We start from the raw sequence: 57,671 nt of genomic DNA, 5'->3' as shown, positions 1-57,671 counted from the left end.
TAAGTTTACATTTCACGCTTAAGGCTTAATTGCCACAGCTGGTTTTTGCCATAGTGCTTAGTCTATAGTCATTGGCTTATAGTGGTTTTTTATGATCAATTTCATGCTTAGGTAACAAGGAATCGTTATGTTTATTCCGTCAGGATTTGCACGGGTTAGCCCGTATATGATGATCGCTGATGCCGATAGTTTAGTGGTTTTTTTACAGCAAGCCTTTGATGCTAAAGCGCTACATATTTCCCGTCGGGCTGATGGCAAAATAGCTAATGCACAGATGCAAATCGGCGACTGTTTATTTATGTTGAGTGAGGCGAGTGAAGCTTTTCCGCCTATGCCCGCATCCTATTATTTATATGTGGAAAATGCCGATAAAACGGTGGCTCAGGCACTCGCCGCTGCGGGTGAATTGGTGATGGAAGTGGCGAATATGCCCTATGGCGATCGCCAAGGTGGAGTGCGGGATCCCGTGGGCAATCTGTGGTGGATCTCCCAGCGTTTAGCCGCAGGGCCATATCAGGATTGATCGTCAAGTGATAACCAGTCAAAGGAGATGATGTATGCCGTGCCAGTTAACCCGATTATTTGGAATCGAATTGCCGATTATTCAAGCGCCTATGGCGGGTGTTCAGGGCAGTGCCTTAGCGATAGCCGTGTCGCAAGCGGGGGCGTTGGGATCTTTGCCCTGCGCCATGTTATCCCTCGAAGCCTTAGATACCGCCTTGACACATATTCGCACCCAGACGACTAAGCCCATCAATGTAAACTTCTTTTGTCATCACGAACCTGAACCGCAAGCAGCGAAACAAGCCGCATGGCTTAATCAACTCGCGCCTTATTTTTCTGAGTTGGGTGTCAATCCTGATAGCCAAACCGTGGGGGCACAACGCGCGCCATATACCAGCACCCAGGCTGCAGTGTTAGCTAAATTTAAACCTGAGGTGGTGAGTTTTCATTTTGGCTTACCGAATGAAGATTTGTTGCTGGAGATAAAGTCTTGGGGTTCAAAAATCATTTCGACAGCGACAACTGTAGAAGAAGCCCTATGGCTTGAAGCGCGTGGTGCGGATGCCATTATTGCGCAGGGTTTAGAGGCCGGAGGTCACAGGGGGCATTTTTTATCCGATGATTTAACCGAGCAATTAGGCACTTTTAGTCTATTGCCGCAAATCATTGCCGCCGTTGATATTCCTGTTATTGCAGCGGGTGGCATAGTCGATGCAAAGACAGTGCGCGCCGCTATGGCGATGGGCGCTTCGGCGGTGCAAGTGGGGACGGCATACTTACTCTGTCCTGAATGCACCACCAGTGATATTCACCGTGCCGCTCTGCAAAGTGAGGCCGCGCAGCATACGGCTCTGACTAACTTATTCACTGGTCGACCCGCCCGTGGAATTATGAATCGTTTTATGGCAGAGCTTGGCCCCATCAATAATGCCGCACCGGATTTTCCGCTCGCCTCAAGCGCCGTCGCAGTATTGCGAAGCGCCGCTGAACAACAAGGATTTGGTGATTTTAGCCCACTTTGGTGCGGCCAAAATGCAACAGGTTGTCAGGCTATTCCCGCCGCAGAGCTGACGAGGCAATTGGCGTTAGGTTTGATGGTCTAAGATATTGTTGGATAGGTTATTAATACTCATTGTTATGCTCATCAAGGCTTACATTTAATATAGCTAAATTAGCGGCTTGTTAGTTTATACTCGTCGTTTAAAGGTTGGTTGGTGGTTAGACTGCCGCTTCTTTTAAATTATGTTTTTTCTGTACAAATGGCTGCAAATCACTAGCCCTATAGTCGTGGGTGCGAGTGTTCTATAGATTTAAGGAAAACAATATGTTGTTACGTAAAATCATTGTTATGTGCCTTGCTGTTATGAGTTTTGCTACGTTTGCTGGCAATAAAGCCTATCAAGATATCGCACTTAAAACCTATCCAGATCAGCAGCAAGTGACTTTAGCCAGTGTTGCGGGTGACAAGCCGATATACCTAAAGTTTTGGGCGACCTGGTGCCAACCTTGTATGGAACAAATGCCGCATTTTGAAGCCCTGCAGAAGAAATATCAGGACAAGATTAATATCGTCGCGGTGAACATCAATATTAATGAAGAGCAACCTAAGATTGCTGACGTTATCGCGCGTTTCGGGCTCACTATGCCCGTGTGGTTGGATAATGAAGGCGAGCTGGGTGTGGCTTTAGGTTTGGTCGGTACACCCTATAGTGTATTAATCAATCGTGCTGGTGATGTGGTTTACACTAGCCATGAGTCTGATGCCAATTTAGATAAATTTATCGATATGTTGGCGAATGGCCAAGAGTTGACTGCGCAGACAACGGAGGCACCCAGTGCCGAACAAACAGCTAAGTTACTGAAACCTTGGGAACAAGGTGAGCATTTACTTTTTTTTACCGCAACATGGTGTGATTGGTATTTGGCTGATAGCCGCCCAGAAATGTCTAAAGAGTGTATTGCCGTTCAAAAAGGTTTAAATAATCTCGCGCAAAAAGTGCCTAATAAATCGTGGCACGGTGTGGTCAATCATTTGTGGACAGACAATAAAGCGCTCGAAGATTTTAAGCAGCTTTATCAAACTCAAGTCGATTTTAGTATCGATGAATTAGGTGTGTTATTTAATCATTTTAAAATCCGCAATATTCCTACTTTACTGTGGGTTAAGGATGGTAAAGTTATTCAGCGTATTACCGATTTTAGCCAGCCAGAGAAAGTAGTTGAGCAACTTTCGGCTCAATAAGCTCATTCCAAATGTTAGGCCTTTGATAGATATCCAAAGGCCTTTTGTCTTCAAAGATTGAATAGATACACAGCTCAATATTCGGTGTTAAAGTCATTGCCCATGGGAAGCACTGCGCAATAAACTGATTCGTAGAACGAGTTGGTTAAGCGTTAACCTTGTTTGGTGTAATGCAGAGTGTTTTCCATTTTATCGTTGAATTTTATTGTGGGGGGTTTTAGCACTATGACGCCGATTTTCAGTAATGCCGCTATTGGTCGTAGTTTGTTGGTTTTGCTCTTGTGTGCTGGCGTATTCTTTTTTATCGATTTTTTAGTGCCCGCCTTAGCTGCATTGATTGTGTGTTTTTCAAGTTGGCCTCTCTATCAAAAACTATTGGCAAAATGCGGTGGTCGCTCGGCGTTGGCGGCAACTATTGCCCTGTGTTGTATTGTGCTCGGGCTGATTATTCCGCTGGTGTTTGTATTTTCCTATGCGTTACAAGAGATTAGAACTTGGGTTGATTGGTTGGTGTTTACTAACCAACATGGTTCGCCTGTGCCCTTGTGGATCAAAGACTTGCCTTGGATGGGCGAATGGTTAACCCTGCAATGGCAGCAGTTTATTGGTGAACCCCATGAATTAGGCCAAATTATCAGTGCCATTAGTGGCCAGAATTTGAGTGGCATTTCCCGTTGGGTGCTGCAATTGGGTTGGAATACTTTAGGGTTGTTATTGACCTTACTTTTTATGCTGATCACTTTGTTTTTCCTCTATAAAGATGGTCCGCAAGTGGCTAAACAGTTGGATATCGTGGGTGAGCGAGTGCTGCCTGCTCGCTGGCATAGTTTTTCTCGTGTGGTGCCTGCAACAGTCAGTTCTACCGTGATAGGTATGACGCTTATCGCAATTGGTGAGGGTATAGTGCTGGGGATTGCCTATTGGATTGCGGGAGTACCTTCGGCCGTGGCTTTTGGGGTGTTAACCGCCTTTATGGCCTTGGTTCCCGGGGGGGCGCCAACCATGTTTACCTTGATTTCACTCTATCTTGTCGGCACAGGCGATATGACGGCGGGGGTCGGCTTGTTTCTTTGGGGCAGCATAGAGCTGTTTATTGTCGATAAAACCCTGCGGCCCAATCTTGTCGGTGGGCCGATTAAATTGCCTTTCTTACCGACTTTTTTCGGTCTGATCGGCGGCGTAAAAACCATGGGTTTTGTCGGTTTGTTTGTTGGTCCAGTATTGATGGCCCTGCTGGTGGCCATTTGGCGGGAATGGTTAAGGGAAGAGCCCGAAACGATAATGGGTAAACAGGAGGATAAATAGTCGCTAAAGCTTCATTTCTCTAAGGTATTTTTGCGCTCATCGGTGTAAAACCACCAAGGTTTAGGATCTTCACCTGCCATAAAACGGGTGATGGAGATAAACACATCGAGCATACAGGGGTCGTGTCTCTGACCCGTTTTGTCACACAGCGTTTGATACAGCTCGTAGGGGTTTCTATCTAACAGCTGCTCAGGCTTATCTATGCCAAGCAAACGTAAATCCGCCGCACAGGCTTTGCCAATATTCGGTAAATCAGTTAATTGCTTAACCTCGGCACGCACGACTTTTGCTGGATTCATTTTTATCTCTTGGGGTGTAGTCATACTTGATAGATTAGTCTATTGGCCCACAGTTAACCGCGTTAACCTGTTAAGATATTTCGCCTTCCTTGGCAAAATCGGTGTTGCACTTCTAACGCTTTATTAAGGTTACAGTTTTTCTATATCAACATTTAAGCTATTAAGATGTTCAAGCAAAGCTGGATTGACATTATTATCCACTTTTCCGCCTAAGTACTTACCAAAGAAACGTTCAGTCGCAATTATCGAGGCGAGCTTGTTCGCACGTTTGATAAATCCATGACCTTCATCTTTGGCGAGTAAGTATTCAAGGGGTAACGATTTTTGGTACATCTTTTTCGCAATATTATCTGATTCAACTTGAGTCACTCGCGGATCATTCGCTCCTTGGATAAGCATCAGCGGTGCTTTTATGTTATCGACAAAATTAATTGGGGAGCGGTTCTCCATATCTTGTTTTTGTTCAGGAATTAACGGGTCTCCCACTGATTCAAACCATTGACCTAAATAGGGGCGCCAGTAATCGGGGAACGACGCCATTAGCGTGACTAAGCTTGACGGCCCCACATAGGCGATCACTGCTTGGTAAAGATCTGGGGTAAAAGTCGCGCCGGATAAAGCCGCATAACCACCGTAAGATGCGCCAAAGATCCCCAAGCGATTTTTATCCGCAATCCCTTGTTCGACCAAGTAATTTGCACCATCAGTCAGGTCATCTTGCATACTGCCAGTGCCCCAATTGTTATTGCCTAAGTTGAGGAAGTGTTTGCCAAATCCTGTCGATGCGCGAAAGTTTGGCTGTAATACGGCATAACCACGGTTGGCATAGAACTGAGCAATCGCATGGAAGTAACCAGAGTCTAGCGCCCAGTAGTCCCGAGCCCAAGGGCCGCCATGGGGCAGAATGATGGTGGGTAAATTGTGCTGGTTTCCCTTTGGTAATGTCAAATAAGCCTGAATTTTTACACCATCCCTTGCGGTATAGACTAGGGATTGTCTGGGTGATAACAGTTCTGGTTGTATGCTTGGAGGAATATCTGCGAGTAAGTGGATATCACCATTAATGGCATTGTATTGGTAATCTAAGCTCGATGCCCTATCGCTCGCGACGTTGATCTGCCAGAGATTATTTTTCTCGTTACGTTCGGTAATGGTTATTTCAACATCTTGATTAAAATGCCTATTGATCACATCCCAGTGCTTAGCAAACTCAGTATCAAGTGGATAGGTTCTTAAGCGCCCGCCGTAATAGGAAATGGCTAAAGGTTCACCAGCATCGTTAAACAATACCTGATAAACATCCGCTTCATCGTTAGGATCTTTATGTAAGGTTTCATATTTTCCCGTCATAAGATCAACTTTGAGCAGTTGTTGTTTATCCCGCTCACCGATGTTGGCACTGATATAGGCGAGTTTTTTCGCATCGTTTACTTTTAAGATATCAATGCTTTCACCCTTAGCTGTGTGGATTATTTTACGCCAAGTGCCATCAATGAGTGTGTAGAGGCTATAGCTGTTATCTAGATTGGTGCTACTGCCAATAACGGGATGCCCTTGTTTGTTAAACTTCATTTGCACCAAGTTTAAGTGGTTTTCAAAAATAGGCGTTAGCTTGCCATCATGGGTGTTGAGCCAATAGATATCCATCCGACTCGATTCATCGTGGTTCGCCATCACAACCAGCTGCTCAGGGTTATCCTTAGGCTGTTCCATGACGCTGTATTTCACCTTGTCATTGTGCGTCAGTTGCTGCTCTTTTGGCTCTATTTTGCCTTGGGGAGTTTCAAAGCTGAGTTTAAAAATTTGGGTGTTTTCATTTCCCCCTTTATCTTTCATAAAAAAGAGTTCGTTACTGTTTGATGACCATTCAAATTCTTTAATAGGTTCAATGGACTGCGTTAAGAGTGTCGCACTTGCAAGATCGCTTTTATCCGCTATTACATAAATATTGCTCGCACCTTGGTATTCCTTTGTGAAGGCTAACCATTTACCGTCGGCGGACATTTTTAAATGGTGAATATTTTGCTCATTGAAAAAATCTTCGATGGGAATGAGCGGCACTTGGGCTTGCTGGCTGTTAAGCCTATCCGTATTGGCTTTTTGCTCAGTGGTTGAGGTTGAACAGCTTGCGAGTAGCATAGCGGCAATAGCAGCACTGCATAACTGGCTTGTGAAGGAGGATAATCGCATTGTTGTAACCTTGAGGTTGTTAGAAGTGACATCATGTTAATACGAAAATTAATTATCGTAAAACAATAAAATTTTATTTCTTTGCAATATATTTTACCGAACGAGTATACTAGCCAAGGTTAAAGAGCACTGGGATTGGATTAAATTTAGGATTGAGTGATGAATAAAAACATAGAAAAGTTAATAAAAATCAGTGCATTTTTCCGGTGGGTGATTTTGTTGGCCGCTACGATTGTGGTGGTGTATCTGGGTTATAGCTACTTAGTCCATGATGAGATACGTTTTGGATCGAATAATGGATTGTTCCAAGCGCTATGGGTATCGCCTGATGCGAGTCAAACCCTGTTGCTGTTAATGTTAAGTCCATTGTTTATCACGTTTTTACTGGGTGTTTATTGGCTGCAAAAATTATTAGCCTACTATCAAGACGGCTTGTTTTTTAGCGACGAAAGTATGCATTGTTATCTGTGGTTGGTTTGGCTTAAGGTTGCCGCCTTAGTGATAGAGATACTGCAAACCTTAGGCGTAGGTTACTATCACAAGTCGCTTTTTGAGGATACCCGTATCGACTTGGCGCTCGATTTTGGCAATATCACCACGATTTTATTGATGTTGCTGATTGTTTATTTGCTTAAAGCTGCCCGAGATTTTGAGGCAGAAAACAAAGAGTTTGTGTAATTTTGGACATTATCGTTAATTTAGACGTCATGATGGCGATACGGAAGGTGAGTTCTAAGGAGCTTGCCAAAGCGGTTGGCATTACCGAAGCGAATTTATCCCTGCTAAAACGTGGCAAGGTGAAAGGCGTGCGTTTTGAAACACTGGCGAGTATTTGTGAGTACCTGTCGTGCCAGCCTGGGGATATTTTAGAATATCGTAAGAGTGATACATCGGACTGAGTTCTGCCGTTTTAGCCTTGTTCAACACATCCTAGGACGCACTTAGTTAAGTGCTATCCTAGGCTTGCCGTGGTTAGGCTTTAACCAGTGTTGTCAGATCCGCTGGGCGATAGTAAACCGATTTTAGTACCTTACCTTGGCGAACCACTTTACCTGCCATTTCCACATCTTTAGCGCATTTGGCTATGATGAAATCACCTTGCTGACTACCGACAATTTCAACACCTTGCTTGGCATAGAAGGCAATGGTCTCGGCTAGTTCTTGCTCGTTACGGCACACTTTACTCATATTGCTCGAATGCACTTCATCCCAGCAGGCGATAAAGTCGATTTCACGGTTTTTAGCCACGCATAGCAACAAGTCAATCAGGTAACTGATTTCGAGTCTGTCGGTCATGGCTTGTGCGCCTAAATGCACTAAACGCCCCATTAACACATACACAGAATCGACGATGGCATCGGCCTGTTCGATACGGCTATCGGCTTCGGCAAGTTCAGTTAACTCCTCAATAATCAGTGAAGTATGTAAGGTATCGGCCTTGTCATCTAAAGAATCAACATCATTAACTGGCAAGTCGAAGGTGCTACGAAACTCACTGATATCACGATATAAGTGGTCATAAATAGGTTGAGTTAAGCGGGTGAGTTTCATCTGATTTGCCTTGAAATAAAGAGTTTGGCGGCAATTTTAAAGAAATGCGTCGCAGAATACAAAGATGGGGTAGAGATAAAAATACCCGCAGCCAAATAGGCGGCAGCGGGTTTCGGTAAATTTTGGCGGATGACCGAATGGAGAAATATATTGTGAGCCTGTGTTATTTGGTGATTATTGGCCGTATTTGGCAATCAGTTGATCAAGATAAGGGCCAACGTCTTTATCAGCCCAATCGAGATATCCCCGCACAAAACCGACAAGATTACCTTTAGCATCAAAAATATAACTGGCGGGTACGACATTCGCGGGAATGATTTGTTCTATGTTTTGCTCCGGGTCAAGCCAAGTGGCATAGCCGCTAAAGCCATGTTGGTTAAGAAAAGGGCGTACATCTTTAGATTCTTCATCGATAGAGATTGGAATGATGGCGATATTCTTCCCTTGATACTGCTGCTTAAGCTTGTGGAGTTCTGGAATTTCCCTTAAACAGGGGGCGCACCAGGTTGCCCAAAGATTGACTAAAACCAATTTTCCTTGGTGCTGTTTTAGGGTTTGGGTTTGTCCTGATTCATCAATAAAGGGAACTTCTGGTACGCCGCGTGCGTGCTGCATTTCTATAAAACCAGTCATCACAAGGGGCTTAGGAAGGGGCTCTCCTGTACTGTAGAGTTTATTGTCTAGTGAGTGGGCTGAGCTGCTATTAGAAAACAGACCCAAACACACGAGTAGAACAAAGGGAAAATAGTGTAATTTCATCTGGTTATCCTTTACTTTTAAATAGTCGTTTGTGTTTTTCTACGGGTTACCAATGCGAGACACAACCCAACACCAAGCACTAATAACAGCAGTGGCCCAAACCAAAGTGCGAAGGTGGAGGCTTTAAATTCAGGTTGATAACGGATTTTTTGACCATAGCGTTGCACCATAAAATCGATAATCTCATCTTGGCTTTGCCCCTGTTCCAGCATCGAGAATATTTGTGCTTTGAGCTCGTGGGCGATTGGCGCCTGTGATTCAAATAGGCTCTGATTCGTCGCCATAGGGCAACGCAGCACTTTACTGATATCTATTGCCTGTTGCTGGTAGGAAAGGCTTGATATGGGCTGAGCTTGCGCGACGGATAAGCATGGGATCCCTATCCCACATAAGGTGATAGGGAGCAGTAAGACTAAAAAGCGCAATATTGGATTCATTAGCCAAGTGTCTCCTGTGGTTTGTGATGGGATAGGTTAACTAAGGTTGTTAAATCAGCTTGATAGCTAAAATGGCGAGTAGGCCAAGCGGCAATCATCCCACCTAGCATCATTAATATGGCGCCCAGCCAGATCCAACTCGCAAGGGGTTTATAGCTGATGCGGATAAGATATTCGCTGTCACTTAATTGCAGCCCCATAGACACATAAATATCCCGCCATAATCCATGATCGATACCCGCGTGGGACATTTCCATCCCATTGCTTTTAAAGGTTTGGCGTTGCGGCCTAACGTAACCGAGGATCACTTCATCATTCGCACCATCGCGGATACTGATATTGGCTTGGATTGCCGTAAAGCTATTGGTTTCGACATTCTCAGTGCTTTCATACACTAAGATATAACCCGCCAACGGTTTACCTTGGTCAGGGCCCATTCTGAGGAGGGCTTCCTGTTCAAAAAAGGAGACGGATGTTGCACCAATAATAGTGATAGCCACCCCAAAGTGGGCGAATAGCATGGCTATAAACCCTTGTTTTGATGATTTAACGGGAGGATTTAAGCCGTGCTCATTGTGGTTTTGGGTTAATTGCCGGGCATATATTCGTCTACCTAATCCCGAGGCTGCCAATATCGTGAGCAATAAACACACTAGCAACCAAAGTGCTGCGGCAGTGCCAAGGAGTAAAAATAAGCTACTGCCCGAGGCGGCCTGTAAGCTTACCCAGCCTGCGACGGCTAATATCACTAGGCTAGGAATGAGCAGGGAAGTAATACGAGTCTTTGAGGCATTTTGCCATTGCGCTATTTGCCATTGCACTAAGGGCGCAATGCCCATTAACAGGACAAGCAAGAAAGTGAGGGGGACAAATATAGCGTTGAAATAAGGGGCCCCCACTGAAAGTGTACCTAAATCGAGCAGCTCATAGATCAAAGGGTAAAATGTACCGAGTAATACGGAAAACCCTGCTACGACTAAGATAACGATCCCGAGCAGTAACAGCGTTTCTTTACTGAAAAGCGCGAAAGTCACATCCTGTTTTAAATGATGCGCTTTGAGCGCAAAAATCAGTAACCCAGCACCAACAAAAATCACTAATAAGCAGAGGATTGACATGCCACGGGTCGGATCGGCGGCAAAGGCATGTACCGATTGCACTATGCCGGAGCGCACCAAAAAGCTACCGAGTAAACTGAGTGAGAATGCCAATAAGCACAGCAGTAAAGTCGTGAGTTTAAAGCCATGAGTACGTTGAGTGAGAATGAGGGAATGCACTAATGCTGTTGCCACAAGCCAAGGAATAAAGGAGGCGTTTTCTACCGGATCCCAAAACCACCAACCACCCCAACCCAGTTCGTTATAGGCCCACCAAGATCCAAAGGCATTGCCGCCCGTTAGAAACACCCACGCTAATAATACCCAAGGTCGTAAATAGTTAATTTGACGAGTATTAAAACCACCACCGAGCAGTGATGCTAACGCTGCAGCAAAGCAAACTGTGAGGCCAACATAACCAAGAAAGAGCATGGGCGGATGCAGCACTAGCCCTATGTCTTGCAAAATGGGGTTAAGATCTCGCCCTTCAATCGGAATGTTAGGTAATAAGCGGGCAAAGGGATTAGAGGTAAAGAGTAAAAATAAGTTAAAACCAAGGATCACTAATGCCAAAATGGCCAACAGCCTCGCAAAATATAGGGCGTCTTGGTATTTATCGCTGGCCTTATCTTGAGTGCAATCCGCCATTTTTATGCGATAACTGATGATCGCGCCCCAAAGGGCAATCGCAAATATCCAAAACAGCATTGACCCTTCGTGGCTGCCCCAAACTGCGGCCACTTTATAACCCAATGCTAATTGGCTATTCGAGTGGTTTGCGACATAAGCAACAGAAAAATCATCAGTAATAAAGCAATAAATTAAGCAAAGAAGTGAAACAAATACTGAGGTAAATATGGCTCTAAAGAGTATCGGGCTTAATCCCACCAGATAGGCATTATTCTGCTTAACACCGATTAAGGTCAGTGCTGCAGAAAATAATGCCAATACGCTACTGATGATCAGTAATATATGTCCAATTTCTGGAAGCATAGTTGTCATTTATTATGCCTTAGAATAATGTGGTCGCGGTAATATAGTGTTTACAGTTGGCTATTTTACCCGTGTGATTTTTACATGCTGATTTTTATTCAATTCGCTCAGAAACTTGAGTTATTTTCTTGTGATTTTAAATTTACATATAAGACCTTATTGGGAAAAGTCACTTTAATCACAAGGTTTAATCACTGTTGATTTTAAGATTAGTCGAGTTTCGCATTTAATAATGTGATCTTATCCGTTATTAAATCATTCCTTTTTACGCTTGATGTTTTTTGAAAAGTAAAACGCATTTTTAGTTTTTTTTATAACTGAAATGTGCTTTTTAACTTCTAAAAAATAAATGACATTAATTTTGTAAGTTATTGTATTTAAATTGTTTTAATTGATTTTATTCATCTTGATTTATCAGCGGGAATTTAGTGTGCTCTAGCTCTGATTTTTAATGGTTTTTTGCCTCCACCATGCTGTAACTGGTCAATTGTTTATGTCTTTCAGTGAGCAGTTAGGTTCAGTAGAAAATAAAAAACTAATGATAATTAGGAGTGAATGATGAAACGATGGAAATCCAAAATAGCACTCAGCGTGCTGTTTTGTTTAGGTACTATCGTCAGTGTGGCCGGAATAGCATCCGATGCTAAACCGGGCGAGGTAAAGCCTGGCTATGGTAATAAACAACAGAGTGCGGAAGCTCAGGGAATTATGGCTAATCCCGATCTAACACTAGAATCCCGTGGTGTAAGAACACTGCAGGATTATATTGTTCAGGAAAAAGAGTTGTTTGATTTTCTTTTTGAAAATCATCCGGTATTTAAATATGCCGAGCAAGGTCGTTTAAAAGGAACCTATAAGGTCAGTGACCGTGGTGAAGAATACTTACACGGTGGTGATAGCCAAAAATATAGCCAACATCAAGAGGGCAATCGCCCTATGGCATTGCAATATCGCCTCGGTGCCAAGTCGATTTTGGATTTCCCAAATAAGTTTGTTGGTCCTGAAAAATGTGGTGAGTGCCACGGCCCACAATATGAAAAGTGGAAACGTTCACGCCATTCAAAAACCTTACGTTTTCCGGGGAGTCATCCCGAAGTCGATAACGATTTAAACAAAACCATGTATGGCACTAAGGATACTTCTATCCTGCCAGACGGCATTACCCCTGATGCAATTTATGCGACGGTGGGAACACCAAGAACCAAATACGGCTTTATCGATAGCTACTTAGTACGCGGTACTTTCCATGTGAAAGACGGTTTACTCAAAGATGGTACTGGCACTATGGTCGCCGGTGGTAACCAATTCTCCCGTGGTTGGGCTGAATGGTTAACCCCTGAAATGGCGAAGAAAATTCAGAAAGTTATTCCTGAATTTCCAACTAAAATGGAAGATTTTGGCGCGAGTGGTTCACACCAATGGGGTATGAGCTCCTATGGTGCTAAATACGAGAAGGAATTCTTATTCCAACCTGCGAGCTCCTATTGCGAAATGTGCCACACCTTTAAGTTTGATTTTAAAACTAAAGATGAGTTTTTTGCAGCCCTTGGTAATCCTAAAGAGCTCCAAAAACATACAGTGTCACTCGGTATTACCTGTGAAGAGTGTCATGGCGCAGGTGGTCATTTAGACGGCGGTATCGGTGGTGGTATGCCTTCTAACTGTGAGCGTTGTCACCAGCGTTTTAACTTCGTAGAAGAACTTGCGCAAACCCCACAGGGTAAAGAAAAACTGGAATATGCCTTTAACGTGAAGATGAAATCTTCGTGCCCATCTTGTGGTACAGAAGGTTCGCAAATGTTTGCCTCGTCTCACTACGATAAGGGTATGCGTTGTTCTACCTGTCATGATCCACACGAAGTGACTGATGGTGATTGGAAATCCGGTATTACTAAACCAAAACTCATCAAAGAATGTACCGATTGCCATACGGCACAGGCTGAAATTGCGAGTAATACCAAAACCCACAGTAAACAAACTTGTCAAAGCTGTCATATGCCAAACATGGGTAGTTGTGAAAACTTCACCGCGATCCAGTTCCCTGATATGGCCGGTTTCGACAACGTTCGTAAGTCGCACATGTGGAAAATCGATGTTGATCCATTGCGTAAGACACTTAACCCACCTGAAGGTAAGTCTCGCGACTCATCCACTAAGGGCTGGACTGTGGCGAAGGACGAAAATGGCCATAACTACCTCGATCTCATGTGGACCTGTGCTCGTACTTCCGCTTCTGATCACGATGTAGTGGATAATAAAGGTTGCCATAGCCAATTCCAATCTAAGTTGGGTGAGGGTCTGCACTTTAAAGATCAACAGCAAATCTACGGCAAAGTTCAGAAGTGGCAAAAACCAGTGAAAGAAACCTATGCCAAAGTAGAAAAAGCCCTTATTAGCATCGATAAGTCGCCCAATATGGCGAAGTTATCGGTAGAAGATAAGACGCAAGTGCTGTTGTTGACCGATAAAGCTCAAGATGTCCTCAAGCTGATTAAAGCCGATGGTTCATGGGGTGTTCATGGTGCGCGTTACTCACAAAAACGCTTAGGTGCCGCCTTGACCTATGTGACCCAAGCCCAAGCAATCATTGATGGTAATGCGCTGAGTGCGAAGAAAATATAGTTTAACTTGAGTCCTAGTTATCCCCGACACCTTTGGGTGTCGGGGAATATGAGAGCCTAATTATGCATAACATGCTTCGTCAAAGTGTAAGCCGAATATTGATGGTGTTGGCCTTAGGCGTGACTGCGATGCCAGTCATCGCCGGTGGTGGATCAGAAATGTCTGAAGTGCCCTATAACGAAATCCAATTAAATCCCATTTCGATGATGGAAGCGGAAACCTTAGTCGGCAAGCAAGGCGTTTATTTTTTCGACGTAAATACACTGGAGATATGGGCAGAAGGTTTTATCCCCGGAGCAGTTTTTTTCAATGTTCAGAATTGGAGAGAGTTACTTCCAAAGAATAAAGATGCAGTCATGGTGTTTTACTGCGCTAACCGCCTTTGTACCAGCAGCAATATGGCGGCGAGAGAAACCATGAAGCTAGGTTACACAGGTGTGCGTCATATGGCCGATGGTATTTATGGCTGGCGTATGTCAGGTCGAGTAACAGAAAAACCTTAGTAACACACAGGACCGATGTTTTATCGGTTTGGTTTGCAGGGCCAAAAGGCGAAACCCACAGGGTTAACATTGTAGAGAACATAAAATGAAAACACGTATGCCAACTTCTTTTATCCCCAAAAGCATCACAGTGGCGACCTGCGCCGCATTATTTGTTTCGGTAGCCAGTTTTGCCGGCACAAGTCTGAAAACCGATGCAGATAAAACCTCCTACAGCATTGGCGCTTCTATTGGGAATTACATTTCTGGTCAAGTTTACAACCAAGTTGAATTGGGTTCAGAGGTGAATGTCGACTTAGTCGTGCAAGGTTTTGTGGATGCGCTTAAAGATAAACAGCAATTAACCGACGAAGAAGTGCTGACCTACCTGAACCAAAGAGCAGAACAACTCAATGCCGCAAGAACTGTCGTTGCTGAAAAACAAATGGCAGAAACTAAAAAGGCAAGTGCGGCATATCTTGCTGAAAATCAAAAAAAGTCTGGCGTTAAAGTTACCGCCTCTGGTCTTCAATACGAAGTCTTAACCCAAGGTAAAGGTCATAAACCCAATCCAGAAGATGTGGTCACAGTGGAATATGTTGGCACTCTTATCGATGGGACTGAGTTTGAAAATACGGTTGGACGTAAAGAGCCCACTCGCTTTGCATTAATGTCGGTGATCCCCGCTTGGGAAGAGGGATTAAAGTTGATGCCTGTGGGGTCTAAATATCGTTTTGTGGTACCAGCAAGCCTTGCCTATGGCACTGAAGCCGTAGGTATTATTCCTCCTGAGTCAGCACTTATCTTTGAAATTGAACTGAAAAATATTGAGAAACCCAGCGAAATGAAAGAGATGAAAAATAAAAAGATGATGCCTGCACACGGTTAATCTGGCTCCTAAAACGAGTTGTTTGAAGAGTGAAATGGAGACTGGAATGGTGAGCTTAGGACTAGGCATTGGCATCAGTTTACTGTTGTTTGTTGCTTATATTTACTGGCAGCACATGCGTCTAAACCTAGTCATGGGAATCGCACAGTTGCCAAACATGTCGAGCAAAGTGCCCTTTGCGATGGGAATCGTCCTAGTGCTGCTTACCCTTGCTATCTACAGTCAAACAGGCCGTTTTAGGGATTGGGATCAAGGTCGGATTGATGAAAATATTGATTATTTAGTGGCGGCCGAGATCACTAAAGCCAGTCGTTGGGCTCAGAGTGAGCCGCAAAACACCTTGGCACTTATGTCATTAGCTCAGGCTTACAATGCGGGAGGTTTGTACTCAGATGCGGTGCTGACCTTAGATAAATTACTCGAAATAGGGGGAGAAGATGCCGAAGTGTTAGGGGCAAAAGCTAACGCGCTTTATTACCGTGAGCTTCGGCAAATGACACCTGAAACCCAAGAGGTGATTGCCAAAGCATTAGCACTCTCTCCCTTTGAGCCTCAAACCCATATGTTACTCGCAGCAGATGCTTACTTGCATGCTCGTAACCAAGAGGCCATTGACCATTGGCAGTTCCTGCTCAAACACAATGGGGACAGTATCAACCGTGAAGCAATCGATAATGCGATTGCAAAAGCACAAAGCAAAATGAATGAAAGATGAAACCCGTTTCTATCAACCCTCGCCGTAAAGATCTGTCCCTGCAAGGCATCTGGCGAGGTGTTGATATTTTAATAAAAGGATAAATAGGATGAAGAAATACTATGCATTGTTGCTGTTAGTGCCCTTGCTATTTGGCTGTAATAAAAGCGAGGCCACAGACCATGTTCATAAAGCCGAGATGATCCACGAGCATGACCGTTGTCATTTATGTGGCATGGTGATCACTAAATATCCCGGACCTAAAGGGCAAGTGCACCTCAAGGCTGAGAAAACGGTACCTAAGTTTTGTTCTAGCCGCGATATGTTTAACTTTGCATTACAGCCTGAAAATAAAAGACAAATTGATTACATGATGGTGCATGACGCGGGCACGACTGATTGGGATCAGCCAGACGATGGCGCCTTTATTGATGCTCAAAGTGCCTTCTATGTTTACGGTACGACCAAGAAAGCTGTGATGGGACCTGCCGTTGCCCCTTTTAGTACCAAAGCTGCCGCCGAAGCCTTTGCTAAGGAATACGGTGGCCGAGTGCTGAGATTTGATGACATCACCTTAGAACTGCTCGCGGGTGATAAATAAGGTTGTGATGATGAAGCTGCGTCTCGTCCTTATTTGGCTGCTGTGCTTTGCCTCTTTCGGTACTTGGGCTGCACTCATTCGGGTAACAGATACAGATTCACTCACTCTTGCCCTTAACAAAGCCCAAGCAGGTGACACCTTAGTGCTAGCCACTGGGGTGTATGAAGGCTCCTTTAAGGTGACGCAATCCATTTCGCTAAAGGGGGAAATAGGCGCGACATTAGATGCACTGCGCCAAGGCAGTGCGTTGGTCATTGAGGCGCCTCAGGTGAGTATTGAGGGGCTCAATATCCGCCACTGGGGACGGGATCTGTATTACCGTGATGCCGCCATTTTACTCAAAAAAGGGGCGGATCATGTGCAGATTAAGGGAAACCGCTTGGTGGGTGATGGTTTTGGTATTTATGGCGAACAGCTAAACTCGCCCATCATCACGGACAATAGCATTAGTGGTAACGGCGCCATTCATGTGCTTGATCGGGGTGATGGCATTTATCTTAAGCATGTTAATTCGCCACAAATTGACCGGAATCAGCTGATTTTTGTCCGTGATGGTGTGTATTTAGAGTCCGTTACCCACAGCCGCATTTATGAAAATCAATTCACTAAGCTGCAATATGGTATTCACTACATGTATACCCAAGCCGACGAAGCGTGGCAAAACCAAGCGATTGCCGTCGATGGCGGTTATGCCCTAATGAATTCAACCAATATTTACTTGCACCACAACCGTGTGACTCAGGCGCGGGACTTTGGCATTTTGCTCAACATTACTGAGGCATCCTATGTGCAAGCCAATGTTGCGAGTCAAATCCATAACCCTAAGGGCACTGTGGAGCTTGGCAATGAGGGGAAAGGTATTTTTATTTACGCCGCTCAACATAACCGTATTCAAGATAACGAGTTTAGCCACAGCGATACCGGGATCAGTATGGCCATGGGCGGAGAGGAAAATCGCCTTTGGCATAATCGTATTATGGCCAATCAAACCCAAGTTAAATATGTCGGAGAAACTCAACTTGAATGGAGTTATCAGGGGCAGGGGAATTACTGGTCGGAATATCAAGGTTGGGATCTGAATGGCGATGGATTCGGGGATATTGTCCATAGGCCGAATGACAGTTTAGATAAACTGTTTTGGCTTTATCCTGAAGCCAAACTGTTGATGGAAAGCCCCGTTGTGTTGTTACTGCGTTGGGTGGAACGCCAATTTAAGCCCCAAGTGACGAGCGGTATAAGTGATCGTTTTCCCCTAATGCAAAGTGGCGCGCACGTACTGATTGATGGAGGTTCGCGATGAATCATCAAACTTTGACCTGCTCAGCGAATAAGCCTGTAGTGAATGCTGATGTGGTTGTTAAAGCGACAAATATCAGTAAATGCTATGGCAAGTTTAAGGCACTGGATGATGTGAGTTTTGAGGTGCTAGCGGGTCAAGTGATCGCACTCCTTGGGCATAATGGTGCGGGTAAATCTACGTTACTCAAGCTTATTTTGGGATTACTTACCCCCACAAGTGGCTTGCTCCAAGTTCAAGGTTATAGTGTCGGAAGTATGAATGCCAGACAGAGTTTGTCCTTAGGCTATTTACCTGAAAATGTGAGTTTTTATGACAATATGACCGCCAATGAGCTACTGCGATATTTTGCTAAGCTTAAGGGCGTTGCCTTGCCTAAAGTGTATGAATTACTTGCTGAATTTGGTTTAGAGGCCGCTAAAGATAAGCGTTTGAGTACTTTTTCTAAGGGGATGCGGCAACGTCTTGGGCTCGCACAGGCGATATTGGCTGAGCCTAAGGTACTGTTACTCGATGAACCGACTGTCGGTCTAGATCCCTTGGCATCGGCTTTCCTGTATCAAAAAATCGCTCAGCTCAGGGCGCAGGGCTGCGCCATTATTATCAGTACCCATGAGTTGGGATTAGTACAAGATCAGATGGATCGCGCTTTGATCTTAGGTCGAGGGCGAATGTTGGCTTCGGGAAGCTTAACCTCCCTGAGGGCGGCGACTCAGTTGTCAAATCATATCTTGTTGCATTTTCTATCTAATACTCAAAGGCAAGCATTGCTAGCGGATCCCATTTTAGCGGCATGTGTTAAGGCAAACGCGGGGCAGGGACTCACGCTCGCTGTGCCACAGGAGCAAAAGTCAGCCGTGTTAAATCACTTATTACAAAAAGTGCCCGTGGGGGATTTTTCTATTGAACCTCCTAGTTTGCAGAGTGTGTTTCATCATTACATGGAAAGTCTTTGCCCCCTTCAGTCGCCAAAAATGCCCACAAAGACTATTAACATAACAGATATAAATCAGGCGATTAATTTGGAATCAGTCCTATGAACCGTTCCGAGGTTTTGCATCGCCGTTTAAGTGCCCTGAGCATAGTGAGCACCATAGCCGCCAAAGAGTTTAAGGATAATTTACGTAATCGTTGGTTATGGATGATGGCGGGAATCTTGTTGCTGCTATCTCTGTGTGTGAGTTTTATGGGCAGCGCAGTGTCCGGCAACTTAGTGGTATTTGAGCCTGCCCAAATCCTTTCTGGGTTAGTCACTTTATCGGTATTTATGCTCCCTTTAGGTGCGATTTTGTTGAGTTATGACAGCTTTGTTGGTGAAAAAGAATCCGGCACTTTGTTGTTACTGCTGACCTATCCATTAGCACGTTGGCATCTGGTGTGCGGCAAGTTTTTAGGCCATGCCTGCGTGATGACCATTGCCTGCATTTTGGGCTTTGGTTTAACAGGATTAATACTGATATCACTGGGCGATACTCAGGCCCAGTTATCCATAGCTATCGGGTTTACCCATTTGATTATGAGCAGTATTTTGCTGTCATTAGTGTTCGTGCTCTTGGGTTATTGGGTTAGCTTGTGTGTGCGAGAAAAAGCCAAGGCGCTGGGGATATTGCTCATTTTATGGTTTGTGCTTGTGCTGGTTTATGATCTGATTTTACTCAGTGCTGTGGTTGGAATGAGTGAGATGTTTAATCGTACTGTATTCAATCTACTGATTTTGTTGAACCCTACTGATCTGTTCCGTGCTTTAAATTTACTCGCGACTCCCTCGGATACACTCGCGGCTAAAAGTAGTCTCACTCTGCTTGCTCAAACTGGGCTGGGCTTACCCTTAATGTATGGTTTGCTGGGTGGCTGGATTGGTGCATTACTTTTGTGTTGTTCTTGGATCTTTAAATACCAAGAAATCTAGTTTAGCGACCTCTGTATTAGTCTAACTTTGTACTTATTAAACAATGACTAAACTGAGTATAGAGTCACACTCTTATATGTTGTTAAAAGGTAAAATAAACCATCTTGACTTGGTGATTGCATATCATCGTTTTCTTGGAAAGAAACAATGTCACATGATGATTGCATGTTGTTAGTGTAATCAAACTTTATCAGTATTGGCTGATCTTTCAGGCGTTTAACATGCATAAAATCACATCTTATTTAATGTTAGATGAACAGGCTAAGGAATTAGTCGATCATGTGAATGGGACAACCATCAGCCTGACTTTTTCCGAAACGGCCTTATTAGTGCTGCTGTTATCATCCACGAATGCCATTTTTACTAAGGAAGAATTGCTGCAGGTCGGCTGGCCTGAAAGGGTGGTTGCTCCTACCTCTTTAACGCAATGCATCAGTACCTTACGTAAAAAGCTCGAACCCTATACCGAAGTGCAGCTTAAAACCGTGGCACGCCGCGGTTATCAATTGCATATCTCTGAACAATCCCATGTAAAGATGTTGGCGATCAATGATGCTAATGCAATTCGTGATGCCTTAGTGGGGGTGTCGGTTTGGACTAAAGTTGCTGGTATTGCCCTCTTGTGCGCTATCTTGGCAATCGTTTGGTATGTGAGCGACCATCATGCGGTGGTTAAACAGGTGGCTAAATGGCATGCCGATAAATATATCAGCCTCAATATTGGTGGCACGCTGGGGACGGCGCGAACCTTCTATATTGGCGATGAGGATCGTTTACATCCTTCATGGTGGCAAAAACATTTAGCGCCAGAGGGAAATCACATCAATAACCTTAATTACTTCAGTGCATTTACCTCAACTGATGGCAAAAATTATTCGATGGCGATTTGCCCTGAGCTGGACGCCGATGCCTGCAGTGATCACGGCATCATCAATATCACGGCGATAGATGCAAAACCCGCAGGATTAAATATGGCGGAGTTTATTCCGCTGAGCCAAATAATGGAGCAGCGCATTCGCTATAACCGTATCGTCCTCCCTGCGGATGATAAAGGAATGGGCGAGTTACTTGAGCATAATTACCATGCGGATATTTATTTTCCCGTCGCGGGCGAACTCTTAGTTCGTAACGATCTCAGTATGTCTCTGGTCTATGAAGGGCAAAATAAGGGTAAGTTTTATTCAACCTCCTGTATTACAGATCAAGATTGTTTAACGACGCCGATTAAATACACTATCCGCGGTGAGTTTGAGCAGTACCAGACCACAATTGATGACCTTAAAGTCGATGTTTTTCACGTTAAAGTGTTACAAAAAGAACTGACAAAACCGGATGAAGTCAGCCATTCTGCTATGCAGTTCTACCGTGAAATTCGTAAGCATGATATCCGTGATGAAGATTTATTTTATTATCGTGTTTATCAAAATGAGCACACGGCAGTATGGATCATTCCTCAGATGGGACAAGTACTTGCGTGGACTCAGTACACTCAGATCAAATTATAGAGTAGTCATTAGCCAAACTTGATTAAGCCGACATAGTGTCGGCTTTTTTGTGCCTGCAGTTGAGCGCGGTCGTGATGATACTAAGCTGCGTGTTTAAGCGTCTGGCTCAAATTGTTTGCATTAACTTTCTATCATAAAAATTGGCTTTGTTTTACTTCTTCATTCAGTGCCAGTTACACTGCCAAACTTAGCAATCACACTATAAATACAATAATAAAAAAGAGAGGAGTCATTCATGTCGGACCGTCTTATTCCCGTGCTGTTACTGTCAACTTCAGTACTGGCTGGGCTCACTGCTTGCAGTGATAACACCACAGAAAACACCGTAAAAACCAGCGAAAACGCACCAAAAAGTCAAGACATTGCGGCTCAAATGCCGATTGGCATTAATGTCGCGGCTATGACGCCAACGGTAAAACCAGGGGATGATTTTTATACCTACGCCAATGGCGAATGGATGAAAACGACGATGATCCCAGCCGATCGCTCCAGCACTGGCGCTTTCCTCGTTGCCTTTGAAGCAACCGAAAAGCATAAAACCAGTTTGATTGCCGATCTGGTGAAAGCGCAACATGCGGTGGGGAGCGACGAAGCGCGTATCGCCGATTTCTACAAGGCTTACACAGATACCGCCGCTATTGATGCCGCAGGAATGAAGCCTGCCGAGGCGGATATTGCCCGTTATGAGGCCATTGCGAGCAAGCAGGATTTATCTGCGGCGTTAGGCGGAAATCTGCGCGCCGATGTCGATCCTCTCAACGCGACTGACTTTTATACCGAAAACCTATTTGGGATCTTCGTCACCCAAGGTTTAGCAACGCCGGGCGAAGTCTTACCTTACTTTTTACAGGGCGGTTTAGGCTTACCTGAGCGTGAATATTACCTGTCTGCCGATCCTAAAATGGTCGACATTCGCACCGCTTACCGCGCTTACATTGAAATCTTGCTCAAAGATGCTGGTGTGAGCGATGCCGCTGTTCGTGCCGATCGTATTTTTACCCTTGAAAACAAGATTGCCGCGGCCCACGCCAGCCGTGAAGCAAGCGAAGATTTTACCCAGTCTTCGGGGGTATGGAACCGTGCTGACTTTGATACCAAAGCACCGGGCATCGATTGGACTGCCTTTCTAGCGGCGGCGCAACTGGGTAATCAGCCTAAATTTGCGGCCTACCATGCAACGGCGATTACGGGACTTTCTGCGCTTGTGGCCTCTGAGCCTTTAGAAGCATGGAAAGATTGGCTCGTGTTCCACCATATCAACAGCCATGCTGATGTGTTGCCATCGGCAATCGACAACGCTTCGTTTGCCTTTAATGGCACTAAGCTTTCTGGCACGCCAGAGCAGCGCAGCCGCGATAAACGTGCCTTAGCGGCACTCGACCAATATTTAGGTGATGCCGTAGGCCATGCCTATGCCGAGCAATATTTCCCTGCTTCGGCCAAAGCAGAAGTCAGCACTATGGTGGATAACATAGTGGCCGCCTTCGGTCAGCGAGTGGAAAAACTCGATTGGATGGACCCTTCAACCAAGAAAGAAGCCCTAGCAAAAGTGGCCACTATGGCAGTGGGCGTGGGTTATCCCGATAAATGGCGCAATTACGACAGCTATGCAGTGACTGCGACCAATGCCTACGCCAATGCCATCAATGGCGAAAAAGTGGAGTACAGCCACCAGTTAGCCAAGATTGGCAAACCAATGGATAAAGGCGAGTGGTGGATGACGCCGCAAGTGGTGAATGCGGTGAATTTGCCGGTGCAGAATGCGCTTAACTTCCCTGCGGGTATTTTGCAACCGCCATTCTTCGATGCTAAAGCCGATGTCGCTTACAACTATGGCGCGATTGGCGCTGTAATTGGTCATGAAATCAGCCATAGTTTTGATAACAATGGCGCGGCCTTTGACTCGACTGGTGCTATGCGTAACTGGTGGACGCCCGCTGACTTTGCTCAATTTGATAAGCAAGGCGATGCGTTAGCGCAGCAGTTTGATGCTTATGCGCCTTTCCCTGATTTACACGTGAATGGCAAGTTGACCTTAGGTGAAAACATTGCCGACGTAGCAGGTTTAGCCGCCGCTTATGATGCTTATCACGCCTCGCTTAAAGGCAAAGATGCCCCAGTGATTGGAGGCTTTACGGGTGATCAACGCTTCTTTATCGGCTTTGCGCAAACCTGGGCCACTAAGATGCGTGACGAAGCCCTGCGTGCTCGGGTGGCAACCGATGGACATGCCCCCGGCATGTACCGCGCGCTGACCGTGCGTAACTTAGATGCTTGGTATACTGCATTCGATGTTAAGCCTGGCGATAAGCTGTATTTAGCCCCTGAAGATCGCGTTAAGATCTGGTAAGTTTACTGCGTTGATTTGAAAGGAAGGGGAACACTAACGTTCCCCTTTTTATTAACGATTTTGCAGTCGGTTGTAATCCAGCCACCCACTTTCTATCGGGTGATTGTCGAAAAAGATCTGATTGAGTTTGTCACTAAAGGCCCAAAACTTCGGATCAGTACGGCGTACACCCACCATATCTAACAGTGCTTCATAGTCTTTTTCAGTTTGCATTTTCTCTATTGTCGCTACGACGTTAGGCAAGTCCTGTTCTTTCACTCGCCAAAATGCCTCAGGATAACTGCCCAATAAGCCATGCACTAAAGTGACGTCATCTTTAGCGGGTTCGCGGTTACTCGCCTCATTAAACAGGCTCGAAATATTCCGATGAGCGCTATTGCGAACTAAGGTAAATATCTCAGTTTTACCCGCTTTTTCAGGTTCCACCATGATCATGGTTAGTTCAGGTAACAGGGTCGCTTGTGTGCCTTTTAATCGATCTAATGTGTGTAAAAGTGCTTTGCTATGTATTTGCAAGCTACTGTTTTCTATGTGATATCGATTGGGTTGAACCTTAGCAACCTTCTGCCCGAGTTTTTGATACAGCTCGCCCTTTAGATCGTCACTAAAGTAGAGTACGCCCGTAGGCTGATGAAAGGTGTTGATATCCCCTGCGATAAAGGCCGTGAGCTGAGTACCAGCCCCTTGATACCAATCACTCAACTGTTTGCGCCTTTCCTCCTGTGGCAACAGGGTCAGGAAGTTCGATTCCCCCTCCATACGTAAAAAATCCATGTATAAGCGAGTTAATAGCTGGTGGCCGTAGTTACCATAAACATCGAAACCCGCGACCAATAAATAGTGGATACGCTCCAGCAAGGCATAATCGATAATCCAAGCCGTTTTGGGCGGTTCGCCGACTAAGCCTTTGACCACAGTGGCATTGTCGAAGTGGCGAAATACTGTCAGGCTGGCATTATCATTGGTGTCGTCGCCATCCCAGAGTCCGTCTATGGTAAGGTGCTGGCCGTTTTTGAATTTCTCGTTCAAGAATTGATTACGCGCCCGCATATATTTGCCTTGCTTGGCGGCATATTTCACCCAAGTTACTGCGAGTGCAGTGCTTTCTTCCTCTGCAGGCATACGTAGATTTTCAAGTTGGGAATGGTAAAAGGCGCTAAAGTCAGTGTCGTCCATATAATCTGGAGTCACAAAGTACACCCAGAATCTATCGTTAATGACATTGAGCGCCACCTGACCACGGCACACTGGGCCTTTGATAAAGCCCATAATGGTATCTTGGGCGCGGGTCAGCATAAATCGATAGCGCGCACTGGCAGGAATTTGAATAAAGGCTTCAAAGGGATTGGCCGCAACGCTCGGCTTGTAGCTCGGCAGTTGAGTGACTGAGTAATCCGCATCGATAAACCATTGTTGCCAGTTATTTAGCAAGCCGGTATTTAAAGCGTAGGGGATATGGGTTTTATCGACTATGGTTGCCCGATAAGGCCGAAAGCGGTAATAGACTCGCTCCACCTTAGGATCGTCGAAGGGACGACGGGAGGCGATAATATCCAGTGCTTGCCCCGGCGGCGTCCGAGAACGTACTAACTCGAAGAATAAAGGCTGGGTGTTCGGCTGATTCAAAGACTCAAAATATAAATGGAAGGCAAACAAATGCTCGTAGATGTAGCGTGCACTTAATTGGCTTTTTAAACTGTCGCCGTTTAAAAACTTCTCCCAGAGGGTTATTTCTGCAATAAATTCAGGTGTAAGCGCTTGTGCAAACGGCAGTGGCGCACCTTGCTCGAGCCAGTGCATCAACACTTGATGTTCATTCGCATTCAGTGCTGGCAAGCCATAAGGCATACCTGCAAGGGGCTGGCTTTGCTCGTATTTGTCCATTTCCTCTAGGCTGGCGCATTGCTGAACTCTGTCTAGGCTGAAATCAAAACGCTTATCTAAAATCTTGTCTTCGGGCAGGGGATGCATTTGCTTAAGCGTGAGCATTCTGGCTAATACTGAGGCTTGGGTATTAGCTTCTGGGGTTTGATCGCGCTCGTTTAGCATGGGGTAAAACCCGCGTTGACGCCAAGCTTCTGGGGTAAAGGCATCGACAAGTAAGCGATTAGGTGTGGCAGCGACTAAGCGTGTGCCTTGGTAGACCTTTTCCTTACTCGCCCCGCGCTCTATACCTTCGCTCGAGGTCATTTTTAACTGACAGGGGGCATCGTAACAGGCATGACATACCACGCAGCGGCTATTGAGAATAGGCTCAACTTGTGTGTGCACAAACTCGGCCTGTTGAATAAATTGGTCGTTCAGCTGTGCATTTTCGACGCGTTTTTGCGGTGAGCTAGTACCAAACAGGCTATTGAAATCGATTTGCGCTACGCTGGCACAACCTGTCGCTAACAGCACTGCGACCAACAACAACCTCTTCCATCCCCCTTTTATCGCGTCCATTCACCGCTCCTTCGTTTGCCACATGCTATTTAGCAGAGTTAGGCTTTTTAGCCCACTGATAAGTATCACTTTAGCAGAAGAGTGTGTTGGATTTGAAATTTGCAGCCAGATGTTGTTCAAGGAGTTTACTTAGGTTGCCCTACAGACTTTTGGTCGCTGCTCGAAACTTGAGTAAGATAGCGGCTATAAAAGCGTACCTGTGATGGCTGTATTAATTGCACCAGTATTGTTGTGGCAATAACAAAAGGATGAAGTATGACTGCTGATAACCGCTATTTTTACGAACCGAGCAAAGGCCATGGCCTTGCACACGATCCTTTAAATGCGATTGTGGGGCCTCGACCGATCGGCTGGATTTCATCACGGAATGCCGAGGGGCAACGCAATCTCGCACCTTACAGCTTTTTCAATTGTTTCAACTACAAACCGCCCATCATTGGCTTTGCCAGCACAGGCTGGAAAGACAGTGTTGCTAATATCGTCGAAACAGGGGAGTTTGTGTGGAACCTCACCACTCGCGGCTTAGCCGAGCAGATGAATCAAACCTCCGCCATGCTGCCACGCGGTCAAGATGAGTTTAGCTTTGCCGGACTCACGGCTAAAGCAGGCACCATTGTTAAGGCAGACTTAGTGGCTGAAAGCCCAGTAAACTTCGAATGTAAGTTGTCCCAATGCATCCAGTTAACCGCCGCTAATGGCGACAAGATCGATACTTGGTTAGTGTTAGGAGAAGTGGTGGCTGTGCATATTGCTAAGCATTTACTCAATGCCGAGGGGATTTATCAAACTGCCCTCGCCGAACCCGTATTACGTGCTGGCGGCCCATCGGCCTATTATGGGATCTCAGAAGATCTGCGTTTTGATTTACATAGACCACAAGTGTAAGGGGCTGCTCAGTCGCCGCAGGGCTTTGGGTTTTTAAACTTCGTTTGAGTTTTTGACTTATGAGTTTTGGTATCTCATGGCTGAGCAATTCAAGGCTTATACTTATTATTCTTTAAAAGAAAAATCAAAGTCGTGGGGCTTCACCCCACACCCGACCAAGGAGGACTGCTCGTCCTATCCTCCTTGGATTCTTCAAGACGCCCCTAGCGAAGTTACATGCATTGGTTACCTGTCTCATACTCCAATAAAAATTGCCTAACGGCTCAGATGGGACATCCCTGTCCCCCCGAGCCTGCGCCATCATCCATGATGTCGCCACGGCATTTTTATCTGCGTATTTCGACAACTTCGCAGGGGGAGGTGAACTCCTGAGGTTTCGGTGTTAGCTGCTAATCTCAAATTAGTTGTGCCTGTCCTATCTTTTATACGGTCAAGATTTAACAATGCGTGTGCAGCGTTAAATGCTTTATTTTTCAGCTTTCTTTATCTTTCACTGAATCCATTTTAGGGTTTAACCTTTGATTCATTTTTTGCTTTTTTTTCAAATTTCTCAACTTTACTATAAAATCCAGATTTGAAGCAAAAACTATGTAGACAGCGAAAAGTTGTGCGTAACCAATAATCATAATTAAGAACAACCCGCCCCCACGAATTATTGATGGATAAACTTCGTACAAGTAACTGCTCTTTAAAATAGGGACGGCTATGGCTCCTATAATAAGGCTGCACATAACCAATGCAGAAAGAGCCACAACGCCAACAATAAGTGTAATCCTAGCCTCATCCTCATCTGAAAACACAACCTCGACTCTAGAAGGCTGAGTAATTTTCATAATGGCATTAGGATAAAGATAAGCTATCCAGATCCCCATTATAGTGAAGACCATAGCTGAAGTATTTTGCAGAATTGACAGAAATGGTGAGAGTTCAGTAAAACTCAAGTCATCCCTAAAAAAAATACTAATAGTCATGACTAACATGAGTACCATTAAATGCCAAATTACAGATTTTATATTACGCATGTCATTCACTTATGAAGCAGTAGCATAATCAACTGAAAGATCCGAAGTACCAAACGGAGCCAGCAACCTGTGACGGTTCAAATGCATTGCATTATATAATCGCACAGTACTGTAATGCCCTGATTCATCGTTACGACCACCAATATCACTTACGACTAAAACATTCTTTACAACAAACTTGTTTAGCCAACATATCCCACCAACACCTTCTTTTTTAAATCCTAAGTTAGCCCATTCTTCTAGGTCAGGATTATAGTTCTCGTGATAAGTCTCCATCATCTCCCCAAGTTGTTCTGGAGTTGGTGCCGCATCGACGATTACTTCTATTCGTCTTGTATCCCTATCACTTTCACTAGAGACGAATGGTAGCTGCCCACAAAGGCGCTGCCACCCAGTGCTTTGCATCTCTGCCACACTAATCACTTCACGTTTAACAAAATGAGTGATTTCTGAAGCGATACTGGCTAAGTCAGCGTTATTTGTAATTTTGGTATACTGTTGACTCGAAATTCTTAACCATAAATTATCACCCTCAGATGATGGGAAGCATACGGAAGTATACAGGCCAAGTTTCCCCTCTTTTTCTTCGGTAATTTTTGGCCTTACTGTACTGTGAAGCAGTACAAAGTCTTTTAAGTACCTATTCATTACTTGTGTATCAGATACTGAGCGAGGAAATTTAATTGAGGCAAAAATATTCATCACAGGCACAAACCAATAATACAAAGGCTCCCCCCAAATAATTTTTTCACCAGGAGTCACATCATCTGCGTCATATAGATGTTCATCATTAAGAGGCGCGTCAGACCGCAGACCATAAACACCGTCACCATTACCTATTGCTCGCCACAAAATAACAAGGTAATCACCAGTTTCTTCATTGCGGTCAATCGACTTTAGATAAACTTTCTTCCTATTAGAATATCCAACCGTTTCATCATCCCACAACAAAGTATCAGCTAGAGAGGTCCTAGTTCGATACCAAGTATTCAAATTATCAAGCACATAAGCCATATCTAATGGCTCGCTATAGTCAGACCCTACTCGGTGAAAGCCAAATTCCTTGTACTTAAAAAATGTAACTAATCCCTCAGCCATACGACCTCCACGAAAATACAGCAAACAAATAAAATCAATAAGATAGAGTGTATCAGCAATTTTTAAAGTGATACTAATAATAAATAAAGCAAATAGCAAAAAGATAGGACATGCAAAACTCTTTTGGGATAAACAGCCGACACCGAGGTCACAGTAGTTCACCTCCCACTGCGAAGTTGCTGAAGAGCGTTGAAGAAAATCGCGTGAGCTTGGCATGGATGCCAACCTAGCTTTCGGGGTACAGGATGTACCATCGGAAGCGTTAGCTATTTTCGAGTAAGCAGGAAGCCAGTAACTAATGCATGTAACTTCGCTAGGGGCGTCTTGGAGCATCCAAGGAGGATAGGACGAGCAGTCCTCCTTGGTCGGGTGTGGGGTGAAGCCCCACGACTTTAATCCAAACGAAGTTTGGGTAAACTCAATAGACTGCCATCTGCAAGATTGAAAAACAAAACCCCAGTAAAAACTGGGGTTTATTATTTAAGCCTTAGCTGGCAAAGGTTAGCCAGCTAAGCTAACCAATTATCGCGTTATTTGATAAACGCGAACGCATCACCGTAGAGATGCGCTTCTTCTACACCAATCTCACGGAAAATTTCCCGTGCTGCACCCACCATGTCGAAACGGCCGGCGATGTAGATGTCGTAGCCATTTAAGCTAACAAAATCTTGTTTGATTTGCGCTAACAGATTAGCGGTTTTGCCTTGCCAATTAGCGGGAGCTTCTTCGATAACTGGCACGAAGTGTAACCAAGGGTGAGCGTCGTGCCACTCGCGGGCGATGGTTTCAAAATACATGGCATCTTGGGTGCGACAACCCCAATACAGCATAGTTTCAACCTGTTGGCCGAGGGCTATTTGGTGCTCGATGATACTTTTAATGTAAGAGAAACCTGTGCCGCCGGCGATTAACAGGCGAGGGCGAATGCTTTCGTGACGCAGGTGGGCTTCGCCGCCTGGGGCTTCGATGTCGATAGTGCTGCCATCAAGGGCGCAGGCTTTCAGGCGCTCGACCACTTGCATTGGGTAGCTTTCACTCACAGCGGCGCCAATGTGTAATTCGATCAGCTCGGCGTTTGGCGCTGATGCGATAGAGAAGGGGCGTTTATCTTTTTCACCCATGACAACACATAAGTATTGCCCCGCTTGGAAATCGAAGGCGGTTTCAGGCCTTAACAATACTTGATATACGGCATCGTTAAATGGGTTAACTTTCTCTATCTTACAACGTATGGTTTTCATCAAACTTCCTTTGCACCTTTCTTCAACAGTATGTGTCTAGGTGTCGCTTTAGAGGCCTGTTATTGGCCTATTCTCTTGGCTAAAGCCGATACTTGAGTAATGGCTTAAGCTGAATTATAGGGTTGGGCTGTCGTCTATGCCTAACTCATCCCAGATTGAGTCGATCTTTTGTTTTACTTTTGGATCCATCACGATTGGCGTGCCCCATTCGCGGTTAGTTTCACCTTCCCACTTATTAGTGGCATCGAGTCCCATTTTTGAGCCTAAGCCCGCAACGGGTGAAGCAAAATCGAGGTAGTCGATCGGGGTGTTTTCTATCATCACAGTATCGCGTTTAGGGTCCATGCGGGTGGTGATCGCCCAGATCACATCCTGCCAGTCACGGCAGTTCACATCTTCATCCACTATGACAATAAACTTAGTGTACATAAATTGGCGCAGGAAAGACCAAGCGCCCATCATCACCCGTTTGGCGTGTCCCGGATATTGTTTGCGAATGGAGATCACTGCCATGCGGTACGAACAACCTTCTGGCGGCAGATAAAAATCAACGATCTCAGGATATTGCTTACGCAAAATTGGCACAAACACTTCGTTTAATGCGACCCCCAGCATGGCGGGCTCATCCGGTGGACGGCCAGTGTAAGTGCTGTGGTAGATGGCATCTTTACGGTGAGTGATGTGGGTAACGGTAAATACTGGAAATTTATCGGTTTCGTTGTAGTAACCCGTGTGATCGCCGTAGGGGCCTTCTTCCGCCAGTTCCTCAGGATCGATATAGCCTTCGAGGATGATTTCACTGGTGGCGGGCACTTCTAAGTCACAGCTTAATGCCTTACAGACTTCGGTACGTTCACCGCGCAGTAAACCGGCAAAAGCGTATTCGCTCATGGAATCGGGGACTGGGGTTACGGCACCTAAAATGGTCACAGGATCGGCGCCGAGTGCGACCACAACCGGATAACGCTCACCGGGGAATTGTTGTTTAAAATCAGCAAAATCTAACGCGCCGCCACGGTGGGACAACCAGCGCATGATCAGCTTGTTTTTACCCAGTAATTGTTGGCGATAAATGCCTAAATTCTGACGACTCTTGCGCGGGCCTTTGGTGATGGTTAAGCCCCAGGTCACCAGTGGCGCGACATCGCCAGGCCAGCAATGCTGAATAGGCAATTTAGTTAAATCGACCTCATCGCCGGTTTTGATGATTTGTTGGCAAGGCGGATTACGCACTGTCTTTGGCGGCATATTCAAGGCTTGCTTGAACATAGGGATCTTAGCGATCGCGTCTTTAAAACCCCGAGGTGGCTCGGGTTCTTTTAAAAAGGCTAACAGTTCGCCCACTTCGCGCAGGGCTAATGGGTCGTCTTTGCCGAGTGCCATGGCCACACGTTTTGGCGTACCGAACAGGTTTACCAACACGGGCATGTGATGGTTTTTGGGATTTTCAAATAATAGCGCAGGGCCTTGAGCGCGTAATACGCGATCGGCGATCTCTGTCATTTCTAAATGAGGATCAACTGGGTAGCTAATGCGTTTGAGTTCGCCATTGGCTTCTAAGTGATCAATAAAGCTGCGTAAATCCTTAAAACTCATGTGGAAATAGCCTCTGCGGTGAAAATCCGTGTGGCGCGCACTATAGCATTTTTCTGTTTTAGGGTTAACCAATTCAGTGATCTTCAAGCTTAGGAAGCGTAAAATGGTTACCAGTAAGTCGCGATAGATCTCGCTTACGCCTTTTATTTCGAGGTTTATATGAATATTCCTGTATGGTTTGCTCAAGAAAAGTATTTTCAAAGTCAATCACATAGCGCGCATAAGCGGTCGCTAAAGTGCTTGGTTTTATCGCTTGCCGTGGGGATCTCACTTTTGGGGGCGCTCAGTGTGCCGACTGTGGCGGTGGCCGGAAATAGAGGCTATTCGGATCAAGACGAACGCCACGGTCATCGTGATAGCCACAGTCGTGGCGAGAGTCATTACAACAATCGTCATGACAATTATTATGACAACCGCCATGTGCGCAAAGATAACCGCCATTATCGTCCCTATTATCGACCTTATTACCCTTGGGGTTTAGGACTGGGTTTAGGGCTCGCTACGGGGTGGGGATCGGGTTGGAATGTCGGTTATGGTGTGAACACCCATTGGAACAATGATTGGGGTTGGAATACGTCGCGTGATGCCTACGCTCGAAATTACTGGAACTCGCCCTATTCGGGCATAGGTTTGTCGATTCCTATGCGCTACGACGATGAACCTGTGGCCATTTCTGCACCTGTACGGGTAACAACCAGTATGCAGTATTCTGCGAGTGAAGGCCGTATGGTGTCGAGTATGCCTGTAAATATGGCCGGACAAACGACTGGGCAACTGGTGTCGCAAACTAGTAACGTCACAGGCAAAACAGCTGCGACTCCGCGTCCACGCGCACCGCACAGTGTGTCTAGCTTGCCGAGCAATGCTAGGGTTGTACAGCAGGATGGTCGTACACTTTACGAGTGGCAAGGCACGCTTTATGCCTACGACTGGAACAGTCAAACCTATCAAGAACAGTTAGTCAGATAGATTTACATTAGGTAAATGACTGAGAAATTGGAGCCCCTTAGTGGGCTCCAATTTATTTATCATCTTTTATTATCTTTTTATTATCTTTTTATTAGTTATTTATTAGCTAGTTGTCGTTTTATAGCATAGCGGAGACGAGGTTTGAATACTGTTAGAAATCAGGCTGCCCAAAACCAGCATAAGGGCGCCAGTACATTATGGGTGTTACTTGCCTTAGCACTCGGAACATTCGCTTTAGGCACCACAGAATTTGCTTCCATGACCTTAGTGCCTTATATCGCGAGCGATTTAGGGGTAGAGGTTGCCCATGTGAGTTATGCCATTAGTGCGTATGCGCTGGGGGTTGTGGTCGGTTCGCCGATTATCATGGTGCTAGCCGTTAGGGTCAGACGGCGAACACTCTTGATTGCCTTAGCCGGGTTAATGGCGGTGGCCAATGGCTTAAGTGCGTTAGCGCCATCATTGAATTGGTTAATCTTTTTTCGTTTTCTCAGCGGCTTGCCCCACGGCGCTTATTTCGGCGTGGCTATGTTGCTCGCCGCCTCTTTAGTGCCACCAGAAATGAAGGCCCGCGCCGTATCGCGGGTGATTATTGGTCTTACGCTGGCGACGATTATCGGTGTGCCGTTTGCGACTTGGATGGGGCAAACCGTGGGCTGGCGCTCGGGCATTGGTATAGTGGCGATTCTGGCGACCATTACCGCGATAATGGTGTATTTTTTAGCACCTAATCAAGCCGTGCCCGCTGATGCGAGTCCCAAAAAAGAGCTACAAACCCTTAAAAATCGTGAAGTCTGGCTGACGCTCGGCATCGCTGCCATTGGCTTTGGCGGTATCTTCTGCGTGTATACCTATCTGGCCGAAACCTTAATCCAAGTGACACAAGTCGAGCCGTTTAAGATCCCGATCATGATGGCGGTGTTTGGTATTGGCGCAACATTGGGGACGCTAGTGTGTGGCTGGGCGGCGGATAAGTCGGCCTTAGCGGCAGCGTTTTGGTCGTTAGTGTTAAGCACTGTGGTGTTGGCTATTTACCCGAGTTTGACCGGACATTACTGGGCGCTGATGCCCGTGGTATTTTTTGTCGGTTGTGGGTTAGGGCTCGCCACTATTGTGCAAGCCAGATTGATGGATGTGGCACCTGATGGGCAAGCCATGACAGGCGCTTTAGTGCAATGCGCCTTTAATCTTGCCAATGCAATTGGGCCTTGGGTGGGCAGTTTAGTGATACTGTCTGGACAAGGCATTGCCGCGACAGGTTATGCGGCATCTTTGTTGTCATTGGGAGGACTGTTGATGTGGTGGCTGACCCACAGAGAAAGCCGTCGCGTCGTTACTCTAAACACAGCGAACTGCGCCGACTAGCGAGTGCTAAGGAAGAGACGTAGTGGTCATATTCTGCGTCTCGAATCCGCACATTTAGCCCCTTTGTATGGTGATATCGGCGATATAACCATGCTCTGTGGCAACTAAGGCTTGTTTGAGCATGCCTGCCGCTTCATCGGCGGACATAAAGCTTGAGGTATCTAAAGCCTTACCGCTACTGGGCCAAAAGCCTGTGTCCATGCCGCCGGGATACACGGCAATCAACTTCATTGGGCTTTGTTTAAGCTCTAATCGCACCGACTCGATAAATCCCCGCACCGCCCATTTTGCCGCGCAGTAAGTGGATTCTCCCGCCTTGGCGGCCAGTGCTGCGGTGGACATGACCACAACCACAGTGACTGCTTGATCTTTATAGCGTTTCACTAATTCCCGCACTAACAGAATCGTCGAAGTGACATTGTTATTGAGCAGGCTTTGGATATCGCTCGCCCCTTGGGTTTCAATTGCACCAAAGTAGCCGCTGCCCGCGCAATGGATCACGGTTTTAGGGGCTTGCGTTAGGCCATCGAACAGGGCTTCGAGACTCGATTCACTGGCGAGATCGGCGGTGATAGCAGCGATCGTTTTGTTGGAGAAAGGCGTTAATGCATTGGCGACGGTTTGCAGGCGCTCGGCATGGCGACCTGTGAGTGTCAGTGCTTCATTCTCTTTGGCGTAGAGCGATGCGAGCGCCGCGCCTAAACCACTGCTGGCGCCGGTAATTAATATCATAGTGACCTCGGTTAATGCTGTCTTGGTTTGAAAACCGCATCTTAAATCTAAGTGCGCTTCAATTCATGGGAAGGCGAGCGGTTAGATTAAGGTAAATAGTGGCTGATCGAATGCCACTTCATCGCCGTCTTTGGCCCAAATAGTGCTGACCACGCCATCGCGCTCGGCTTGGATGGGATTCATCATTCTCATCGCTTCGATAATGCAGATCACTTCACCTTGGCTCACACGTTGACCGACTTTAACCAGCGGCACATCATCGAGTTCTGCCGCCGCGTAAAAAGTGCCGACCATAGGTGAGACTTGTAAAAAACCTTCTGTACTTGGCGAAATGCCTGTCTGCTTTGCCTGTTCATTCAAAGGCGCCACAGGTGCTCTGGGGATCGCTTGCTGTGATTGCACATTGGCTGGCATAGGGCTGTAGCGGGTGATGCGAATTGATTCTTCACCTTCGGTGATCGCCAGTTCTGCTATGTCAGATTCTTGTACTAACTCAATGAGTTTTTTAATTTTACGAAGATCCATTGCCATTTATCTGCCCTTGCAAAGCACGCTATTGAATAGAATTTACTGTGGCTGGTTGAGCCGCTTAATGGCCGCCGCCAGCGCAAACTCATAACCCTGTGAACCGAAACCGCAAATCACGCCTATCGCCTTATCGGAAAAATAGGAATGGTGGCGAAAGGCTTCACGGGCGTGCACATTGGATAAATGCACTTCAAAGAACGGAATTGCGACACCAAGCAAGGCATCACGCAGGGCAACGCTAGTATGGGTAAAGGCGGCGGGGTTGATAATAATCATCTGCGCATCGGTCGCATGAATCGCGTTGATCAACTCAAACTCGGCATTGGACTGAATATGCTCGAGCTCAACTTCCGCCAACTTTGCCTGCTGATTTAACTCCGCCACTATGTCGGCTAAGGTTTGATGACCATAAACGCTGGGCTCGCGGCGGCCTAAGAGGTTGAGATTGGGGCCATTGACGAGCAAAATTTTGTGACTCATTGCGCTTTCCTTTACGGCATGCCTTGGGATTTATGCTGGGATTAAAGTTGGAATAAATTTATTTCAGTTTTCTACATAGGCCATTAACTTAACCTGTTCAAATCGATTTTGCATTATCCGTTAGTCAATTGTGTGCGAGCTGATCATGTGCGAGCCGATTATACCTTTGAAATCCTGTGCCATTGTTGGCTGGGTTCAATTGCGGTTATTTCTCTGGTACCGAGTTAGCAATTGCCTAAGTTGGCTGTCAGTTGAGTTAATTGTCACCTAAGTTAACTATCACCTAAGTTAATAGTCACTCTTCTGTTGGCGCATGGCCTTAGTGGCACCTTTTTGTTTCTTGGTCTCTAATCGCCGCGTTTGGCTGCCTTTAGTGGCGCGGGTGGGGATGCGTTTTTTCTGCACTTCACCGACACTGGCAACTAAGGCGATAAATTGCTCCAAGGCGGTTTGGCGGTTGGCATCTTGGCTGCGGCTCGCTTGGCATTTGATGATGATTTTGCCGCTTTTAGTGATGCGGTGATCCGCCTTGTTGAGCAGGCGTTCTTGGTAAAACTCGGGTAATGATGAGCTTTTAATATCGAAAATCAGCTGCGCAGCGGTGGACACTTTATTTAAGTGCTGGCCGCCTGCACCACTCGAACGGATAAATTGCCACTCGATTTCATTTTCCTGAAGTTCCACACGGTTTGAGATTTTTATCATGGCAAACTTAGGCATTTTTCAGCATGGATTGAGAAGCCATCAATAATGACTTATGGCTTTCCAATAGATTTGTTATCATCGGGCGCATTCTTTGCCGCTGCATTGGCTAAAGCCATTGCCTGCAAAAGTGTTCTCGATTCGGAGTGCCTCTATGTTATGCCAAATCCCCGATATTGCTAAGGGTGTTATCAGTCTTTTTGCCAGTGGCCGACTATCCTCCACCGATTATCGGACCCGTTTACAGCCTGCGATTAAAAGTTATCGTAAGGATTGGGGCCAAGTTTGCCTGTATATTGAGGCAGATGTGTTACTCGAAGGCTGGGAATTTGAGTCGCTGACCGGTAGTGGTGAAGTCCAGTTACCGAATTTTGAAGCCTTAGTGTTTGTGGGCGGCCCTGATTGGGTAGGAAATGCGGTGCGCTTACTCGGGCCTTTTATGCAGGGCGAAGTGGCTTGGTTTCCACTCGAACAGAAAGCCAAAGCGATTGCTTGGATCACTAAGCGTTCGAATATTTAATGGTCTAATTTAGGCCATATTTACAAGGAATTAAGTATGTCATTATTGAAATCGGGCTCTGTTTCTTCGCTGACAGTTTCTAAGGTCAGTGCGATTGCGTTAGTGTTGGCATTTACCGCTGGACTGAGTGCCTGCGCGCCAGAAGTGGGCAGTGATGCTTGGTGTAAACAGATGAAAAATAAGCCGTCTGGCGATTGGACTGCTAACGAAGCCGCTGATTATGCTAAGCACTGTGTATTTAAATAAGTGCTGTGCATTTAAATAAGCACTGAGTGTTTAAGTCAGCGTTAGCCTTTAGAGATCACAGCTTGAAAGACTTTGCTTGCGAGCTGTGAACTTATGTTTATCATACGGGTCAGATGTTCCGTTATCCGTTATCCGTTATCCGTTATCCGTTATCCGTTATTTGCTATAGGTGATATTTGAATTCTACCGCTAAGCCATTTTTTACTCGAATGGTGACCCTACTGATAGCCATTATCGTGCTGCAATTTGCTGGCGCGAATATGGGTGCGCATCAGTTACATGCGGGCAATGGTGCGGAAGAAGCTGAGAATCATCCCCATCTGCAATTTAGCGCTCAAGTGACCACTTTGGCCCAATGTGTCGATTGCGTTTGTCCAAGCGAGCAAGCCTTAGGCTTTGCGGACTCCACGGGTGTCACCAGTCATCACGCGGGTGAAAACCAAAGCAGCGGATTGCATTCCCACTTAGTGAAAACCACTGAAATACAAGATTTTGACCTATGCCTCGACTGCCAATGCCATGGCGGTCATGTGGCGTTGTTATCTCAGGCAGTGAGTCAGCCTGTACAGGCGTTAGAAAGCGTCTATCTGCCTACCGATGTATCCTATTTTCCGCCTGAAAATTTACCTAAATACCGCCCTCCTATCGCTTAATTCTCTAATATTCGGCTTATTTCTCGGCCTAGGACGATTGATTCATCTGATTGGATCTCATTCTATTTTGCCGCGTGATAAGCCCGTTATGTTCATCCCCCAAAAGATACGCTTGAACTGATGCTTGCAGCGTTAACTGTTGGAGCCGTCATTGGCTTTTTAGCCGCGCACTGTATTGCTTGGCGGGATGATTCGATCGGCGCTTATTTGCCATGCCCAGAACGATATGATTGCTTTGCATTGAGCTATTTAAATGAAGCTCACATCTAGCCGTTTCGCTTTGGGCGCAAAAGTCAGCCGATCCACATTCGATATTGTTAGGATTTGCGATGAAAAAAACGATTCTTGCCCGTACTTTAGTTTGTCTGTTTAGATCGGGCTTGTTTAGCTGCGGATTAGTATTGGCCGCCGGATTGCTAGCCTTTGCCCTCGCGGCAGAAAATGACTCTCTTGAAGTCAATGTCCTTGAAGTCAAGGTCCTTGAAACCAAAGCCTCTGAAGCTAATGCCCCTGAAATCAATGCCTCTGAAGTTGAGGCATTTAAGGCGCAATCACTGGGCTTACCCGCCAAAGAAACCGACACGGCACATGTCAACTTTGGCCAATGGTTGCCTGAGTTACTCACACAGTTCAATCAGTTACCTGAAGTTCAGGCGCAACTTGTAAGGCAGCAACAGGCCAAACTGGCCATTCAGGCGGCAGATCGCGCTGTGTATAACCCAGAACTTGGGCTTAATTATCAAAATGCCGATACAGATGCCTACAGCTTAGGGCTGAGCCAAACCCTCGATTGGGGCGACAAACGCGGCGTGGCGACAAAGCGTGCCGAGCTTGAAGCGCAAATCCTGTTAGCAGATATAGGGTTAGAGCGTAGCCAAATGTTGGCCGAACGCTTACTGGCGTTGGCAGAACAGGCGCAAAGCCGTAAGGCGCTGACCTTTGCTGAGCAGCAATTAAGGTTCACCAAGGCGCAGCTCAATATTGCTGAGCAGCGATTGGCGGCGGGGGATTTATCCAACGTCGAGCTGCAATTGATACAACTCGAAGTCGCCTCTAATACTGCCGACTACGCCTTAGCCGAGCAGGTGGCCTTAGTGGCCGATGGCAAAGTAATTGAATTACTTGGGGATAATAATTTTGCTTTTAGTGAGTTTATCAAAGAGATCCATTTCTTTGTGACTCAGGCTAAGCAAGCGCCAGCGGCCGAGTTGGGCACCTCTACATCAGCCTTGCCAGCCCTGGCGAGTGCTTATCAGCAAGTGCTGCTCGCCAGAGTTAATGTTATGCAAGTCAAAGCGGAAGCTTCAGCTGACCCAACTATTAGCCTAGGCGCAGAAAAGGAGGGCACGGACAATAAGCTCGGTGTCGGCGTGTCGATTCCTCTACAAGTTCGCAATAACTACAGTGAGTTGCAAGCCGTAGCCGATAAGGGCATCGCTATCGCGGAGCAAGGCTATCTTGCCCGTGAGCGAGTGCTTACCGCTAAGCAGAAACAATTCCTCTATGCGTTACCGCGTTTACTCGAACGTTACCAAGACTGGCGTGAGTTAGTGCAAGTGTCAGGTGCTAAAGCCGCTAAATCCTTAAGCCAACAATGGCAGGCGGGGGATGTGAGTACTAGCGAGTACTTACAGAGCCGTCGTCAGTTAGCCGCCAGTTATTTGGTGGGCTTAAACCTAGAAACGGCTATCTATCAAAGTTGGTTAACTTGGATGGGCGAAAGCGGCCAGCTTATGCCTTTTATCGAAAAGCTCATTATCGAAAAGCTAAATGCAGTCCCTTCGATAACATCTAATGCCGCCGCACGCACAGTAAACCCATGAGGTCACAATAATGAATTCAAATACTCACCACGAAAATGTCCTTCAACTGGATGCTATAACGACGTCTGAAAAGCGTCGGTTTAACCTATCAAAAATTGCGCTCGCATTATTCGTGCTGAGCACGCTGGCATTTCTCGCTCAGCCTGTATTGGCTGGCGGTGATCACGCTCCCGTCGCTAAGGCAAGCGGCGATTCGGTAACGCAAACGGCGCCGACGGATGAACACGGCGAACAGGCGTTGAAATTGACCGAAGCGCAGCAAGCCTTGGCGGGGATTAGCTTGTTACCTTTGTCGAGCGATAGCTTGAACCTCGCCAATTTGAATCTCGATATTAGGGCGACGGCGACCTTAGTGGTGGATCGCGATCGAACCGCGACCCTTGCGCCGCAGCTCGATGTGCGTGTGTTGGCGCGCCATGTGGTGCCGGGGCAAGAAGTGAAAAAAGGTGAGCCTTTACTTACCTTGGGTGGCGCAGCCGTTGCGCAGGCACAGGCGGACTACATTAATGCCGCTGCCGAATGGAGCCGAGTCAAACGCATGAGTGAAGGTGCGGTTAGCGTCAGTCGGCGGATGCAGGCGCAGGTGGATGCCGAACTTAAACGGGCGATTTTAGAGGCAATTAAGATGACGCCCGCGCAAATTCGTGCACTGGAATCGACGCCCGAAGCCATAGGCAGTTATCAACTCTTAGCACCAATTGACGGCAGAGTGCAGCAGGATATCGCCATGCTAGGTCAAGTTTTTAGCGCGGGCACACCCTTAATGCAACTGACCGATGAATCCTATTTATGGGTTGAGGCGCAGTTAACCCCAACTCAAACTACGTATATCCAGGTTGGCAGTTCAGCTTTAGTGCAAGTAGGGGATAAGACGTTGGCAGGTAAGATCATCGGTCGCTCCCATGAACTCGACAGCGTAACGCGCACCGAGCAAGTGCTGGTGAGTATGCCCAATCCTGATCATGTGTTGCATGCGGGGCAATTTGCTGAACTCTACTTTGCTGGCTCTACTACCGATCCAAACGGCAGTGGCATAGTGCTGCCCGATACGGCGTTGACCCGTGGCGGCGATGGCGATTGGCAGATTTTTATTCAAGATGAGGATGGCTTCGAGTCCATTGAGGTAGAAGTGGTGCAGCGTCAACGTGGTCTGAGTCTAGTGCGTGGACCTGAGCTTGAAAAAGCCCAACAGGCACAGCTCAATGTTGTGGTGGCTGGCGCGTTCTTCTTGGCATCCGAGCAGGCGAAAGCGGGCTTTGATATTCACGCCCACTAATATGAGCGCCCTTATTTTGGAGATTTTCTATGTTGCAAAAGTTAATCGAAGCCGCGATTAAAAATCGGCTGTTAGTGGTATTGGCTCTGCTCGCCGTGATTGTGGGCTGTGTGGCCATGTTACCTAAGTTGAATCTCGATGCCTTTCCTGATGTGACTAACGTGCAAGTGACCATCAATACAGCGGCCGAAGGCTTAGCTGCAGAAGAGGTGGAAAAACTTATCAGTTATCCGGTGGAATCGGCCATGTACGCCTTGCCAGCTGTGACTGAGGTGCGCTCGTTATCGCGTACCGGCTTGTCGATTGTGACTGTGGTATTTGCCGAGGGGACGGATATTTACTTCGCTCGTCAGCAAGTGTTTGAACAGTTGCAGGCGGCGCGGGAGATGATCCCAAGCGGCGTCGGAGTGCCGGAAATCGGCCCCAATACCTCGGGATTAGGGCAGATTTATCAGTATATTCTGCGCGCAGAACCTAACTCTGGCATTAATGCCGCCGAGCTGCGTAGCTTAAATGATTATCTGGTGAAGTTGATATTGATGCCCGTGGGCGGCGTGACTGAAGTCTTGTCTTTTGGTGGCGATGTGCGCCAATACCAAGTGCAGGTCGAGCCGAATAAACTGCGTGCCTATGGCTTGTCTATGGCGCAGGTGACCGAAGCGCTAGAGAGCAATAACCGCAACGCTGGCGGTTGGTTTATGGACCAAGGCCAAGAGCAACTTGTGGTGCGCGGCTATGGCATGTTGCCCGCAGGAGACGCGGGATTGGCGGCGATCGCGCAGATCCCTCTGACCGAAGCCAGCGGTACGCCAGTGCGTATTGGCGATATCGCTCAGGTGGATTTCGGCAGCGAGATCCGTGTCGGGGCAGTGACTATGACGCGCCGCGATGAATCTGGCCAAGTGCAAAATCTCGGTGAAGTGGTGGCTGGTGTCGTGCTCAAACGCATGGGGGCAAACACTAAGGCGACGATTGACGATATTGGTGCGCGGGTGAGCCTTATTGAGCAGGCATTGCCCGATGGCGTGTCCTTTGAGGTGTTTTACGACCAAGCGGATCTGGTCGATAAGGCTGTGACCACAGTGCGCGACGCGCTGCTAATGGCCTTTGTGTTTATCGTGGTGATCTTGGCGTTGTTCCTCGTCAATATCCGCGCGACCTTGCTGGTGCTGCTGTCGATTCCAGTGTCTATCGGGCTCGCACTTATGGTGATGTCCTATTATGGTTTGTCGGCAAACCTGATGTCGCTCGGCGGTTTAGCTGTGGCGATTGGTATGTTAGTCGATGGCTCTGTGGTGATGGTGGAGAATATTTTCAAACACTTAACCCAACCGGATCGCCGCCATTTACCTGAGGCGAGGGCGCGTGCCGATGGTGAGGACGATCCCTATCACAGTGAGGAGGATGGCGCTAAAGTCAGTGGTGATGTCAGCGAATCGAATATGGTTATTCGGATAATGCTCGCGGCAAAAGAGGTGTGTAGTCCAATCTTCTTCGCCACCGCCATTATTATCGTCGTATTTGCGCCGCTGTTTGCACTCGAAGGCGTTGAAGGCAAGCTGTTCCAGCCGATGGCGGTCAGTATCATTTTGGCTATGATGTCGGCGTTGCTGGTGGCGCTGATTGCCGTGCCAGCCCTTGCCGTGTATCTGTTTAAGCGCGGTGTGCTGCTTAAACAAAGTGTGATTTTAGCGCCACTGGATGCCGCTTATCGCAAGTTACTGACGGCAACGCTTGCTAGGCCAAAGGTGGTGATGCTCAGCGCCTTAGTGATGTTCGGCTTGAGTCTATTACTGCTACCAAGGCTGGGTACCGAATTTGTGCCTGAACTGGAGGAAGGCACGATTAACTTGAGGGTGACGCTGGCACCGACGGCGAGTTTAGGTACTTCGCTCCAAGTCGCACCTAAGCTTGAGGCTATTTTGCTAGCATTTCCCGAGGTGGAATATGCCTTGAGCCGCATTGGTGCGCCTGAACTGGGCGGCGATCCTGAGCCTGTGAGTAATATTGAAGTCTATATTGGCTTGAAACCGATAGCAGAGTGGCAGTCGGCAAGCTCGCGCTTGGAACTGCAACGCTTGATGGAGGAAAAGCTCAGCGTGTTCCCCGGACTCTTGTTGACCTTTTCGCAGCCGATTGCGACTCGGGTAGATGAATTACTTTCGGGGGTAAAAGCCCAGCTAGCGATTAAAATCTTCGGCCCTGATTTAGCAGTATTGTCACAGAAAGGCCAAGCGCTTACCGATCTCGTCGCGAAAATCCCCGGTGCCGTGGATGTGTCGCTTGAGCAAGTGAGCGGCGAGGCGCAATTGGTCGTGCGCCCCAAACGCGAGCTATTGGCACGCTACGGCATCAGTGTTGATCAAGTGATGAGCCTCGTCAGCCAAGGTATTGGTGGCGCGAGTGCAGGGCAAGTGATCGATGGCAATGCCAGATACGACATCAATGTGCGACTCGCGGCCGAGTTTCGCCAAAGCCCTGATGCGATTAAAGACTTATTACTCAGTGGTACAAATGGCGCCACAGTGCGCTTAGGGGAAGTCGCCAGCGTCGAAGTGGAAATGGCGCCGCCGAATATTCGCCGTGACGATGTGCAGCGCCGTGTTGTGGTGCAGGCCAACGTGGCGGGGCGCGATATGGGCTCGGTTGTAAAAGATATTTATGCCCTAGTGCCAAAGGCGGATTTGCCAGCGGGATATACAGTGATCATTGGCGGCCAATATGAGAATCAGCAGCGAGCGCAGCAAAAGTTAATGCTAGTGGTGCCGATTTCTATCGCCTTGATTGCCTTGTTGTTGTACTTCTCCTTTGGTTCATTCAAGCAAGTGTTGCTCATCATGGCGAACGTGCCCTTAGCTTTGATTGGCGGCATAGTGGCCCTGTATGTCAGTGGCACTTATTTATCTGTGCCTAGCTCTATTGGCTTTATCACTCTATTTGGGGTTGCGGTGCTCAACGGTGTGGTGCTGGTGGATTCGATTAATCAGCGCAGGCAAAGCGGCGAAGCACTCTATGATTGTGTTTATGAGGGCACGGTTGGGCGTTTGCGACCCGTATTGATGACGGCACTGACCTCGGCCTTAGGTTTGATCCCGATTTTATTGTCATCGGGTGTCGGCAGTGAGATCCAAAAGCCCTTGGCAGTGGTGATTATCGGTGGCTTGTTTAGCTCGACGGCGCTGACCTTACTCGTCTTGCCGACCTTGTATCGCTGGCTATATCGCGGCGATAAGTGCATTGATGAGCTTGATTCGCTACAGATTAATCACAAGTAAGCCGTCATCGTGGGCAATAACTTGTTATGTTTCGGGTTATTGCCTTCGTTGTAGACAGGGTTATCACATTGACTAAAACTCTAAAAATCAGTGAGCTAAAGAGTGATAGATGGGCTAGTCTTAGAGTCGACATTAAGGACATTCATTTCTGGAGAATATTATGATCGCGGTAATTTTTGAAGTCATCCCGACAAAGGAAGGAAAGGAAGAGTATCTGCACGTGGCGGCTGAAATGCGCCAATATTTAGAAGGTCGTACGGGGCTGATCTCGATCGAACGTTTTCAGAGCTTAACCGACGATGGCAAAGTACTGAGCCTGTCGTTCTGGGAGGACCAAGCCTCTATTACCCAATGGCGCAATCAGATGGCCCACAGTATTGCCGAGCAAACGGGTATAGTGCCTTGTTTGTTTAACTCTTATCGCATTCGGGTGGCAGAAGTAGTGCAAGATTACAGTGAAACTGTGCATGTTGAAGTTGAGTAATCACTTATCTCGCTGATGTAAAAACAAAACCCATCTCTAGAGATGGGTTTTTTATGCGTGACACTTAAGTTTGAGATTATTTTTCTTGTTGAGCTTTCAATAGATCGCGGATTTCAGACAGCAACTCTTCTTCTTTGGTCGGTGCTGGTGGCGCTTTAGGCGCATCTTCTTCCTTGCGTTTTAGGGTGTTAATGGCTTTTAAACCCATAAAAATGGCGAAGGCGATAATCGTAAAGTCGATAATAGTCTGAATGAATTTGCCATAGGCAATGACCACAGAAGGCGCATCACCTTGAGCTGCCTGTAGCACTATGCTCAAATCACTAAAATTCACACCACCTAGGATGATACCAATCGGTGGCATGATGACATCGGCCACGAAGGACGAGACTATTTTGCCGAATGCGGCACCTATGATGATACCAACGGCCATGTCGATCACATTGCCACGGGACGCAAAAGCTTTGAACTCTTTAATTAAGCTCATTAGGTTTCCTCCAAAATTGAGATTAAATGTTAAATTTTATTGTGCAAACTGTATCAGGAAAACCTAAGGTCTTTTGCAGCCTGTTACCTTGCCAAGCTTATAGGGGCTTATGGATTAAGGCAATTCTGACATAGAGGATTTATCCTCAAGGCAATGATTTTCACTTTACAAAGTAACAATTGTTACTGTTTTGGGTGTTCGATTTATTCATCTAGATCGGCATGGCCGATAAAATCAGGGACTTCTAAGACTTGCGATCCCCAACGTTTAAATAGGGAGCTATAGATGAATTCGATAAAGACGCGGTATTTTCGCGGTAGATACGCCCGCTGTGGATAGCTAAGCACTACCTTAGTTTGCACCATTGGATAGTCATCTAGTAGCGGGATTAAATCGCCTTTTTCTAATGCGACTTGGGCTATGATGGATGGCACCGCTGTGATCCCAAGCCCCGCAATGGCGGCCTCGCGAGAGAGGGTGACATTGTTTACCGTCAGTTGAGTCTTGGGCTCGGCGACAATCCAAGTTTTGCCATCGAATAATTTCCACGCACCTTCGATATGCGCCGACTGCAAGCGAATCGCTTTATGTTTGGCTAAGTCCTGTGGCACCTTGGGCGTTCCATGGACAGCTAAATAAGCTGGGCTTGCCATAAGCGATTTATGGGCGTTGACTAAGGCATAGCTTTGCAAGCGAGTGTCACCCGAATCGGCAATTTGAAATAACAGATCGATACCTTCTTCTATGACATCGACCTTACGGTTGGTGAGTTCAGCCTCTATGGTGATTTCGGGATAAAGCGTTAAAAACTGCGCGAAAATCGGCCCTAAAAACAATTGGCCTAATTCAATTGGGCAGACAATTTTTAGATTGCCTTTAATCAATTGCTGTTGGGCGCTGAGCTGATTTTCGGCGCTCTGCAGATCGCTGAGGATCTTATTGATCCTGTTGTAATAACTCGATCCTGCTTCGGTGAGTTTTAGGGCTCTGGTGGTGCGAAAAAGCAGTTGTGTGCCGGTATCGGCTTCGAGCTCGGCTATCTTGCGACTGACGGTTGCCTTAGTGAGCCCAAGGGCTTTAGCTGCGCCAGTAAAGCTACCTTGCTCGACCACTTGAGCGAAAATTTGCACGCGATTGAGATCCATCATTGTTACACCTGTGAAACAGTGGGTTGATTTTTTACTGGCTAATAAACTTAGTGAGACAGTAGTACACTAGATATCACTAATCAAGGAGTCATTCATGTCCAAAAGTAAACTCATTATCGCCGTTCCACTGTTACTCGCTGCAGTTGCGGGAGGCGGTTATTACTGGTGGACACAGGTACGTTTTATCGAAACCACGGATAACGCTTATGTTGAGGCCGATATTTCCCATATCAGCGTGAAAGTGCCCGGCTACGTTGTGTTAAGCGATGTAACTGATAACCAGCATGTGCAGAAGGGTGAGTTATTAGCTCAGCTGGAAGATAACCAGTTTAGTGCCAAAGTAAGTCAAGCCGAAGCCTCACAGGCGAGTGCGAAGGCGGACTTGCAAACTTTAGCCGCAAAGGTGGAGTTGCAACGGGCGTTAATCACTCAAGCCAGCGCAGGCGTGGTAGCGGCAAAGGCTGATAAAATACGGGCACAACAACAATTGAGCCGTTCGAAAAAGCTCAAAGTCAGTAATTACAGCTCCCAAGATGATGTCGACCAACTACAGGCCGGATTTGATTCTGCCGCCGCCCGTCTCGATGAAGCTCAAGCCGTGTTAGTGGCAAAGCAACGGGAGTTAGCGGTTTTTAATGCCCAATTAGATCAGGCGGGTTCAGTAGTAGAGCAGGCCGATGCGGCTTTAGAACTGGCGAAAATTCAATTAAATGATACCCGCGTGACCGCACCTTTTTCAGGGGTGATTGGTAAACGTGGCGCTATGGTGGGGCAGTATGTGCAACCCGGCCAAGCACTCTACAGTTTGGTTCCGGATGGGGCAGTGTGGATTACTGCGAACTTTAAAGAGACCCAGATCCAACATATGCAACCAGGACAGTCGGTGCAGGTCAGTCTCGATGCGTTTCCCGACAAAACCTTTATAGGTGTTATCGATAGTCTGTCACCGGCGTCCGGAGCCAAATTTAGTCTATTGCCAGCGGAAAACGCTACAGGTAATTTCACTAAAATCGTCCAGCGTATTCCCGTGCGTATTCGCTTAGATTTGTCTGAGGAAGAAGCACACATGCTACCGGGCTTAAGTGCGGTTGTGAAAGTGGATACGGCGTCGGGTCCTACAATATCGGCAATCGCTGCAAATACAGGTCGTTAGTATGAGCGCAACCGACTCTATCACTGCGTCTGCCGATATGGAGGCGCAGGGCATCAGTGTACCTAGAAAGCCTACCGATTATGAGCGTGGCAGTCGCCGTTCATGGATTGCGGTATTTGGTGGTTTGATCGGCGCCTTTATGGCGATCCTCGATATTCAAATCACCAACGCATCGATGAAGGAGATTCAAGGCAGCCTTGGGGCAACGCTCGAAGAAGGCAGTTGGATTTCAACCGCGTATCTGGTTGCTGAGATGATCGCGATCCCGCTCTCTGGCTGGCTCAGCACGGGATTGTCGGTCAGGCGTTATCTGTTATGGACCACGGCTGCTTTTATCTTTGCTTCTGTGCTTTGCTCAATCGCGTGGAACTTAGAGGCCATGATCGCCTTTCGGGCGCTACAGGGCTTTTTTGGTGGTGCGCTTATTCCGTTAGCCTTTAGGCTTATTCTTGAGTTTTTACCCGATAACAAACGTGCTGTCGGCATGGCGTTATTTGGCGTGACTGCCACATTTGCGCCTTCAATCGGCCCGACCTTAGGCGGTTGGCTGACCGAGCAATTTAGCTGGCATTATCTGTTTTATATCAATGTGCCACCGGGTTTGTTGGTGATGGCCATGTTGGCCTACGGTTTAGAGAAGCAGTCGGTCGTTTGGGATAAGCTGAAGAATGTCGATCTGGCGGGCATAGTCACTATGGCGCTGGGGATGGGTTGCCTTGAAGTGGTGCTCGAAGAAGGTAACCGCAAGGACTGGTTTGGTTCAGAACTCATTCGTAATCTGGCCATTATTGCCGTCGTGAATCTGGTGTTGTTTGTTTGGATCCAGCTAAGGCGTAAAGAGCCGTTAGTGAATTTGCGCCTGCTCGGTAAGCGTGATTTTGTGCTCTCTACCGTGGCGTATTTTTTACTGGGCATGGCATTATTCGGCGCTATTTATTTGATCCCACTTTATCTATCACAAGTCCATGATTACACACCGTTAGAGATTGGTGGCGTGATTATGTGGATGGGATTTCCGCAGCTATTGGTCTTGCCCTTAGTGCCGAAATTGATGGAGCGCTTCGATAGTCGTTATCTCGCTGCCTTTGGCTTTTTAATGTTCGCCATTAGCTATTACATGAATAGCCAGATGACCGCAGATTATGCTGGACCGCAGATGATCGCTTCGCAAGTAGTGCGGGCATTAGGTCAGCCTTTTATTCTGGTGCCAATTGGAATGCTTGCGACCATGCATTTAAAACCCCATGAAAATGCCTCGGCATCGACGGTATTAAACGTGATGCGTAACTTAGGTGGTGCTTTTGGTATCGCACTGGTGGCGACCCTGACTGACACTTTGTCGCGCGGGCATTTGGCTCATATTAAGGAATCTTTACCCGCAGTGAGCACACAAGCACAGGATTATTTAACCCAAAGCGCAAGCATGTTGCAGGCGGGAGGTTCTGATCCCTATACCGCTGCCGCGCAGGCGAAAGCTTTACTGGGCAAAACCATGAGTCAGCAAGCTTATATTCAGGCCTATAACGATGTGTTTTACATCATGGGCGCTCTGCTACTCATCGCCGTATTCGCTGTGCTGCTGATCCGTAAACCGACAGGGCCTGTGGCCCACGATGCCATGGTTGAGTAATAACGTTTTTCGTTATCCTGTTGTTGCCATAGATTTCCCCAGATCTATTGGTTTGCGCAACAGCTTTGCGCCTTAGTCCTCACGGATTAAGGCGCTTTTTTATGGTCTTTATGCTGTGGTAGACTCAAAGCTCTTTTTCGATGATTTGCAGAGGGATATCGTTTGCAGTGGCAAAATCTTACATTTAATCAATTAAATGCCAATAGGCTATACGACATATTGAAGCTAAGAGTCGATGTGTTTGTGGTAGAGCAGACCTGTGCGTATCCAGAGCTTGACGATAAGGATAGGCATCCAGAAACCCAGCATTTATTCGGCTTATCGTCAGACGGGGAACTGCTTACCTACGCGCGTATTTTACCGCCGGGGTTGAGTTATCCAGAGGCGAGTATCGGCCGTGTGGTGGTATCGCCAGCGGGTCGAGGCAAAGGGCTAGCCATGCCTTTAATGCAGCACGCCATCGAATCTGCACTGACGACATGGCCCGACGCGGGGATCCAAATCGGGGCTCAAGATTACCTCAAAGCTTTCTATCAAAAACTCGGCTTTGTCGCCTGCTCTGAGATGTACTTAGAAGATGGTATTCCCCATTTAGATATGCGCTACCAATCAGCATAAGCGGCTATCAATATGAGTTATCTACATCAATTATCAACATAAACATTCAACATTAAGCCAATAAGGAACTGAGATGTCGATTTCAACGGACTATAGAATCAATCAACAGCAAATTGCCTGCGTGGCGAGTTTTCTGGCTAAAGAGGGCAAAACCGAAGCACTAATAGCTGCGCTCGCGAGCCTTATTCCTGATACGCGCCGCGAAGCGGGTTGTATTCGTTACGAACTCAATGTGAGCCGTGATGAACCACGCCGCGTGACGTTTGTTGAGAAGTTTGTCGATATTGCCGCCTTTGATGAGCACTGCGCTAAGGATGCGATTCAACACTATTTCCACCAAGTTATGCCCGAATTAGTCGAGTCATACCATGTGGAAACCTATCATCAAGTCATCGTTTAAGTTTTTATCGTCATATCGCTTAATAAAGCTATATCGTCAGCAGAAGGTATTAATTTACATTGGTTTTGCAGTTTATAGCATTGTATCAGGAGATTTTATTAGTTAGCTTGTTTACGTCGCAATAACAAATTGCCAAACAATAATTAACTCATGGATGTATACAATGCTAAAAAAATGGACAATGACACTTATCCCCCTTGCGCTTCTCGGTTTAAGCGGTTGTGCATCGACAAATAATGCTGACTCTAACACTTCCGAAAATAAAGTTACCAAGGAGTGTAACAAAGTCACATCTACTGGTTCCAATATAGGACGTTGCAAGAAATAACATCTCGCACCTTTAGTCTATAAGCATGCTCTACTTGAGCTGCGCACAAAGCTAGCTTGTTTCGTGTAACTGGATAAGTCACTTCTAAGCGTCTTGTCCGATATCAGCTGAAGCTTATTTATTCCTAAAATGCCTGATGCGCCCTATCGGGCGTTTTTTATTTTAAGGTCAAATACGGCGGCACTACTTAAGCGCCGCGGGAATAAAGTCATCTGTGATGAATCTCGATTGCTTAGGTGGCATCGCGTTATCGCAGCAACATGCAGTTAATTCGGCTACGCTAATGAATACTGCCCAGCCGGATTATCTCTCTACTTTAGTAGTGATTTTACCCTTAGGCACAGAGCGAATGGACGCGGTATTTGGCGGGCAATTTCAGTTGCCGGATCAAATGGTTTTTTTCCAAGAAATGCATACCTTATTGGATCATTTTGAATTAGAACAGACGATATTTAGATCAGACCATGCCTCTAATTACCTAGTGCTCAAGTGCATATTAGGTAAGGATAAGGCGAAGTTGCTGGCTTAAGTTGCACTTGCCATCAATGTACCGAGTATTTATCTACGACAAGAATGACAACCTAGACTTTGATTGTATGACTTCACTGGGATTAATAAAGCTGCCTTGCTACTTTACTTAATTGAACCCATTCGAATTTCATCGCAGAGTGAGTTTTATATCCATTCCAATCTAAAAAGCCGAGTGGTTTATCACTCGGCTTTTAATATATCTTAGATATCGCTTTATTTAGTGAAAAACACTAATGTCCAAGGGACTACGTATGCTTGGAGTACTGTGATCACGCCAATGAAAGTACAGAAAAATAGACTGTGCTTTAGCGTAAAGCGGAAAAGATCTGATTCTTTACCCGCCAATCCCGTTGCAGCGCAAGCAACGGCAATAGATTGTGGCGAAATCATTTTTCCCGTTACACCTCCCGTAGTGTTTGCGGCGACTAATAACTCAGGTGTTACACCGATTTGGTTTGCTGTATTGGCTTGCAGCGCGCCAAATAGGGCATTTGACGAGGTGTCTGAACCTGTTAAAAACACACCTAACCAACCTAAGAATGGCGAGAAGAAGGGGAATGCCACGCCAGTGCCTGCGAGCACGAGTGCTAAGGTTGAAGATAGACCTGAATAGTTTGCAACAAAGGCAAATGCTAATACTAATCCAATTGACAATATCGGGAATTTTAATTCAATTAAAGTGTCTTTAAAGGATGTCAGTGCATTACTTATTGACATTTTAAGGACCACAATTGAGATCATTGCTGCGATTAAAATGGCTGTTCCAACAGCGCTTAATAAATTAAGTTTATATATTGCTGCATAAGGGGTTTCCTTAGCGACAATAGGCGCACTTTTGATAACGAGATTATGCAAGTAAGGTACTTCAATACTGATAGTGGCAAAACTTAATGCCAGTTGTACATCTTTAAGACTCCACAGGGTTACAATCGCCGTGAGAATAATAAAGGGAGACCATGCTTTAAATATCTGGCTATTAGAAAAAGTAGATTTAGGGGTAGTAACTCTTTGTTTCATTCCTGAGAAAGTGAATATTTCTTTTGGTTGCCAGACTTTTAAAAATAACGTTAAACAAATTAGACTGACTAACGCCGAAGTAATATCGGGTAATTCGGGGCCGATAAAGTTTGAGGTCAAAAATTGGGTGATCGCAAATGAAACGCCTGCTACTAATGTTGCGGGCCAAGTTTGACGTATTCCCCTGATGCCATCCATCATTGCGATGAGCCAGAAGGGGACAATAATCGATAAAATTGGCAACTGACGGCCAGCGAGTTGTCCAATATGGAATGGGTCTAGTGATGAAACCTGACCTGCTACGATAATTGGGATACCCATAGCTCCAAAGGCGACGGGTGCCGTATTTGCGATTAAGCAAAGTCCTGCTGCATACAATGGATTGAATCCAAGCCCGACAAGTAACGCAGCTGTAATAGCAACAGGTGCCCCAAAACCAGCAGCACCTTCGAGGAAGGCTCCAAATGAAAAGCCAACCAATAGCATTTGTAATCGTTGATCTTCCGTGACTGAGATGACTGACGAGCGAATAACCTCAAATTGACCTGTTTTAACGGTGATTTTATATAAAAATACTGCGGTAATAATAATCCAAGCAATTGGCCATAGCCCATAACTAAAACCATATATAGCAGAAGCAAGCGCGATACTAATAGGCATTTTGTAGGCGAGTATCGCGACTGCTAAGGCAATTAATAAGGTTAATGCCCCAGCAATATAGCCTTTAAGTTTTAACACAGTTAATGCTAGGAAGAAAAACACAATAGGCAGTAAAGCAACCATTGCGGTGAGCCACAAGCTACCGAGTGGCGTATATGTTTGGGTCCAGGTCATAGGGAGGTTTCCGTATTGTTATAATATGCTGATAAATCGTGTCGCAGCCGCAACATAGCAGATACTAGTGTTTAGTGATGTAGGATCAATCTTAAATGTTGTAATAAGTGATATGGGTCACGAGATGTGTGGATAAATGATGACGGGGAAATGCCTAAATAATAATTAAGTAAAATATTGCCTGTTTTAGCTATATTCACCAAGCATCTAATTTAGGTTGTATTAATATTAGTTGTGTTATCAAGATTATTTTTTTGTGAGTCGTGAAATTAACGAGAGTATTGTGATTTTATGAAAAATTAGGCTGTACTTTTTTAGTTTTTTGGTAGTGTTTGTAACAGAGCGTTTATAAATATTTGTTTATCTTTAGATATAGAAATTAATAGCAATCAATGCAATGCAACTAATAATGCAGTTATTTTATTGTGGCATGAATTGAGCTATAGATGTTGCCATACTCTTGTCTATGAGTTTGCTTGGCTGGAAATTTACCTTGCTATATGTGGCTGCGAGTATGACAGTAGGTTGAAATTTTTAATTTTGCAGCACAGTTCGTTGAGGAAGTAACATGAAACAAGTCAAAGTATTAGGCAGTGGTTGCGCTAAATGTAGCAAAACCGCTGAGATGATTGCGGACATATCAGAAGAAATGGGTGTGGATGTGATTGTAAAAAAGGACACAGATCCTCAAAGCCTATTGAAATTTAAAGTGATGAAAACCCCAGCGGTAGTGATCGATGGTGAGCTCATACATAGCGGCTCAGTACCGACGCGCGATGAAGTTGAGGGGTGGTTAAGGGACTAGAGCTCGCTGAATAGTTGCACGGATTATGCTCGTTAGAAAGCGCTTAAGCTAAAAATGCACACCATTGTCATCCTGAATCCTTGGCAATGGTGGTGTAATATCATCAGTATACGATTAATGATATTAAATATAATGTTTTTAAAAACAATGTATTGATGCTTTGTGTAGTAATTTTATTATGGGGTTTTATTGGCAACGGTTTAGTCGGCATTGCATTATCTGGGCGAGTTTATTGAGTCTATGTTGTATGAGGTTGTTTGCAGATTTCGACTTCTTTTATCAGTATCACTGCTATGATTTTGATTCAGTGACCTCGTCAAGTTGCGGGATGAGTGCCAATGCAAAAGTGGCTTAGGGTATTAACACGTTTCTACAGTTGGTTATTTTTTACTGCACGTCTGTTTCGTTTAGGGCTTTTTCTAACGCTAAGTTTATTCGCTTTGCCTTTGTTTGCTGCTCAAACATCTCCCGGATTAACCCAAGTATTAACGCCCGCTACGGATTGGAAAAACTCCGCTTATATCACCCAAGCATTTAGTGAAGTCGCCCTACAAAATGAGTATGACCTTGCTAAACATAGCGTGCGTAAGTGGCGCATACCGGTACGAGTGTTTATTGAGCATCAAGTGGGTGATAAGGCGCTGCACACTCAATTAGTGTTGATGCACTTAACACACTTAGGCCAGATCACCGGCCTCGATATTCAACGGGTAGATACGCTCTCTGAGGCGAATCTGCACTTAGTTTTTACCCGTCAATCCCTATGGGCAAGTGAGGTGATGCGCTTAATGGGACCGAGCTCGGCGAAAAATGTCCATGGCTCTGTGTGTATGGCAAAGTTTGCTCTCAATTCACGGCAAGAGATTGAACGTGCTTGGATTATTATTCCTGTAGATCAAGCCAAAATGCACGGTAAGTTAGTGGCTTGCGTAGTGGAAGAGATTACTCAAGTGCTTGGTTTACCTAATGATTCAGAGAAAGTATTTCCCTCCATCTTTAACGACAAAACCCCGCAGGACTTACTCACCGGGCTCGATTTTATTTTGCTTAAATTACTCTATAGCCCAAGTATTAGCGCTGGAATGACGGCCGCAGAAGTCAAACAGCCTTTGCAGATCTTGCTCGAACAATGGCTGCGCGATGGCACTATTGCTAGCGCTGGCAAAACGGTACGTCAAGGTCAGTTGTACCCATTGTTAGGTTATTGATGACTAAGCATTACAGCTAAAGTTGACATTGCTCGCACGTGACTAATTAATCCTTTTTGTTTTAGGAATAAGGGCATAGTCTATCTTTATATGAGATAAACACCTTGGAGGGACACCATGCGAATGACATTGCAGTTTTTAGGGGCGACAGCGGAAGTGACAGGTTCGTGTCATTTACTCTCGGTTGATCATGAACACTTATTGCTCGACTGTGGTTTGATCCAAGGTGGTAAATCTGATGAGTTGCGTAATCATGATCCCTTCGCATTTGATCCTGAGTCTATTTCTGCTGTCGTGCTTAGCCATGCCCATATCGATCATTCTGGGCGTTTACCACTCTTAGTCAAAGCGGGTTTTGATGGGCCTATCTACACCCATAAAGCCACGGCAGAGCTGTGCGCCATCATGCTCAAAGATGCGGCTATGCTGCAGACCCGCGATACCGAAAGAGTCAATAAAAAGCGTGCTAAACATGATCTTGAACCCCTAGAACCGCTATTCACCGTTGAAGATGCTGAACTCGCGATAACTCAATTTGTACCATTGGAATATGGTCAAGTGACTCGGGTTATTCCCCATGTGGATATTTGCCTCTCAGATGCAGGGCATATTTTAGGTTCCGCCTTAGTCGAGTTGTGGTTAGGTGAGGGCAAATCCCAGAAGAAAATCGTCTTCAGTGGCGATCTTGGCCGTGCAGGTATGCCGATTTTACGTAATCCTACCTTAGTGGATACGGCAGATTTAGTCTTAATGGAAAGCACCTATGGCAATCGTTTTCACCGCAGTTGGACGGATACCTTAGCTGAATTGAAAGCCATTTTTGCTAAGACAGTCAACGAGAGCCAAGGCAATATATTGCTCCCTGCTTTTTCGGTTGGACGAGCACAGGAGTTATTATATCTATTTCATTTATATGCTAAAGAATGGGATCTCGGCCGTTGGAAAATCTGCCTAGATAGTCCGATGGCAATTGAGGCGACCCGCGTTTACGTTAATAATTATCCGCTGATGGATGAGGACTTTAAACGCTTTACCCGCCAACATCCTGGGCAGCATCCGCTGTTGTCGAATGTCGAATTTATCCAAACGACCGAAGAGTCGATAGCGCTGAACGACGTGCATAAGGGATTGATCATTATCGCAGGGAGCGGCATGTGTAACGGTGGACGTATTCGTAGCCACTTAGAGCATAATCTATGGCGCCCAGAATGTGATGTGATTATTTGTGGTTATCAAGCGCTTGGAACACCGGGGCGCGCCCTCGTCGATGGCGCTGAGGAACTGTCTATTCATGGTAACAGCATTAAAGTAGCGGCTACGTTACACACAGTGGGTGGACTTTCAGCCCATGCGGATCAAGCAGAGTTATTACGTTGGTATCACCATTTTGAAGGCCAGCCGCCGTTAATTTTAGTCCATGGAGAACCCGAGGCGCAGCATGGATTAGTCGATGTGATTAACCAAGATCCTCAGACTAAACCAAAGGCTATAGCAATTGCGACCCAGGGTGATCGATTGGATTTAAATGCACTGCCGCAGTTAGTGTGGAAGCCAGCTTAAGTTTATTATCATTACTCGCGAAACTCCGCTCGATAGACTCCTTGCATCATCAATGCAGGGAGTTTTATTTGTTTTGTAAATTAATATCTCACTGCTCGGTAATAACTCTGCTTGCCAATCAATTTCAGATAAATTCATGCATGATTTAGAACTTTAATTAGTTGCAATTAGTTGCAATTAGTTGCAATTAGTTGCAATTTGAGGTTTGAATGTTAAATTGGGGCCTTGATATGTCGTGTTCGTTAGGCCAAGCCCTGATCCGACCTAGTCAATCAAGCTATGACAATAACAAGCAATCACGAGGTTTGAATGGAAGCGATTACGGAGTTTGTTGGCCTGATTAATGGCTTTGTCTAGGGCGCATCTATACTTGGTGATGATCTTAGGCGTTGGTTTCTTTCCCTTTGACTGAGATTAATTCCCTCTCTAAAGTTAGGCATAAGCTTTCAGTTACTCTGGTCTAGCCGTATTCCTGATAAAGATAAGAATGTGAATCCGTTTGATGCGCTGATGACTTCCCTTTTAGCCACTATTAAGCCCTGCAGTTCTTGCTTTAACGTGGTTATACTTTATTAGAAAGCATGTAGAGGAAGCCGCAAAATCAAGCTTATAGATTATTTATTAAAAGTTAAGTGACTAGGGTCTGTTGATCTTTCGAGAGTAATTTTTAGACAGCATGGCAAGACGTTATAATTTGCTTCGCCAAAAGTAACCATAACCTCAAGCCATGCCAAGACTTATGCTAACCGATGCACGCTGGGAAAAGCTATTTCATTTAATGAAAAGCACAGGCCGTGTTTATGACAAACCTGAACATAGACAAACATTCGAAGGTATTCTTTACCGCCTTAGAACAGGTATCCCTTGGCGAGATTTACCTAAAGAG

52 protein-coding genes and 2 pseudogenes are annotated in these 57,671 nt (G+C 46.1%); 36 read left to right on the top strand and 18 right to left on the bottom strand.

The window, feature by feature from the left end; translation table 11 throughout:
• The first annotated feature begins 127 nt into the window (after positions 1-127).
• From L5L97_RS18455 to L5L97_RS18440, 4 genes are all read left to right on the top strand, one after another.
• A complete protein-coding gene (locus L5L97_RS18455) occupies positions 128-523 on the top strand; it encodes a VOC family protein (RefSeq protein ID WP_212599588.1) in 396 nt (131 codons plus the stop codon).
• A gap of 34 nt (positions 524-557) precedes the next feature.
• Entirely contained in the window at positions 558-1,607 is a 1,050-nt protein-coding gene (locus tag L5L97_RS18450; protein ID WP_263143156.1) for an NAD(P)H-dependent flavin oxidoreductase, read from the top strand.
• Between the two features lie 221 nt (positions 1,608-1,828).
• Positions 1,829-2,746, top strand: a complete 918-nt coding sequence (locus L5L97_RS18445) for a TlpA family protein disulfide reductase (RefSeq protein ID WP_263143154.1) — start codon at positions 1,829-1,831, stop codon at positions 2,744-2,746.
• 225 nt (positions 2,747-2,971) lie between these two features.
• Positions 2,972-4,051, top strand: a complete 1,080-nt coding sequence (locus L5L97_RS18440) for an AI-2E family transporter (protein WP_168827747.1) — start codon at positions 2,972-2,974, stop codon at positions 4,049-4,051.
• A gap of 11 nt (positions 4,052-4,062) precedes the next feature.
• On the opposite strand, the gene L5L97_RS18435 is transcribed toward L5L97_RS18440, so the two are convergent.
• Both L5L97_RS18435 and L5L97_RS18430 read right to left on the bottom strand, forming a co-directional pair.
• On the bottom strand, positions 4,063-4,350 hold the full coding sequence (locus L5L97_RS18435) for a helix-hairpin-helix domain-containing protein (RefSeq protein ID WP_168827746.1): 288 nt from the start codon (positions 4,348-4,350) through the stop codon (positions 4,063-4,065).
• A 129-nt stretch (positions 4,351-4,479) separates the two neighbouring features.
• Positions 4,480-6,540: a prolyl oligopeptidase family serine peptidase gene (locus L5L97_RS18430; RefSeq protein WP_263183344.1), complete on the bottom strand. Its 2,061-nt coding sequence runs from the start codon at positions 6,538-6,540 to the stop codon at positions 4,480-4,482.
• Positions 6,541-6,699: 159 nt separating this feature from the next.
• On the opposite strand from L5L97_RS18430, the gene L5L97_RS18425 reads away from it, so the two are divergent.
• Both L5L97_RS18425 and L5L97_RS18420 read left to right on the top strand, forming a co-directional pair.
• A complete protein-coding gene (locus tag L5L97_RS18425) occupies positions 6,700-7,218 on the top strand; it encodes a DUF2975 domain-containing protein (protein ID WP_063883683.1) in 519 nt (172 codons plus the stop codon).
• Between the two features lie 2 nt (positions 7,219-7,220).
• A complete protein-coding gene (locus L5L97_RS18420) occupies positions 7,221-7,439 on the top strand; it encodes a helix-turn-helix domain-containing protein (RefSeq protein ID WP_063883682.1) in 219 nt (72 codons plus the stop codon).
• 73 nt (positions 7,440-7,512) lie between these two features.
• Here the strand turns inward: L5L97_RS18420 and L5L97_RS18415 are convergent, their stop codons facing one another.
• The 4 genes from L5L97_RS18415 to L5L97_RS18400 form a co-directional block, all read right to left on the bottom strand.
• The gene (locus L5L97_RS18415) at positions 7,513-8,091 is read right to left on the bottom strand and encodes a nucleoside triphosphate pyrophosphohydrolase family protein (protein WP_263163717.1); all 579 of its coding nucleotides are present in this window, start codon (positions 8,089-8,091) and stop codon (positions 7,513-7,515) included.
• A gap of 174 nt (positions 8,092-8,265) precedes the next feature.
• The gene (locus L5L97_RS18410; protein ID WP_263163715.1) at positions 8,266-8,850 is read right to left on the bottom strand and encodes a TlpA family protein disulfide reductase; all 585 of its coding nucleotides are present in this window, start codon (positions 8,848-8,850) and stop codon (positions 8,266-8,268) included.
• A 17-nt stretch (positions 8,851-8,867) separates the two neighbouring features.
• Positions 8,868-9,287 (bottom strand): cytochrome c-type biogenesis protein CcmH, encoded by a 420-nt coding sequence (locus L5L97_RS18405; protein ID WP_105250353.1) that lies wholly within the window; start codon positions 9,285-9,287, stop codon positions 8,868-8,870.
• Positions 9,287-11,386, bottom strand: a complete 2,100-nt coding sequence (locus L5L97_RS18400) for a heme lyase CcmF/NrfE family subunit (RefSeq protein ID WP_263183342.1) — start codon at positions 11,384-11,386, stop codon at positions 9,287-9,289. The genes L5L97_RS18405 and L5L97_RS18400 overlap by 1 nt, the downstream gene beginning before the upstream one ends.
• A gap of 549 nt (positions 11,387-11,935) precedes the next feature.
• Here L5L97_RS18400 and sirA point away from each other — a divergent pair.
• From sirA to L5L97_RS18350, 10 genes are all read left to right on the top strand, one after another.
• Positions 11,936-13,999 (top strand): dissimilatory sulfite reductase SirA, encoded by a 2,064-nt coding sequence (sirA, locus tag L5L97_RS18395; RefSeq protein WP_263183401.1) that lies wholly within the window; start codon positions 11,936-11,938, stop codon positions 13,997-13,999.
• Positions 14,000-14,061: 62 nt separating this feature from the next.
• Positions 14,062-14,502 (top strand): rhodanese-like domain-containing protein, encoded by a 441-nt coding sequence (locus L5L97_RS18390; protein ID WP_028761786.1) that lies wholly within the window; start codon positions 14,062-14,064, stop codon positions 14,500-14,502.
• Between the two features lie 85 nt (positions 14,503-14,587).
• A complete protein-coding gene (locus L5L97_RS18385; RefSeq protein ID WP_105250349.1) occupies positions 14,588-15,370 on the top strand; it encodes an FKBP-type peptidyl-prolyl cis-trans isomerase in 783 nt (260 codons plus the stop codon).
• 34 nt (positions 15,371-15,404) lie between these two features.
• Positions 15,405-16,085 (top strand): nitrite reductase, encoded by a 681-nt coding sequence (locus tag L5L97_RS18380; protein WP_263187177.1) that lies wholly within the window; start codon positions 15,405-15,407, stop codon positions 16,083-16,085.
• Positions 16,086-16,173: 88 nt separating this feature from the next.
• On the top strand, positions 16,174-16,665 hold the full coding sequence (locus L5L97_RS18375; RefSeq protein ID WP_105250347.1) for a nitrous oxide reductase accessory protein NosL: 492 nt from the start codon (positions 16,174-16,176) through the stop codon (positions 16,663-16,665).
• A gap of 10 nt (positions 16,666-16,675) precedes the next feature.
• A complete protein-coding gene (gene nosD, locus L5L97_RS18370) occupies positions 16,676-17,965 on the top strand; it encodes a nitrous oxide reductase family maturation protein NosD (protein WP_263183399.1) in 1,290 nt (429 codons plus the stop codon).
• On the top strand, positions 17,962-19,002 hold the full coding sequence (locus L5L97_RS18365; RefSeq protein WP_263183337.1) for an ATP-binding cassette domain-containing protein: 1,041 nt from the start codon (positions 17,962-17,964) through the stop codon (positions 19,000-19,002). The genes nosD and L5L97_RS18365 overlap by 4 nt, the downstream gene beginning before the upstream one ends.
• Positions 18,999-19,871, top strand: a complete 873-nt coding sequence (locus L5L97_RS18360; protein ID WP_263148557.1) for an ABC transporter permease — start codon at positions 18,999-19,001, stop codon at positions 19,869-19,871. The genes L5L97_RS18365 and L5L97_RS18360 overlap by 4 nt, the downstream gene beginning before the upstream one ends.
• Positions 19,872-20,092: 221 nt before the next feature.
• Positions 20,093-21,376 carry a transcriptional regulator gene (locus L5L97_RS18355; protein WP_263143138.1) on the top strand — a complete coding sequence of 428 codons (1,284 nt, stop codon included), beginning with the start codon at positions 20,093-20,095 and terminating at the stop codon, positions 21,374-21,376.
• A 235-nt stretch (positions 21,377-21,611) separates the two neighbouring features.
• A complete protein-coding gene (locus tag L5L97_RS18350; RefSeq protein WP_263183336.1) occupies positions 21,612-23,726 on the top strand; it encodes a M13 family metallopeptidase in 2,115 nt (704 codons plus the stop codon).
• Positions 23,727-23,777: 51 nt separating this feature from the next.
• Here the strand turns inward: L5L97_RS18350 and L5L97_RS18345 are convergent, their stop codons facing one another.
• Positions 23,778-26,171: a fatty acid cis/trans isomerase gene (locus tag L5L97_RS18345; RefSeq protein ID WP_263183334.1), complete on the bottom strand. Its 2,394-nt coding sequence runs from the start codon at positions 26,169-26,171 to the stop codon at positions 23,778-23,780.
• A 255-nt stretch (positions 26,172-26,426) separates the two neighbouring features.
• On the opposite strand from L5L97_RS18345, the gene L5L97_RS18340 reads away from it, so the two are divergent.
• A complete protein-coding gene (locus tag L5L97_RS18340) occupies positions 26,427-27,056 on the top strand; it encodes a flavin reductase family protein (protein ID WP_011845657.1) in 630 nt (209 codons plus the stop codon).
• Positions 27,057-27,529: 473 nt separating this feature from the next.
• On the opposite strand, the gene L5L97_RS18335 is transcribed toward L5L97_RS18340, so the two are convergent.
• The 4 genes from L5L97_RS18335 to ubiD all read right to left on the bottom strand — a co-directional run bounded on the left by L5L97_RS18335 (position 27,530) and on the right by ubiD (position 32,013).
• Entirely contained in the window at positions 27,530-28,078 is a 549-nt protein-coding gene (locus tag L5L97_RS18335) for a hypothetical protein (RefSeq protein ID WP_263183332.1), read from the bottom strand.
• A gap of 9 nt (positions 28,079-28,087) precedes the next feature.
• The gene (locus L5L97_RS18330; RefSeq protein ID WP_263183330.1) at positions 28,088-29,392 is read right to left on the bottom strand and encodes a hypothetical protein; all 1,305 of its coding nucleotides are present in this window, start codon (positions 29,390-29,392) and stop codon (positions 28,088-28,090) included.
• Between the two features lie 314 nt (positions 29,393-29,706).
• Positions 29,707-30,417 carry an NAD(P)H-flavin reductase gene (gene fre / locus L5L97_RS18325; protein ID WP_106648267.1) on the bottom strand — a complete coding sequence of 237 codons (711 nt, stop codon included), beginning with the start codon at positions 30,415-30,417 and terminating at the stop codon, positions 29,707-29,709.
• Positions 30,418-30,531: 114 nt separating this feature from the next.
• The gene (ubiD, locus tag L5L97_RS18320; protein WP_131524245.1) at positions 30,532-32,013 is read right to left on the bottom strand and encodes a 4-hydroxy-3-polyprenylbenzoate decarboxylase; all 1,482 of its coding nucleotides are present in this window, start codon (positions 32,011-32,013) and stop codon (positions 30,532-30,534) included.
• A gap of 159 nt (positions 32,014-32,172) precedes the next feature.
• On the opposite strand from ubiD, the gene L5L97_RS18315 reads away from it, so the two are divergent.
• Together L5L97_RS18315 and L5L97_RS18310 are read left to right on the top strand one after the other, a co-directional pair.
• Complete coding sequence (locus tag L5L97_RS18315; protein WP_263183329.1) at positions 32,173-32,982, top strand: hypothetical protein; 810 nt, start codon at positions 32,173-32,175, stop codon at positions 32,980-32,982.
• Positions 32,983-33,123: 141 nt separating this feature from the next.
• Positions 33,124-34,347: an MFS transporter gene (locus L5L97_RS18310; RefSeq protein WP_105250336.1), complete on the top strand. Its 1,224-nt coding sequence runs from the start codon at positions 33,124-33,126 to the stop codon at positions 34,345-34,347.
• Positions 34,348-34,401: 54 nt separating this feature from the next.
• Here L5L97_RS18310 and L5L97_RS18305 read toward each other — a convergent pair whose 3' ends face one another.
• The 4 genes from L5L97_RS18305 to arfB form a co-directional block, all read right to left on the bottom strand.
• Positions 34,402-35,079 (bottom strand): SDR family NAD(P)-dependent oxidoreductase, encoded by a 678-nt coding sequence (locus tag L5L97_RS18305; RefSeq protein ID WP_263145418.1) that lies wholly within the window; start codon positions 35,077-35,079, stop codon positions 34,402-34,404.
• 81 nt (positions 35,080-35,160) lie between these two features.
• Entirely contained in the window at positions 35,161-35,610 is a 450-nt protein-coding gene (accB, locus tag L5L97_RS18300) for an acetyl-CoA carboxylase biotin carboxyl carrier protein (protein ID WP_105250334.1), read from the bottom strand.
• A 36-nt stretch (positions 35,611-35,646) separates the two neighbouring features.
• Positions 35,647-36,087 carry a type II 3-dehydroquinate dehydratase gene (gene aroQ, locus L5L97_RS18295; protein WP_006084274.1) on the bottom strand — a complete coding sequence of 147 codons (441 nt, stop codon included), beginning with the start codon at positions 36,085-36,087 and terminating at the stop codon, positions 35,647-35,649.
• A 288-nt stretch (positions 36,088-36,375) separates the two neighbouring features.
• Positions 36,376-36,807, bottom strand: coding sequence for an alternative ribosome rescue aminoacyl-tRNA hydrolase ArfB (arfB, locus tag L5L97_RS18290; protein WP_011787977.1), 432 nt, complete (start codon positions 36,805-36,807; stop codon positions 36,376-36,378).
• 136 nt (positions 36,808-36,943) lie between these two features.
• On the opposite strand from arfB, the gene L5L97_RS18285 reads away from it, so the two are divergent.
• The 7 genes from L5L97_RS18285 to L5L97_RS18255 all read left to right on the top strand — a co-directional run bounded on the left by L5L97_RS18285 (position 36,944) and on the right by L5L97_RS18255 (position 45,066).
• The gene (locus L5L97_RS18285) at positions 36,944-37,309 is read left to right on the top strand and encodes an STAS/SEC14 domain-containing protein (RefSeq protein ID WP_105250333.1); all 366 of its coding nucleotides are present in this window, start codon (positions 36,944-36,946) and stop codon (positions 37,307-37,309) included.
• A gap of 36 nt (positions 37,310-37,345) precedes the next feature.
• Entirely contained in the window at positions 37,346-37,555 is a 210-nt protein-coding gene (locus tag L5L97_RS18280) for a DUF3012 domain-containing protein (protein WP_076498649.1), read from the top strand.
• Positions 37,556-37,764: 209 nt separating this feature from the next.
• Positions 37,765-38,208, top strand: coding sequence for a hypothetical protein (locus tag L5L97_RS18275; protein WP_076499051.1), 444 nt, complete (start codon positions 37,765-37,767; stop codon positions 38,206-38,208).
• Between the two features lie 329 nt (positions 38,209-38,537).
• Positions 38,538-40,031 (top strand): TolC family protein, encoded by a 1,494-nt coding sequence (locus L5L97_RS18270; protein WP_131524250.1) that lies wholly within the window; start codon positions 38,538-38,540, stop codon positions 40,029-40,031.
• A gap of 10 nt (positions 40,032-40,041) precedes the next feature.
• Positions 40,042-41,307 (top strand): efflux RND transporter periplasmic adaptor subunit, encoded by a 1,266-nt coding sequence (locus L5L97_RS18265; RefSeq protein WP_263183326.1) that lies wholly within the window; start codon positions 40,042-40,044, stop codon positions 41,305-41,307.
• Between the two features lie 29 nt (positions 41,308-41,336).
• The gene (locus L5L97_RS18260; protein ID WP_263183325.1) at positions 41,337-44,582 is read left to right on the top strand and encodes an efflux RND transporter permease subunit; all 3,246 of its coding nucleotides are present in this window, start codon (positions 41,337-41,339) and stop codon (positions 44,580-44,582) included.
• Positions 44,583-44,742: 160 nt separating this feature from the next.
• Entirely contained in the window at positions 44,743-45,066 is a 324-nt protein-coding gene (locus tag L5L97_RS18255) for an antibiotic biosynthesis monooxygenase family protein (protein ID WP_263183324.1), read from the top strand.
• Between the two features lie 76 nt (positions 45,067-45,142).
• On the opposite strand, the gene mscL is transcribed toward L5L97_RS18255, so the two are convergent.
• Positions 45,143-45,553, bottom strand: a complete 411-nt coding sequence (gene mscL, locus L5L97_RS18250; RefSeq protein WP_105250328.1) for a large-conductance mechanosensitive channel protein MscL — start codon at positions 45,551-45,553, stop codon at positions 45,143-45,145.
• A gap of 203 nt (positions 45,554-45,756) precedes the next feature.
• The gene (locus L5L97_RS18245) at positions 45,757-46,701 is read right to left on the bottom strand and encodes a LysR family transcriptional regulator (protein ID WP_263183323.1); all 945 of its coding nucleotides are present in this window, start codon (positions 46,699-46,701) and stop codon (positions 45,757-45,759) included.
• A gap of 94 nt (positions 46,702-46,795) precedes the next feature.
• On the opposite strand from L5L97_RS18245, the gene L5L97_RS18240 reads away from it, so the two are divergent.
• From L5L97_RS18240 to L5L97_RS18220, 5 genes and pseudogenes are all read left to right on the top strand, one after another.
• Entirely contained in the window at positions 46,796-47,854 is a 1,059-nt protein-coding gene (locus L5L97_RS18240) for an HlyD family secretion protein (protein WP_263183322.1), read from the top strand.
• Between the two features lies 1 nt (position 47,855).
• Complete coding sequence (locus L5L97_RS18235; RefSeq protein WP_263183320.1) at positions 47,856-49,484, top strand: DHA2 family efflux MFS transporter permease subunit; 1,629 nt, start codon at positions 47,856-47,858, stop codon at positions 49,482-49,484.
• Between the two features lie 162 nt (positions 49,485-49,646).
• Complete coding sequence (locus tag L5L97_RS18230) at positions 49,647-50,102, top strand: GNAT family N-acetyltransferase (protein ID WP_263183318.1); 456 nt, start codon at positions 49,647-49,649, stop codon at positions 50,100-50,102.
• Between the two features lie 73 nt (positions 50,103-50,175).
• The gene (locus L5L97_RS18225; RefSeq protein WP_173247731.1) at positions 50,176-50,502 is read left to right on the top strand and encodes a putative quinol monooxygenase; all 327 of its coding nucleotides are present in this window, start codon (positions 50,176-50,178) and stop codon (positions 50,500-50,502) included.
• A 515-nt stretch (positions 50,503-51,017) separates the two neighbouring features.
• Positions 51,018-51,359: pseudogene (locus L5L97_RS18220) on the top strand (radical SAM protein); the annotation flags it as partial.
• A gap of 215 nt (positions 51,360-51,574) precedes the next feature.
• Here the strand turns inward: L5L97_RS18220 and L5L97_RS18215 are convergent.
• Positions 51,575-53,212: a lactate permease LctP family transporter gene (locus L5L97_RS18215; protein WP_263183316.1), complete on the bottom strand. Its 1,638-nt coding sequence runs from the start codon at positions 53,210-53,212 to the stop codon at positions 51,575-51,577.
• 568 nt (positions 53,213-53,780) lie between these two features.
• Between L5L97_RS18215 and L5L97_RS18210 the strand changes: the two genes are divergently transcribed.
• The 5 genes and pseudogenes from L5L97_RS18210 to L5L97_RS18195 form a co-directional block, all read left to right on the top strand.
• On the top strand, positions 53,781-54,017 hold the full coding sequence (locus L5L97_RS18210; protein WP_028761824.1) for a thioredoxin family protein: 237 nt from the start codon (positions 53,781-53,783) through the stop codon (positions 54,015-54,017).
• 338 nt (positions 54,018-54,355) lie between these two features.
• The gene (locus L5L97_RS18205) at positions 54,356-55,225 is read left to right on the top strand and encodes a DUF2927 domain-containing protein (RefSeq protein WP_131523935.1); all 870 of its coding nucleotides are present in this window, start codon (positions 54,356-54,358) and stop codon (positions 55,223-55,225) included.
• Positions 55,226-55,342: 117 nt separating this feature from the next.
• Positions 55,343-56,785: an MBL fold metallo-hydrolase RNA specificity domain-containing protein gene (locus tag L5L97_RS18200; protein WP_263183313.1), complete on the top strand. Its 1,443-nt coding sequence runs from the start codon at positions 55,343-55,345 to the stop codon at positions 56,783-56,785.
• A gap of 309 nt (positions 56,786-57,094) precedes the next feature.
• Positions 57,095-57,319, top strand: a pseudogene (locus L5L97_RS22990) (sodium:alanine symporter family protein); the annotation flags it as partial.
• 193 nt (positions 57,320-57,512) lie between these two features.
• The coding region (locus L5L97_RS18195; protein ID WP_263180559.1) for a transposase at positions 57,513-57,671 on the top strand (159 nt) is incomplete at its 3' end.

This window comes from Shewanella sp. SM71 (assembly GCF_025653905.1).
Lineage (GTDB): Bacteria > Pseudomonadota > Gammaproteobacteria > Enterobacterales > Shewanellaceae > Shewanella > Shewanella oncorhynchi.
The sequence above is the reverse complement of the archived record's forward strand: the minus strand, read 5'-3'. Positions and strand labels throughout refer to the sequence as shown.

Excerpts from the sequence above, each read along its gene's own strand:
- L5L97_RS18210 (WP_028761824.1), top strand. The coding sequence starts at position 53,781 with ATGAAACAAGTCAAAGTATTAGGCAGTGGTTGCGCTAAATGTAGCAAA.
- L5L97_RS18435 (WP_168827746.1), bottom strand. The coding sequence starts at position 4,350 with ATGAATCCAGCAAAAGTCGTGCGTGCCGAGGTTAAGCAATTAACTGAT.
- L5L97_RS18360 (WP_263148557.1), top strand. The coding sequence starts at position 18,999 with ATGAACCGTTCCGAGGTTTTGCATCGCCGTTTAAGTGCCCTGAGCATA.
- L5L97_RS18445 (WP_263143154.1), top strand. The coding sequence starts at position 1,829 with ATGTTGTTACGTAAAATCATTGTTATGTGCCTTGCTGTTATGAGTTTT.
- L5L97_RS18280 (WP_076498649.1), top strand. The coding sequence starts at position 37,346 with ATGTCATTATTGAAATCGGGCTCTGTTTCTTCGCTGACAGTTTCTAAG.
- L5L97_RS18340 (WP_011845657.1), top strand. The coding sequence starts at position 26,427 with ATGACTGCTGATAACCGCTATTTTTACGAACCGAGCAAAGGCCATGGC.
- L5L97_RS18275 (WP_076499051.1), top strand. The coding sequence starts at position 37,765 with ATGGTGACCCTACTGATAGCCATTATCGTGCTGCAATTTGCTGGCGCG.
- ubiD (WP_131524245.1), bottom strand. The coding sequence starts at position 32,013 with ATGAGTTTTAAGGATTTACGCAGCTTTATTGATCACTTAGAAGCCAAT.
- sirA (WP_263183401.1), top strand. The coding sequence starts at position 11,936 with ATGAAACGATGGAAATCCAAAATAGCACTCAGCGTGCTGTTTTGTTTA.
- L5L97_RS18430 (WP_263183344.1), bottom strand. The coding sequence starts at position 6,540 with ATGCGATTATCCTCCTTCACAAGCCAGTTATGCAGTGCTGCTATTGCC.
- L5L97_RS18345 (WP_263183334.1), bottom strand. The coding sequence starts at position 26,171 with ATGGACGCGATAAAAGGGGGATGGAAGAGGTTGTTGTTGGTCGCAGTG.
- fre (WP_106648267.1), bottom strand. The coding sequence starts at position 30,417 with ATGAAAACCATACGTTGTAAGATAGAGAAAGTTAACCCATTTAACGAT.
- accB (WP_105250334.1), bottom strand. The coding sequence starts at position 35,610 with ATGGCAATGGATCTTCGTAAAATTAAAAAACTCATTGAGTTAGTACAA.
- L5L97_RS18245 (WP_263183323.1), bottom strand. The coding sequence starts at position 46,701 with ATGATGGATCTCAATCGCGTGCAAATTTTCGCTCAAGTGGTCGAGCAA.
- L5L97_RS18350 (WP_263183336.1), top strand. The coding sequence starts at position 21,612 with ATGTCGGACCGTCTTATTCCCGTGCTGTTACTGTCAACTTCAGTACTG.
- L5L97_RS18335 (WP_263183332.1), bottom strand. The coding sequence starts at position 28,078 with ATGCGTAATATAAAATCTGTAATTTGGCATTTAATGGTACTCATGTTA.
- L5L97_RS18450 (WP_263143156.1), top strand. The coding sequence starts at position 558 with ATGCCGTGCCAGTTAACCCGATTATTTGGAATCGAATTGCCGATTATT.
- L5L97_RS18405 (WP_105250353.1), bottom strand. The coding sequence starts at position 9,287 with ATGAATCCAATATTGCGCTTTTTAGTCTTACTGCTCCCTATCACCTTA.
- nosD (WP_263183399.1), top strand. The coding sequence starts at position 16,676 with ATGAAGCTGCGTCTCGTCCTTATTTGGCTGCTGTGCTTTGCCTCTTTC.
- L5L97_RS18355 (WP_263143138.1), top strand. The coding sequence starts at position 20,093 with ATGCATAAAATCACATCTTATTTAATGTTAGATGAACAGGCTAAGGAA.
- L5L97_RS18265 (WP_263183326.1), top strand. The coding sequence starts at position 40,042 with ATGAATTCAAATACTCACCACGAAAATGTCCTTCAACTGGATGCTATA.
- L5L97_RS18390 (WP_028761786.1), top strand. The coding sequence starts at position 14,062 with ATGCATAACATGCTTCGTCAAAGTGTAAGCCGAATATTGATGGTGTTG.
- L5L97_RS18235 (WP_263183320.1), top strand. The coding sequence starts at position 47,856 with ATGAGCGCAACCGACTCTATCACTGCGTCTGCCGATATGGAGGCGCAG.
- L5L97_RS18305 (WP_263145418.1), bottom strand. The coding sequence starts at position 35,079 with ATGATATTAATTACCGGCGCCAGCAGTGGTTTAGGCGCGGCGCTCGCA.
- L5L97_RS18255 (WP_263183324.1), top strand. The coding sequence starts at position 44,743 with ATGATCGCGGTAATTTTTGAAGTCATCCCGACAAAGGAAGGAAAGGAA.
- L5L97_RS18380 (WP_263187177.1), top strand. The coding sequence starts at position 15,405 with ATGGAGACTGGAATGGTGAGCTTAGGACTAGGCATTGGCATCAGTTTA.
- L5L97_RS18455 (WP_212599588.1), top strand. The coding sequence starts at position 128 with ATGTTTATTCCGTCAGGATTTGCACGGGTTAGCCCGTATATGATGATC.
- L5L97_RS18385 (WP_105250349.1), top strand. The coding sequence starts at position 14,588 with ATGAAAACACGTATGCCAACTTCTTTTATCCCCAAAAGCATCACAGTG.
- L5L97_RS18240 (WP_263183322.1), top strand. The coding sequence starts at position 46,796 with ATGTCCAAAAGTAAACTCATTATCGCCGTTCCACTGTTACTCGCTGCA.
- L5L97_RS18400 (WP_263183342.1), bottom strand. The coding sequence starts at position 11,386 with ATGACAACTATGCTTCCAGAAATTGGACATATATTACTGATCATCAGT.
- L5L97_RS18415 (WP_263163717.1), bottom strand. The coding sequence starts at position 8,091 with ATGAAACTCACCCGCTTAACTCAACCTATTTATGACCACTTATATCGT.
- L5L97_RS18215 (WP_263183316.1), bottom strand. The coding sequence starts at position 53,212 with ATGACCTGGACCCAAACATATACGCCACTCGGTAGCTTGTGGCTCACC.
- L5L97_RS18330 (WP_263183330.1), bottom strand. The coding sequence starts at position 29,392 with ATGCCAAGCTCACGCGATTTTCTTCAACGCTCTTCAGCAACTTCGCAG.
- L5L97_RS18410 (WP_263163715.1), bottom strand. The coding sequence starts at position 8,850 with ATGAAATTACACTATTTTCCCTTTGTTCTACTCGTGTGTTTGGGTCTG.
- L5L97_RS18225 (WP_173247731.1), top strand. The coding sequence starts at position 50,176 with ATGTCGATTTCAACGGACTATAGAATCAATCAACAGCAAATTGCCTGC.
- L5L97_RS18365 (WP_263183337.1), top strand. The coding sequence starts at position 17,962 with ATGAATCATCAAACTTTGACCTGCTCAGCGAATAAGCCTGTAGTGAAT.
- arfB (WP_011787977.1), bottom strand. The coding sequence starts at position 36,807 with ATGCCTAAGTTTGCCATGATAAAAATCTCAAACCGTGTGGAACTTCAG.
- mscL (WP_105250328.1), bottom strand. The coding sequence starts at position 45,553 with ATGAGCTTAATTAAAGAGTTCAAAGCTTTTGCGTCCCGTGGCAATGTG.
- L5L97_RS18440 (WP_168827747.1), top strand. The coding sequence starts at position 2,972 with ATGACGCCGATTTTCAGTAATGCCGCTATTGGTCGTAGTTTGTTGGTT.
- L5L97_RS18260 (WP_263183325.1), top strand. The coding sequence starts at position 41,337 with ATGTTGCAAAAGTTAATCGAAGCCGCGATTAAAAATCGGCTGTTAGTG.
- L5L97_RS18315 (WP_263183329.1), top strand. The coding sequence starts at position 32,173 with ATGAATATTCCTGTATGGTTTGCTCAAGAAAAGTATTTTCAAAGTCAA.
- L5L97_RS18270 (WP_131524250.1), top strand. The coding sequence starts at position 38,538 with ATGAAAAAAACGATTCTTGCCCGTACTTTAGTTTGTCTGTTTAGATCG.
- L5L97_RS18205 (WP_131523935.1), top strand. The coding sequence starts at position 54,356 with ATGCAAAAGTGGCTTAGGGTATTAACACGTTTCTACAGTTGGTTATTT.
- aroQ (WP_006084274.1), bottom strand. The coding sequence starts at position 36,087 with ATGAGTCACAAAATTTTGCTCGTCAATGGCCCCAATCTCAACCTCTTA.
- L5L97_RS18285 (WP_105250333.1), top strand. The coding sequence starts at position 36,944 with ATGTTATGCCAAATCCCCGATATTGCTAAGGGTGTTATCAGTCTTTTT.
- L5L97_RS18200 (WP_263183313.1), top strand. The coding sequence starts at position 55,343 with ATGCGAATGACATTGCAGTTTTTAGGGGCGACAGCGGAAGTGACAGGT.
- L5L97_RS18425 (WP_063883683.1), top strand. The coding sequence starts at position 6,700 with ATGAATAAAAACATAGAAAAGTTAATAAAAATCAGTGCATTTTTCCGG.
- L5L97_RS18375 (WP_105250347.1), top strand. The coding sequence starts at position 16,174 with ATGAAGAAATACTATGCATTGTTGCTGTTAGTGCCCTTGCTATTTGGC.